Annotated in this window: 54 protein-coding genes and 2 pseudogenes (1 of these 56 running past the window's edge); 45 read left to right on the forward strand and 11 right to left on the reverse strand. The window is 39.5% G+C overall.

Going from position 1 to position 57,671, the window contains the following annotated elements:
* Positions 1-424: 424 nt before the first annotated feature.
* The 4 genes from NST97_RS16525 to NST97_RS16540 form a co-directional block, all read right to left on the reverse strand.
* Positions 425-2,035, reverse strand: a complete 1,611-nt coding sequence (locus NST97_RS16525; protein ID WP_341343483.1) for an IS1634 family transposase — start codon at positions 2,033-2,035, stop codon at positions 425-427.
* Between the two features lie 118 nt (positions 2,036-2,153).
* Entirely contained in the window at positions 2,154-3,425 is a 1,272-nt protein-coding gene (locus NST97_RS16530) for a phenylacetate--CoA ligase family protein (protein ID WP_341343484.1), read from the reverse strand.
* 118 nt (positions 3,426-3,543) lie between these two features.
* Positions 3,544-4,314, reverse strand: a complete 771-nt coding sequence (locus NST97_RS16535) for an IclR family transcriptional regulator (protein ID WP_340880956.1) — start codon at positions 4,312-4,314, stop codon at positions 3,544-3,546.
* Positions 4,315-4,328: 14 nt separating this feature from the next.
* Positions 4,329-5,129, reverse strand: a complete 801-nt coding sequence (locus NST97_RS16540; RefSeq protein WP_339194337.1) for an IclR family transcriptional regulator — start codon at positions 5,127-5,129, stop codon at positions 4,329-4,331.
* A gap of 138 nt (positions 5,130-5,267) precedes the next feature.
* On the opposite strand from NST97_RS16540, the gene NST97_RS16545 reads away from it, so the two are divergent.
* The 19 genes and pseudogenes from NST97_RS16545 (at position 5,268) to NST97_RS16635 (ending at position 25,805) form a co-directional block, all read left to right on the forward strand.
* Entirely contained in the window at positions 5,268-6,218 is a 951-nt protein-coding gene (locus NST97_RS16545; RefSeq protein ID WP_094245184.1) for a fumarylacetoacetate hydrolase family protein, read from the forward strand.
* Positions 6,215-6,694: a DinB family protein gene (locus NST97_RS16550; protein ID WP_066248864.1), complete on the forward strand. Its 480-nt coding sequence runs from the start codon at positions 6,215-6,217 to the stop codon at positions 6,692-6,694. Before NST97_RS16545 ends, NST97_RS16550 begins: the two co-directional genes overlap by 4 nt.
* Positions 6,695-6,718: 24 nt before the next feature.
* Entirely contained in the window at positions 6,719-7,831 is a 1,113-nt protein-coding gene (locus NST97_RS16555) for a cupin domain-containing protein (protein ID WP_063389206.1), read from the forward strand.
* A gap of 270 nt (positions 7,832-8,101) precedes the next feature.
* The gene (locus NST97_RS16560) at positions 8,102-8,344 is read left to right on the forward strand and encodes a reverse transcriptase domain-containing protein (protein WP_066249849.1); all 243 of its coding nucleotides are present in this window, start codon (positions 8,102-8,104) and stop codon (positions 8,342-8,344) included.
* Between the two features lie 60 nt (positions 8,345-8,404).
* Positions 8,405-8,635 (forward strand): annotated as a pseudogene (locus NST97_RS16565) (group II intron maturase-specific domain-containing protein); the annotation flags it as partial.
* A 221-nt stretch (positions 8,636-8,856) separates the two neighbouring features.
* The gene (locus NST97_RS16570; protein WP_341343485.1) at positions 8,857-10,644 is read left to right on the forward strand and encodes an IS1182 family transposase; all 1,788 of its coding nucleotides are present in this window, start codon (positions 8,857-8,859) and stop codon (positions 10,642-10,644) included.
* Positions 10,645-10,871: 227 nt separating this feature from the next.
* On the forward strand, positions 10,872-11,216 hold the full coding sequence (gene flaG / locus NST97_RS16575; protein WP_063389205.1) for a flagellar protein FlaG: 345 nt from the start codon (positions 10,872-10,874) through the stop codon (positions 11,214-11,216).
* Positions 11,217-11,231: 15 nt separating this feature from the next.
* The gene (locus NST97_RS16580; protein ID WP_341343486.1) at positions 11,232-12,710 is read left to right on the forward strand and encodes a flagellar hook-associated protein 2; all 1,479 of its coding nucleotides are present in this window, start codon (positions 11,232-11,234) and stop codon (positions 12,708-12,710) included.
* Positions 12,711-12,766: 56 nt separating this feature from the next.
* Positions 12,767-13,168 carry a flagellar export chaperone FliS gene (gene fliS / locus NST97_RS16585; protein WP_063389203.1) on the forward strand — a complete coding sequence of 134 codons (402 nt, stop codon included), beginning with the start codon at positions 12,767-12,769 and terminating at the stop codon, positions 13,166-13,168.
* Positions 13,168-13,521, forward strand: coding sequence for a hypothetical protein (locus NST97_RS16590; protein ID WP_066249842.1), 354 nt, complete (start codon positions 13,168-13,170; stop codon positions 13,519-13,521). The genes fliS and NST97_RS16590 overlap by 1 nt, the downstream gene beginning before the upstream one ends.
* A 172-nt stretch (positions 13,522-13,693) precedes the next feature.
* A complete protein-coding gene (gene hpf / locus NST97_RS16595; protein ID WP_063389201.1) occupies positions 13,694-14,245 on the forward strand; it encodes a ribosome hibernation-promoting factor, HPF/YfiA family in 552 nt (183 codons plus the stop codon).
* Positions 14,246-14,432: 187 nt separating this feature from the next.
* The gene (secA, locus tag NST97_RS16600) at positions 14,433-16,943 is read left to right on the forward strand and encodes a preprotein translocase subunit SecA (protein ID WP_340807137.1); all 2,511 of its coding nucleotides are present in this window, start codon (positions 14,433-14,435) and stop codon (positions 16,941-16,943) included.
* A gap of 137 nt (positions 16,944-17,080) precedes the next feature.
* Positions 17,081-18,182 (forward strand): peptide chain release factor 2 gene (prfB, locus tag NST97_RS16605; RefSeq protein WP_130158800.1). Its coding sequence is split into 2 segments (ribosomal slippage): positions 17,081-17,152 and positions 17,154-18,182, totalling 1,101 coding nucleotides; the frame shifts between segments, so codons are not numbered across the junction.
* A gap of 358 nt (positions 18,183-18,540) precedes the next feature.
* Positions 18,541-18,873 (forward strand): cytochrome c551, encoded by a 333-nt coding sequence (cccB, locus tag NST97_RS16610; protein WP_341343487.1) that lies wholly within the window; start codon positions 18,541-18,543, stop codon positions 18,871-18,873.
* Positions 18,874-19,187: 314 nt separating this feature from the next.
* On the forward strand, positions 19,188-19,874 hold the full coding sequence (ftsE, locus tag NST97_RS16615; protein ID WP_340880963.1) for a cell division ATP-binding protein FtsE: 687 nt from the start codon (positions 19,188-19,190) through the stop codon (positions 19,872-19,874).
* Entirely contained in the window at positions 19,867-20,757 is an 891-nt protein-coding gene (gene ftsX / locus NST97_RS16620) for a permease-like cell division protein FtsX (RefSeq protein WP_340880964.1), read from the forward strand. The genes ftsE and ftsX overlap by 8 nt, the downstream gene beginning before the upstream one ends.
* Before the next feature lie 72 nt (positions 20,758-20,829).
* The gene (locus NST97_RS16625; RefSeq protein WP_340880965.1) at positions 20,830-22,116 is read left to right on the forward strand and encodes a murein hydrolase activator EnvC family protein; all 1,287 of its coding nucleotides are present in this window, start codon (positions 20,830-20,832) and stop codon (positions 22,114-22,116) included.
* A 499-nt stretch (positions 22,117-22,615) separates the two neighbouring features.
* The gene (locus tag NST97_RS16630; RefSeq protein ID WP_066249831.1) at positions 22,616-24,061 is read left to right on the forward strand and encodes a S41 family peptidase; all 1,446 of its coding nucleotides are present in this window, start codon (positions 22,616-22,618) and stop codon (positions 24,059-24,061) included.
* A gap of 553 nt (positions 24,062-24,614) precedes the next feature.
* Positions 24,615-25,805: a PDZ domain-containing protein gene (locus NST97_RS16635; protein WP_341343488.1), complete on the forward strand. Its 1,191-nt coding sequence runs from the start codon at positions 24,615-24,617 to the stop codon at positions 25,803-25,805.
* Between the two features lie 315 nt (positions 25,806-26,120).
* On the opposite strand, the gene NST97_RS16640 is transcribed toward NST97_RS16635, so the two are convergent.
* From NST97_RS16640 to NST97_RS16660, 5 genes are all read right to left on the reverse strand, one after another.
* Complete coding sequence (locus tag NST97_RS16640; protein WP_339194348.1) at positions 26,121-27,167, reverse strand: flavin-containing monooxygenase; 1,047 nt, start codon at positions 27,165-27,167, stop codon at positions 26,121-26,123.
* Between the two features lie 21 nt (positions 27,168-27,188).
* A complete protein-coding gene (locus tag NST97_RS16645; protein ID WP_341343489.1) occupies positions 27,189-28,103 on the reverse strand; it encodes a cation diffusion facilitator family transporter in 915 nt (304 codons plus the stop codon).
* Between the two features lie 14 nt (positions 28,104-28,117).
* Positions 28,118-28,426, reverse strand: a complete 309-nt coding sequence (locus tag NST97_RS16650; RefSeq protein WP_341343490.1) for an ArsR/SmtB family transcription factor — start codon at positions 28,424-28,426, stop codon at positions 28,118-28,120.
* A 662-nt stretch (positions 28,427-29,088) separates the two neighbouring features.
* Positions 29,089-30,261, reverse strand: coding sequence for a chromate efflux transporter (gene chrA / locus NST97_RS16655; RefSeq protein WP_341343491.1), 1,173 nt, complete (start codon positions 30,259-30,261; stop codon positions 29,089-29,091).
* 1 nt (position 30,262) lies between these two features.
* On the reverse strand, positions 30,263-30,583 hold the full coding sequence (locus NST97_RS16660; protein ID WP_063389188.1) for a PadR family transcriptional regulator: 321 nt from the start codon (positions 30,581-30,583) through the stop codon (positions 30,263-30,265).
* Between the two features lie 214 nt (positions 30,584-30,797).
* Here NST97_RS16660 and NST97_RS16665 point away from each other — a divergent pair, with 214 nt between their 5' ends.
* The 6 genes from NST97_RS16665 (at position 30,798) to uvrA (ending at position 40,272) form a co-directional block, all read left to right on the forward strand.
* On the forward strand, positions 30,798-32,876 hold the full coding sequence (locus NST97_RS16665) for a heavy metal translocating P-type ATPase (protein WP_340807120.1): 2,079 nt from the start codon (positions 30,798-30,800) through the stop codon (positions 32,874-32,876).
* A 146-nt stretch (positions 32,877-33,022) separates the two neighbouring features.
* Positions 33,023-33,910 (forward strand): ROK family protein, encoded by an 888-nt coding sequence (locus tag NST97_RS16670; protein ID WP_340807118.1) that lies wholly within the window; start codon positions 33,023-33,025, stop codon positions 33,908-33,910.
* A 486-nt stretch (positions 33,911-34,396) separates the two neighbouring features.
* Positions 34,397-34,690, forward strand: coding sequence for a hypothetical protein (locus NST97_RS16675; protein ID WP_341343492.1), 294 nt, complete (start codon positions 34,397-34,399; stop codon positions 34,688-34,690).
* 360 nt (positions 34,691-35,050) lie between these two features.
* Positions 35,051-35,281, forward strand: coding sequence for a CsbA family protein (locus NST97_RS16680; protein ID WP_341343493.1), 231 nt, complete (start codon positions 35,051-35,053; stop codon positions 35,279-35,281).
* A 125-nt stretch (positions 35,282-35,406) separates the two neighbouring features.
* Positions 35,407-37,389 carry an excinuclease ABC subunit UvrB gene (gene uvrB / locus NST97_RS16685; protein ID WP_340789727.1) on the forward strand — a complete coding sequence of 661 codons (1,983 nt, stop codon included), beginning with the start codon at positions 35,407-35,409 and terminating at the stop codon, positions 37,387-37,389.
* A gap of 6 nt (positions 37,390-37,395) precedes the next feature.
* Positions 37,396-40,272, forward strand: a complete 2,877-nt coding sequence (gene uvrA / locus NST97_RS16690; protein ID WP_341343494.1) for an excinuclease ABC subunit UvrA — start codon at positions 37,396-37,398, stop codon at positions 40,270-40,272.
* A 433-nt stretch (positions 40,273-40,705) separates the two neighbouring features.
* On the opposite strand, the gene NST97_RS16695 is transcribed toward uvrA, so the two are convergent.
* On the reverse strand, positions 40,706-41,869 hold the full coding sequence (locus NST97_RS16695; protein WP_341343495.1) for an acyl-CoA dehydrogenase family protein: 1,164 nt from the start codon (positions 41,867-41,869) through the stop codon (positions 40,706-40,708).
* Positions 41,870-42,062: 193 nt separating this feature from the next.
* Here NST97_RS16695 and NST97_RS16700 point away from each other — a divergent pair.
* The 5 genes and pseudogenes from NST97_RS16700 (at position 42,063) to NST97_RS16720 (ending at position 45,233) form a co-directional block, all read left to right on the forward strand.
* A pseudogene (locus tag NST97_RS16700) lies at positions 42,063-42,779 on the forward strand (amino acid ABC transporter ATP-binding protein).
* A gap of 63 nt (positions 42,780-42,842) precedes the next feature.
* Positions 42,843-43,697 carry an amino acid ABC transporter substrate-binding protein gene (locus NST97_RS16705; protein WP_063389181.1) on the forward strand — a complete coding sequence of 285 codons (855 nt, stop codon included), beginning with the start codon at positions 42,843-42,845 and terminating at the stop codon, positions 43,695-43,697.
* An 86-nt stretch (positions 43,698-43,783) separates the two neighbouring features.
* Positions 43,784-44,455 carry an amino acid ABC transporter permease gene (locus NST97_RS16710; RefSeq protein ID WP_341343571.1) on the forward strand — a complete coding sequence of 224 codons (672 nt, stop codon included), beginning with the start codon at positions 43,784-43,786 and terminating at the stop codon, positions 44,453-44,455.
* A 52-nt stretch (positions 44,456-44,507) separates the two neighbouring features.
* Positions 44,508-44,720 carry an ABC transporter permease subunit gene (locus NST97_RS16715; protein WP_340732991.1) on the forward strand — a complete coding sequence of 71 codons (213 nt, stop codon included), beginning with the start codon at positions 44,508-44,510 and terminating at the stop codon, positions 44,718-44,720.
* Positions 44,721-44,750: 30 nt separating this feature from the next.
* Positions 44,751-45,233 carry an amino acid ABC transporter permease gene (locus NST97_RS16720; protein WP_340732992.1) on the forward strand — a complete coding sequence of 161 codons (483 nt, stop codon included), beginning with the start codon at positions 44,751-44,753 and terminating at the stop codon, positions 45,231-45,233.
* A gap of 232 nt (positions 45,234-45,465) precedes the next feature.
* Here the strand turns inward: NST97_RS16720 and sda are convergent, their stop codons facing one another.
* Positions 45,466-45,621: a sporulation histidine kinase inhibitor Sda gene (gene sda, locus NST97_RS16725; RefSeq protein ID WP_082829496.1), complete on the reverse strand. Its 156-nt coding sequence runs from the start codon at positions 45,619-45,621 to the stop codon at positions 45,466-45,468.
* A 237-nt stretch (positions 45,622-45,858) separates the two neighbouring features.
* Here sda and NST97_RS16730 point away from each other — a divergent pair, with 237 nt between their 5' ends.
* The 15 genes from NST97_RS16730 to hisIE form a co-directional block, all read left to right on the forward strand.
* A complete protein-coding gene (locus NST97_RS16730; RefSeq protein ID WP_063389178.1) occupies positions 45,859-46,218 on the forward strand; it encodes a phage holin family protein in 360 nt (119 codons plus the stop codon).
* 63 nt (positions 46,219-46,281) lie between these two features.
* Positions 46,282-47,199, forward strand: a complete 918-nt coding sequence (locus NST97_RS16735; RefSeq protein WP_341343496.1) for a metallophosphoesterase — start codon at positions 46,282-46,284, stop codon at positions 47,197-47,199.
* A 127-nt stretch (positions 47,200-47,326) separates the two neighbouring features.
* Positions 47,327-48,262 (forward strand): HPr(Ser) kinase/phosphatase, encoded by a 936-nt coding sequence (hprK, locus tag NST97_RS16740; protein WP_063389176.1) that lies wholly within the window; start codon positions 47,327-47,329, stop codon positions 48,260-48,262.
* Positions 48,263-48,287: 25 nt separating this feature from the next.
* On the forward strand, positions 48,288-49,097 hold the full coding sequence (gene lgt / locus NST97_RS16745) for a prolipoprotein diacylglyceryl transferase (protein WP_063389175.1): 810 nt from the start codon (positions 48,288-48,290) through the stop codon (positions 49,095-49,097).
* Between the two features lie 26 nt (positions 49,098-49,123).
* On the forward strand, positions 49,124-50,068 hold the full coding sequence (locus tag NST97_RS16750; RefSeq protein ID WP_327847913.1) for a nucleoside recognition domain-containing protein: 945 nt from the start codon (positions 49,124-49,126) through the stop codon (positions 50,066-50,068).
* On the forward strand, positions 50,058-50,696 hold the full coding sequence (gene ppaX, locus NST97_RS16755) for a pyrophosphatase PpaX (RefSeq protein WP_063389174.1): 639 nt from the start codon (positions 50,058-50,060) through the stop codon (positions 50,694-50,696). Before NST97_RS16750 ends, ppaX begins: the two co-directional genes overlap by 11 nt.
* A gap of 5 nt (positions 50,697-50,701) precedes the next feature.
* A complete protein-coding gene (locus tag NST97_RS16760) occupies positions 50,702-51,208 on the forward strand; it encodes an acyltransferase (protein ID WP_066249061.1) in 507 nt (168 codons plus the stop codon).
* 177 nt (positions 51,209-51,385) lie between these two features.
* A complete protein-coding gene (locus tag NST97_RS16765) occupies positions 51,386-52,558 on the forward strand; it encodes an ATP phosphoribosyltransferase regulatory subunit (protein WP_340880980.1) in 1,173 nt (390 codons plus the stop codon).
* Positions 52,559-52,563: 5 nt separating this feature from the next.
* On the forward strand, positions 52,564-53,202 hold the full coding sequence (gene hisG / locus NST97_RS16770; protein ID WP_063389289.1) for an ATP phosphoribosyltransferase: 639 nt from the start codon (positions 52,564-52,566) through the stop codon (positions 53,200-53,202).
* Positions 53,199-54,494, forward strand: a complete 1,296-nt coding sequence (hisD, locus tag NST97_RS16775; protein ID WP_341343497.1) for a histidinol dehydrogenase — start codon at positions 53,199-53,201, stop codon at positions 54,492-54,494. The genes hisG and hisD overlap by 4 nt, the downstream gene beginning before the upstream one ends.
* The gene (gene hisB, locus NST97_RS16780) at positions 54,487-55,074 is read left to right on the forward strand and encodes an imidazoleglycerol-phosphate dehydratase HisB (RefSeq protein WP_063389171.1); all 588 of its coding nucleotides are present in this window, start codon (positions 54,487-54,489) and stop codon (positions 55,072-55,074) included. Before hisD ends, hisB begins: the two co-directional genes overlap by 8 nt.
* Before the next feature lie 2 nt (positions 55,075-55,076).
* Positions 55,077-55,688, forward strand: a complete 612-nt coding sequence (gene hisH, locus NST97_RS16785; RefSeq protein ID WP_341343498.1) for an imidazole glycerol phosphate synthase subunit HisH — start codon at positions 55,077-55,079, stop codon at positions 55,686-55,688.
* Between the two features lie 4 nt (positions 55,689-55,692).
* A complete protein-coding gene (gene hisA / locus NST97_RS16790) occupies positions 55,693-56,430 on the forward strand; it encodes a 1-(5-phosphoribosyl)-5-[(5-phosphoribosylamino)methylideneamino]imidazole-4-carboxamide isomerase (protein WP_340733010.1) in 738 nt (245 codons plus the stop codon).
* Complete coding sequence (hisF, locus tag NST97_RS16795; RefSeq protein ID WP_063389168.1) at positions 56,427-57,185, forward strand: imidazole glycerol phosphate synthase subunit HisF; 759 nt, start codon at positions 56,427-56,429, stop codon at positions 57,183-57,185. Before hisA ends, hisF begins: the two co-directional genes overlap by 4 nt.
* Positions 57,182-57,671 carry the 5' portion of a bifunctional phosphoribosyl-AMP cyclohydrolase/phosphoribosyl-ATP diphosphatase HisIE gene (gene hisIE / locus NST97_RS16800; RefSeq protein ID WP_066249071.1) on the forward strand. It continues 128 nt past the right edge of the window, so the window shows 490 of its 618 coding nt (coding positions 1-490); it begins with the start codon at positions 57,182-57,184; its stop codon lies off the right edge, out of view. The genes hisF and hisIE overlap by 4 nt, the downstream gene beginning before the upstream one ends.

Raw genomic sequence — 57,671 nt, forward strand, 5'->3', positions numbered from 1 at the left:
TTCAGTGAGTCATGATGAACACAGAAAACGTAGTACCTCACTTGAGGGAGGAAGCGGTGAATCCCGTGGGAGACCTCTTGGAGGGTGGAGTGACCACTGGCATAAAGAGAACAGCTATTCACGGAAGTTATGAAAACTTGCGTCAATTATCTTAATGGAACCGCCGTATACGGAACCGTACATACGGTGGTGTGAGAGGACGGGAGTTAATCGCTCCCTCCTACTCGATTTTTTGGAGATAAGAAAATCTTCATCCTTTTCTAGTTATGCGGAAAACGTTTTCAAAAATATATATGTGTTTATCTTTTTTTTCGATTGTCCACAACCCTTCTCGCTTTCACTCAAGTTTGACAGAGTACACTAAAGAAAAGCCCGAAAATACTGGTGTTTTGGACTTTACCCACAACACGTACCACTACACTTGTTAGTGGCACGTGTTTTTTTCTAATACTCTAGGAGGCGCTTGTGTGACAAGTGCTTCAAATGCTAGATTTGCTTGACCTTGTAATTCTGTACGAACGATTTGCTCTTCACCATTCACGCGTATTTTCGAGGCCTTCACCTGGCTTACATCATGCAAAATATCCTTTACACTTGTTTGGCATCCTATTTCTTTTAGCTTATAGGCCAAAAAGGATTCCATGACAAGCGCAAGGAAACAAACCATGATATGGCCTCGAATACGAGATTCCACTCGATGGTACATCGGGCGAAGTTCTAGATTCGACTTCAGGTTACGAAAGGCTTGTTCCACTCTCCACAACTCTTTATAGGCAAGTGCTGCCTCTTCATCCGTTAATGACGAGTTGGTCCGAATGGCGTACTTTCCGTCAAACTTTTCGTCATTGGATACCTTCTCTTCATCAATTTTGGCCGATGCTTTTTCTATCGTTAAAAACTTGGAATACGCACGGTTTTTGACGAGTCCAGATGGACCGAGTTCATCAAGCTTCGATTGAAGGTTTTCTAACACGACTTGACGACTCGCTCGATCACGTTCTTCAGCGTCCGGATTGTAACAGAGTACATACGTTTCGCCATCGATTTTCTTTGACTTCACTTTTAGATTCGGGAGAACCTTCTTATATGGCCCACGGATGGATAATAGCTCTTGGGCTTTCTTCGACTTTCGTAATTTGACACCCACAATATATTCCATGCCCAGTTCACGAATTTGATCTAAGTTGGCTTCACTAACCATTCCGCGGTCTCCCACTAGAATGACTTTCTGAATAGGATAGCGCTTCTTCAGGTCTTCAACCACCATGCCAAACGTCTTCGTATCATGCATGTTTCCAGGGAAGACTTGATGCCCAATCGGAATCCCTGTTTTGGTCATTAATAAGCCAATCACGACTTGTTTTCGATCTCCACGATGATCTTTGGAGTAACCATAGTGAGCCAGCAGTTCGTCTGCTTCCTCTCCTTCGAAATAGGTGCTTGTCGTGTCGTAAAACACGATATCTACTTCTAATGAGGTTAAATCGGTTAAATGTCCATAAAGTTGTTCCTCAATTTTTTCTTTTTGTTCACTTAAGAAGTCTAATGCACGATAGTAGTGATGGAGTTGAATGTCTGAAAGACCTTCTGCATAAATCGTGTCGATCCATTGTTTGAAGATATAATGCTTACTATTGGGATCCATGAGACGGTTTAACACCATGGCAAAAATGGCTTCGTCATACCGAGAAGCAGCCTCGGAATCATCCATGATTTTACGTAATAGCCGACCAAGCCCTAACTTTTCCCATACCTTTCGGAACAGATAAACCGGCCCAAACTCTTTTGTCCAAAGCACGGAGACAGAAGAGGAAGACCCTTGCCCGTGAATTCGGTCAAAGTAACGCTCTGAAAATTTGGCTAATCCCTCGATTATGTTATCGACAGAGCCATTCTCTAATAAATGTTCTAACCTCCCTAGATTACAAAGCGTTTGTTGCCGAACTTTATTGTCTACACGAAATGTACGACATATTTGTAGATATTGACGAACTGAACCATTTTTATTTTTTTGCTTATTAATTCGAATATACATAGCACTAATAGTATAACATATATTACATATTATTGGATATACAAAAGTTATCCACATAACACTACATAATGATTATATTTTCGATAAAAAAAGTGGATAACTATTGGTATAATCACCTTTAGTTATCCACATGTAGTGAAATGGTGTCAAACTTGAGTTTCATTGTAAAGCGAGGCAGCTCGTTGTCTGGAACTTTTTCAACTTGAATTCTTAAACCGACTCGTTCTCTTAATTTTGTTGCGAGGATAGGCACGATTTGTTCAGAATCGGATTCAATTTCCACTTTGATTTGATCCATTTCATTTTCTGTGTAGTACACGATGCGAAATTCTTTCACTTCTTTGAATTCGCGAATAATGGATTCAATGGAAGACGGGTAAATGTTAATGCCCCGTATTATGACCATATCGTCTGCGCGGCCGAGAATTCCTCCAGGGAAAAATTGATAAGAATTGCCGCATTCACATTGCTGATCAGACCGGATCACGATATCGCCTGTCCGATAGCGAATAACCGGATAGCTTTCTCTTCCTAAATTGGTTAATACTAATTCTCCTTTTTCACCAACTTCAACCGGCTCCAACGTGTTAGGATTGATCACTTCTACAATAAACTCCGATTCATTGACATGAATCCCTTTTTGTTCTGAACAAGAATAACCGTATGCTCCCATTTCTGTCATGCCTACGTGGTCATATAAAACGGCTCCCCACAAACTTTCAATTTGCTTTCGTGTAGAAGGGACAGAGGCTCCAGGTTCACCAGCCGTAATGATTTTTTGGACAGGGCCATTTTTAATATCAATGCCGTTTTCTTCCGCTACTTCCGCCAGATGTAAAGCGTAGCTTGGAGTACAGACTAGTACTGTTGCTCTGTTTTCTATCATGCTTCTCAATCGCTCAATCGAAGTTTGGCTGCCGGATGAAATCGAAAGGGCACCTAATCGTTTTGCTCCTTCAAATGCAGCCCAAAATCCAATAAAAGGACCGAACGAAAAGGCGAAAAATACTCTGTCTTTTTTCGTAACTCCGCTGGAGCGATAAACTTCCAGCCAGCATGTTTCCCACCATTCAAAGCTTTTTTTTGTATCTAAAATTTTCAGCGGTTTCCCTGAAGTGCCGGAAGTTTGATGGTATCTTACATATTCCTCTAAAGGGTATGAATGGTTTTTGCCGTATGGAGGATGATTGTTTTGATCATCGACCAATTCCTTTTTCATTGTGAAAGGAAGCTTTTTCATTTCTTCCAAAGATTGCAGCGGAAGCTTTAAACCGGCAAGTTTTTCTTTATAAAATTCATTATGATTCAAAACAAAATGTAACAATCGATTCAGTTTTTGCAATTGCAGCGACCTAAGTTCGTTTTCTTGTGTTTGTACTGTATGAACCATGAATATTCCTCCCTTTTAGACTTGTAGCTAGTTTCTTATCATAGTCAGAAAAGAAAGAAAAAGGAATATTCTAGTTCTTTTATACAAAACAAAAAATTCAAAATTTTAAAAAATGTACTCATTTTCCGTCGATATAACCTAAATGCTCTGATATGCTTTTAGCTGCTTGCGTAATATGTTCAATAAAGACTGGAAACCGATCATCTGTCATTCTGGAAGTTGAGCCAATCATGGACAGTGAAGACACCACTTTGCCGGAATAATCGCGAATTGGTGCTGCGATCCCGACATACCCGACATAAAATTGGTCTTTTGATATGGCAAATCCTTGTTTTTTAATTTTTTTTAACTCATTTTTTAAAATGTCTGGATCGGTGATCGTATAGGGAGTGTATGCATATAATTTTTTCGACAAAACTTTTTCAATTGTTCGTTTGTTTTGATAAGCCAGAATGCATAACCCTTCACTTGTGCAATGAATCGGATTTTTCCGCCCTATATATGTTAACAGCCGATCGGGCTGGCTGCTTTCAATTCGGAACAAATACACTACTTGATCCTCTTCCAGAAGACAAATATGGGCGGATTCATTTAATGTGTGAACAAGCCTTTTTACAATGGGCAGCGCTTCTTTGTACAACTCATGATTGCTGAAAATCACGCCTCCTAATGTTAGAATCGAAAGGCCTAATCGATACTTGTTTGTCCGGGGATTTTTTGATAAAAATCCTTCCTTTACAAGCAATGAAACAAGGCGATGGGCGCTGCTTTTGGAAATATTTAATTTTTTTGATATTTCGGTAATCCCTAGCTCTTTTTGTTTATGTGTAAAAAGACGCAGAATTTTCATTGCGTTCTTCACAGATGACAGCAAATATTTTTCGCTCATGTTAGTCCTCCAGTCTAGTCGTCATTGCCGAACAATTGCTTCGTTTTTCTCTGTTTTATTAATTCAGAAATTCTTTCTCCCGCATTCACCACTTTTTTTATAAGCTGCTTGATGTTAATGGAATTGATTCGCTTCGTAGAGCCGGTAATGTTCACTGCTGCAACCACTTTATTATGTTCATTAAAAATGGGCGCACCGATTCCGATGATCCCTTTTTGGAACTCTTGATTGCAAACGGCGTAGCCTTCTTTTTTTATTTTCAAAAGCTTTTCTTTTAATTGCTCGGGTGAAGTGATCGTGTTCGGACCGTATTTTTTGAAGGGCTGCGAGCAAATTTTCTCGATTACTTCTTCGTCTTCAAAAGCTAAAATGGCTTGACCGGGACTTGTGCAGTAGACAGGATTCCTTCTGCCGATATGGGTATATTCTTTTTTTGAAGGATAGGTGCATTCAATTTTTTGCAAATAAATAATTTCGGTGCCTTCTAATATGGAAATGTGCGAATTTTCGCCTGTCTCCTCTGTTAAAACATTTAGAACCGGCGTCGCCTCATTTAAAATTTTCAATTGGGAGCTAACGATGCTTGTTAATGTCAAGATCGAAGCACCTAAACTGTAATGATTTGTGTTTATATCTTTGTATACAAATCCTTCGCTGGCTAAGCTTGTTAAAAGTCTGTGGGCAGTGCTTTTTCCGATATTTAGCTTTTCGGCTATTTCTGACACACCCAGTTCCGGTTCGTCCATTGAAAAGCTTTTCAAAATTTTTAAAGCGTTTTCAACAGAAGAAATTCTTTTTTTACTTTGAGAAGCCATCCATATCACCTGTAAAAAATTTTTTGATTGATGAGGAAATCCATTTTTGTTCTGTATATAAGAAAAATAATGTATTTTTAGATTTTTTTCAATATTAAGATGGTAACAAGACCATAATCAATGAAAGGGGTTTCAATAGTGAAACTGATCACGTTTACAGAACAAGGCGTCACACGCATCGGTGCAATTGAGGATGGAAAAGTGATTGATCTGCATGCCGCATTTGAAAAAAAGCTGGAATCGGAAGGGAAATTGCGCTTCAAACAAATTGCTGAGGCGTATGTGCCGGCAGATATGAACGGATTTTTGCAAGGCGGAAAGGAAAGCTTGGACTATGCAAAAGAAGCAGTTGCATTTGCTTTAAAACATGAAAAATATAAAGGAAAGCAGCTTGTGTTTTCCAAAGAAGATGTCAAAGTGGAAGCACCAGTGCCGTCGCCGGGGAAAATGATTTGCGTAGGCCATAACTACAGGGAGCATATTTTGGAAATGGGAAGAGAGATTCCTCCATATCCTGTAGTTTTTGCGAAATTCGCGAATACTGTCATCGGACCGGAGGATGACATTCCTCATTATCCAATTTCCGATCAGCTGGATTATGAAGCTGAGTTTGCTTTTGTGATTGGAAAACGGGCGCGCAATGTTTCCCAAGCAGAAGCATTGGATTATGTTGCAGGCTATACAATTGTGAATGATGTGACTTACCGGGATCTTCAACGCCGTACGCTGCAATGGCTTCAAGGCAAGACAGTGGATGGAAGCGCTCCGATGGGGCCGTGGTTAGTAACAACCGATGAGCTGTCAGATCCTTCTGGGCTGGAAGTAGTCTTAACGGTTAACGGTGAAGAACGTCAGCGTTCTAACACGAAAAATCTTGTCTTTTCCGTACAGTACTTGGTTGAATTTCTATCTGGACTTATGACCCTTGAGCCGGGAGATGTCATTTTGACAGGAACTCCAGGAGGTGTTGGTGTAGCGAGAGACCCTCAAGTATTTTTAAAAGATGGAGATGTTGTCCGCATCGAGATAGACGGCATCGGTGCATTAGAAAATAAAGTGAAAAAAGTGACGGGGGAGATCAGCGAATGACTAATATGAACGAAGCGATTGAAAGCATAAAACAATCCATTGACCAAATGATTGAAACTACAAAAAGTCTTTCAGAAGAGACCATTCGTTGGAATCCATCGGAAGAAGAATGGTCCATCATGCAAATTCTTTGCCATGTTGAAGAAGCGATTCCATACTGGTTAAACGAAATTGAGCGGCTGCTTGAGTCGCCGGGTGCAGAATGGGGAAGAGGACTTACGGATGAAAACAGGCTTGCTGCTGTTGCTAATACAGAAAAACGTGAAGTTTCAGACGTGCTAAACAAGCTTGAAAACGTAAAAGATCAAGTGGAAAAAGTGTTGAGCAAGCTGTCAGAAGAAGATTTAAAATCAGAGGCTCCGAGCCGCAATCCTCGTTTCGGAACAAAACCGATGTCTTTTATTGTCGACCACCTGCTTGTCGAACATGCAAGCAAGCATTATAGCCAAATTCAACGTAATTTATCAAAGCTTTAAAAGAATAGAGGAGGTTAGTTCATCATGGCGGAAAAAAATGAGTTTTTTAAAAGTAAAATTGTCCGAGATTTCACAAAAGATATTGAGCAATACCATCTAGGACCGCTTTGGGATGCTATTCCAGATTTAATGCATCGCCAGCCAACTCCGCAAGCTGAAGCGTATCTTTGGAAATGGAAAACCCTTTATAAAAAATTGATGGAAGCAACTGAAATTTTTACTCCTGAGCGCGGCGGGGAAAGACGGGCGATTTATTTTCAAAATCCTGGATTGACTTATCGAAAGCCTTGGGGATGGGCATCAACAACACAAACGCTTTATGCTGCCGTACAATTAATTCTTCCCGGTGAAGTAGCGCCTTCGCATCGCCATTCGCAAAGTGCGCTGCGCTTTATCAGTCAAGGAAAAGGCGCTTATACAATTGTGCAAGGCGAGCGGATTTTTATGGAGGAAGGCGATTATCTCATTACTCCGAAAGGGCTTTGGCATGGTCATGGACATCCGGGTGATGAGCCGATGATTTGGATGGACTGTCTTGATATTCCAACTATCTATTCGATTGGCGGCACGTTCTTTGATCCTTATCCAGACGGAATTGAACAACCGAAAGTTCCTGATAATTACTCATCGCAAAGATATGAAGGCGGCATGGTTCGTCCAATTTCTGACCGTGAACCAAAAATCGCTCCGTTAGGGTCTTATAAATGGAAGCAGACTGAAGCAGCTATTCAAGGTTTAAAACGCTTTGATCCAGATCCGTACGATGGATATGCGGTTGAATATATCAATCCTTCAACAGGCAAACAAGCCAATCCGACGATTTCCGCTTGGATGCAATTGCTTCCAAAAGGGTTTCATTCAAAAGCTCACCGTCATACGCACTCGACTATTTACCATGTCTATAAAGGATCTGGGTACAGTATTATCAACGGTGTGCGCTTTGATTGGGAAAGCGGCGATTTCTTCGTTGTTCCGAATTGGGCGTGGCATGAGCATGTTGCCGAAAAAGATTCTTACCTGTTCTCTGCGAATGATTTGCCGATTATGGAAAGATTTGATGTGGAACGTGAAGAAGCTTATGAAGAAAATAATGGATTCCAACAAGTGACCGATGAATTTCAACCTGTATTCGTTTAAACTTAGCAAGCATAATGGAGCAGTTGACGGTCCAAATTAAAACTGAACCTTTTGACGAGGTTTTCAAAACCCCTTTTTCACAAAGCTATTGTTGAAAAAGGGGTTTTGTTTTTTAGCGCGCCCAGCTAAGGTGTAATGGAAGATGGACAGTTTCATAACACCGAAAAGGGTACCCCGCAGGGCGGAGTCATTTCGCCTCTTTTAGCGAACAGCTACCTGCATTATATGGACACGATATGAAAGAAGAAGTTCCTACACTTAGGAGAACTGGTGCGATACGCAGATGATTTCGTGATCATGTGTCGCACGAAAAACGAGGCGCTGGAGAGCATTCAAGTACTAAAAGCCATCATGAAGAAACTCGACCTTGAAATCAACACAGAGAAATCCAAACTGGTCAGCCTATGGGACGACACAAACGGATTTGACTTTCTAGATCTACACCATCGGAAATTTCCTGTGATGAACAAGGGTGGCTCGAAAGTTTATGTCATGTCTCACATTTCCAAGTAAGAAAGCCATGAAGAAAATGAAAATGAATTTAAGGAATATACGAGTCCAAGGAACAAGCGATTTATGGACATCAAAGAACTGGTGAAAGGGCTCAATCGAATTTTACAAGGATTTAAGAATTACTACAGTATTTCGTCCATCGCCAAGAAGTGGCTAAATAAAGTGGACTGGTATGTATTAGAAAGACTTACTCTGTACTGGAATAAGAAGAAGAACCAAAGGAAGAAACATGCGAGAATGAAAGAAGTTATAAAATTAACACAAGGCTTATTAGTGAAATTAGCAAGTTAGACAAGAACGAAAGCCAAAGGAAGAACGTCGGAAAGCCGTATGAGGGAAAACCTCACGTACGGTTTGATGAGGGGAAGCTGAGAGCAAAAGGGGCTGTCCGAAAAGTCGATTGAATCGACCTTGGGCTCAGCCCTTTTTTCTGTTTTTAGGGTACAAAAAAATCGTCCTTTTTTATAGAATGAAATTGACCAAAAAACATTCTACAGAAAGGACGATTTCTTATGAATAATCAAATGACTATTCAAGAAAATTATAACACGCAATTAGAAATGACTCTAGAGGGTATTCAAAAAATAGAGGTTCAAAAGAATAAGAAACGCAAAAAACTAGTTTTCCAACCTTATTGCAATCGTCAAGTCATGAGCATTTTAGATATCGAAATGTATATTCCTGAAAATCATGTCGCCCGTTTAGTGGATGAAATGGTGGAATCGATTCCGGATGAAGTGTTGTATACTCATTATGTTGGTGGGGGTCGTGCACCCTATCACCCTAAAATGTTATTGAAAGTGATTTTATATGCGTACACTCAAAATGTTTATTCAAGTCGGAAAATAGCGCAAATGGTGAAAGAAAATCTTCCGATGATGTGGTTGGCGGGATTGCAAACCCCTGACCATCGCACAATAAATGATTTTCGTAGTGTTCGTATGTCAAACATGATGGATTCTGTATTTGAACAATTTGTCCTTCAACTAGTAGAACAAGGACTTATCGACCTCGACCATATTTTTGTGGATGGTACGAAAATAGAAGCGAATGCCAACAAATATACGTTTGTATGGCGAAAATCCGTAGAAAAATATGATCAGAAACTACGAGCCAAAATTCAATCGTTTCTACAAGAAGCGCACCAAATCGCCTTGGAGGAATTAAAAGAAGAACAATTAGAAGAAGAATTAGAAAAATCATCGGCACAACTTTCTGAGAGAATAGAAGCTTTGGAAAAAGATTATAAACAGGAAGAAGACAAAGAAAGAAAAAAAGAACTTCGCTCTAAAAAATCCCAACTCACCAAACAACTGAAAACGATTCAAACGGATTATCTTCCACGATTACGAAAATACAAAGTACAAAAACAGATTCTAGGTGAACGAAATAGCTACTCGAAAACCGACCATGAGGCCACTTTTATGCGAATGAAAGAGGACCATATGAAAAACGGCCAACTCAAGGCGGGTTATAATGTTCAACTCGCCACACAACATCAATTTATCGTGGGATTTGAAATTTATCAAAATCCAGGAGATACTCGCTGTTTCCAACCATTTATGGAAAAGTTATTGGAATCGATGCCGAAGGAAAAGAAACTCAAGTATGTCATTGCCGATGCAGGATATGCGAGTGAAGAAAACTATTTATATGCGATTGGCGAAGAAAAAGAACCTCGTTTTGAATTATTAGCCCCATACCAAACCTATTTGAAGGAACAAAGTAAAAAGTTTAAAAAGGATTTATCAAAAGTACAAAACTGGAAATACATCGAAGAAGACGATTGCTTTATCTGTCCGAACAATCGGAAAGTCGTATTCAAGTATTATCAAAAAAGAAAAAATGCATCTGGATACATACAAGATTTGAAAGTGTACGAGTGTGAAGATTGTACGGATTGCCCGTTGAAGAATGGGTGTACGAAAGCCAAAGGAAATCGTCGAGTATATTGGAACACGATTTATGAAGAAATGAAAGCGAAAGCCAAAGCAGCTCTTGGTGACGAACAAAAGGCAGCTCTTTATGCGAAGCGTAAAGTGGATGTCGAAAGTGTGTTCGGTAACATCAAGGGCAATTTGCGTTTCACTCGATTTCTGTTACGGGGGCTTCATAAAGTCCGAACAGAATTCGGGATTGTGGCAATGGCCCACAACATACTGAAATGGGCCGCAAATTCCCAAACCAATTTCAAAAATAAGGAAACAGAGCGAATGGAAAAACTCATTGTTTTCTCCATTCGCTCTGTTTTTATGGACTTTTTAGACAAGCCCTTTGAAAACAGTTTTCTACTCTACTAGTAAATTGGAAGCCTTCCCCATCTTAAACGACCTAAGCTTTTAGAAGAATAAAAAATGGTTGTGTGGATTTTAAGCAGCCCTTCAGCTTACCGATTTCATAAACTCAATATTTTAAAAATTAAGAAATCATTTCAATAAAGTTATGAATGTTTTGTCAAAAGATGCTAAAACAAGGCAATTTTTTACCGATAAATAAAATAGCAAGAATTCCTCGGAGGAGAAGGAATATGGGAATACAAAAGATAACCGGTGTTAATAATAATGCTTTTTTGCAGGATATGCAAGGAAAAGAGGAAAAATTGTCAATGCCTGAAAACCAGCAGCCTGTCCAAGAAGAAGAAAAAAAAGCTAAAGTTACGCTGGAGGAAGCAATTGAGGATTTGAACAATTTTTTGAAGCCGATTAAAACATCGATTCAATTTGTACTTCATGAAGAACTGAAAGAATATTTTGTACAAGTTGTCAATGTAGAGACGAACGAAGTCATCAGGGAAATTCCTCCGAAAAAAATGCTTGATATATATGCGGCAATGGCAGAGCTGATGGGATTAATCGTGGATCGGAAAATTTAACTAGGGGTGGAAACAATGCGAATTGTCGGTTTGGCAAGCGGAATGGACATTGACGCTCTCGTAAAAGATTTAATGAAGGCGGAAAGAATTCCGCTCGATAAAATGGTCCAACAAAAGCAAATTTTTGAATGGCAGCGCGACAGCTACAGGGAAATCAACAAGCTGTTGGACGAATTGGACAGATTGATTTTTGACGGCGTATACAGACTGTCGAATTTCCGGCAAAAAAAAGTGACGAGCTCTGATGAGTCAGCTGTTGTGGCAAAGGCAATCAACGCTTCAGCTAATACGTCGACAGCGATTGAAGTCCAACAATTGGCTAAGGCTGCCACATATAGTGCAGCAAAGTTAAATAAATTTACATCTGGTGCAAGAACGCTAAAATTTGAAGTGACCGATCCAGGTTCAACAGAAACGAGAGAAGTGACGATTAATATTGGTGAAAATGATACGCTTGATGATGTTATCTACAAAATCAACAGCTCAAATCTAGGCGTTACGGGGATGAAATTAAAGGATTCATCTGGTGTGGAAAGGCTCGTTTTAACGAATAATAAAACAGGTGAAGGTGGAACGATTAAAGCTGCCGATAGTGAAACATTTGATTTTTTGCAAAGCCTAGGTTTTTCACTTGATGATACAACGTTTAACCTAATCCCCGAAACTGCGGGTCAAAATGCAAAAGTTAAAATCAATGGCTACGAAACTGTCCAAACATCTAATACATTTACGATTGCGGGGATTGAATATACAATTAAAAATGTAACGACAAGTCCTGTTACGATTTCTACATCAACAGATGTTGATGCAATTCTCGATACTATTGTAAAATTTGTTAATAAATATAATGAAGTGATTGAAAAGATTAATGGCAAATTAACAGAAGAGCGCTTCCGGAATTTTCCTCCTCTAACGGATGAACAAAAAGAGGAAATGACGGAAAAGCAAATCGAGCTGTGGGAAGAAAAAGCGAAAAGCGGCCTTCTTCGCGGCGATGCGATTTTAACAAGCGGTCTTAATCAAATGCGGTTGGATTTATATTCTCCTGTCGCCGGAGATGCTTTGAAAGGGTTTAAGCAGCTTACGGATATTGGGATTTCAACAACAGCCAATTATTTGGATCGAGGCAAACTTACAATTGATGAAAATAAACTCCGGGAAAAAATTCAGGAAAATCCAGAAGCGATCTATAAACTATTTATGTCTGACGGCGAATCTTACAATGATAAAGGGATTGCCCGCCGTCTCCGCGATTCTTTGAAAGGTATGATGACAAAAATCAAAGACAAAGCGGGAACGTCTTTGTCTACAAATGACCAGTTTACGATTGGAAAAAACTTAAAAGATTTGGATAATCGAATCAATGCCTTTCAAGATCGGCTTATACAAATCGAATCAAGATATTATCGGCAATTTACGGCAATGGAACAGGCGATTCAGCGGGCGAACCAACAGTCAGCATATTTGATGCAATTATTTGGAGGCGGCGCTTAATCGTCTGCCTTTACTATTTACTTTTTAATGGATATGATATCTGAGGAGTGTCTTAAATGGCAATGAACAATCCTTATCAATCTTATTTGGAAAACAGCGTACAAACTGCATCACCGGGTGAACTCACGTTAATGCTTTATAACGGGTGTTTAAAATTTTTAAAGCTTGCGAAAAAAGCAATAGAAGAAAAATCTATCCAACAAAAAAACGAAAATTTGCAAAAAGCACAAAGAATCATTTGTGAACTAATGGCCACGCTAAATATGGATATTGAGATTTCTAAAAATATGTACGCACTGTATGAGTACATGAATCGACGGCTTGTTGAGGCCAATTTTAAAAACGATGTCACCATTATTGAAGAAGTGGAAGGATATGTGACAGAGTTCAGAGATACGTGGAAAGAAGTAATCCAAATCAACCGGAAACAGCGGCATAGTGAAGGCGGACAAGCGTAATGGACGAAGTGGAAAAATTGTTGGAAATAACGGAAGAGTTAGTGGAATTGACAAAACGGTCTAAAGATCAACATCGCGACCGTGATCAAGTGATACAAAAAATAGAAGACTTGCTGGCAAAACGGGAGGAGTTAACAAAAAGCATGAATCCTCCCTTCACGCCCAAGGAGAAAGAAGCAGGAAGAAAAATTATCCAATTGAATCAAATTCTTGTTGAGCAGCTTAAACTAATAAAACAAGAGATACAACATGATATCGTCAAGATGAAAGCCCAGAAAGAGATGACAAAAAAATATATGAACTCTTATGCGAATGCCACTATTGATGGCATTTTTTATGATAAGAAAAAATAGCAATATATGTACAAAAAGACACGATCATGTAGCGATGGATGAAAGTGTGAAAATCGTTTTCCCCGCTCATCAGCATTCATAAAATGTTCACGATTTTTTTTATTTTGTGAAAGGAAAAACGAACGAAACATCGAACTATATATATATCCCTTAATAAAAGGAGGAGCTCAATATGAAATACAACATTAGAGGGGAAAACATTGAAGTAACTCCAGCATTAAGAGAATATGTACAAAAAAAATTATCTAAACTTGAACGTTATTTTGATAATGGAGTACAAGCCGATGCAAATGTGAATTTAAAATATTATAATGACAAAGAATCTAAAATTGAAGTAACGATTCCAATGACGCATTTAGTGATGCGTGCTGAGGAATATCATGAAGATATGTATGCTGCGATTGATCTTGTCGTTGATAAGCTTGAACGTCAGATCCGCAAGCATAAAACAAGAGTAAACCGGAAGCTTCGTGAACAACAAGTTGATGCTAAATATTTCATCAATGCGGAAACGAATGATGACACTGATGTGAATGAAGAGGATATCGAACTTGTAAGAACAAAACGGTTCAATTTAAAGCCGATGGATACTGAGGAAGCTATTTTGCAAATGAACATGCTCGGCCATAACTTCTTTGTTTTTACGAACTCTGATACAAATAGAACAAATGTTGTCTACCGCAGAAAAGACGGCCGCTATGGATTAATTGAACCGAATGAGTAAAATTTATTATATAAAAAAAGTGCAGCCTACCTTGGCTGTACTTTTTTTACCTTCAAGCAAATAAAATGTAGACAAATGGGACGGGTTTATGGAAAGACTTTCACACAGCAAAAGTTGTACGCTTGGAAAAGCAGTGATAAAATTTAAAAGAAACTAAAATAATAAAATAAATTAAGGAGCGTTAAAGATGCTTGGACTTTTAAATAAAGTGTTTGATCCGAATAAACGCACTTTAGCTCGTTATGAAAAAATAGCTGAAAAAATAAATGCTCTCGGTCCAGATATGAGAAAGCTTTCTGATTTGGAATTGAGGTCAAAAACAGCTGAGTTTGCGGAACGGCTTGAAAAGGGAGAAACACTCGATGATCTGCTTGTGGAAGCCTATGCAGTTGTAAGAGAAGCCGCTCACAGAGTGCTCGGCCTGTATCCATATAAAGTACAGCTTATGGGAGCTATTGCCCTTCACGAAGGCAATATTGCGGAAATGAAGACAGGTGAAGGGAAAACATTAACCTCAACGATGCCTGTTTACTTAAATGCGTTGACGCGGAAAGGCGTTCACGTCGTTACCGTCAATGAATATTTGGCAAGCCGGGACGCAAAAGAAATGGGCAAAATTTTTGAATTTCTCGGCATGACTGTTGGTTTAAATTTAAACGGTATGTCAAAAGAGGAGAAAAAGGCTGCTTACGAAGCTGATATCACCTATTCAACAAATAACGAACTTGGGTTTGATTATTTGCGCGACAATATGGTTTTATACAAGGAACAAAAAGTGCAGCGCCCTCTGCATTTTGCGGTAATCGATGAGGTAGACTCCATTTTAATTGATGAAGCAAGAACTCCGCTTATTATTTCTGGACAAGCACAAAAATCCACCAAACTGTATATTCAGGCAAATGCTTTTGTCAGAACGCTTCAAAAGGATAAAGATTATACTTATGATGAAAAAACGAAATCCGTTCAACTTACAGAAGAAGGGATTGAAAAAGCGGAGCGTGCTTTCCATATTGATAATTTGTTCGATTTAAAAAACGTTACACTAAACCATCATATCAGCAATGCGCTGAAAGCCCACGTCGTCATGCATAAAGACGTTGATTATGTCGTTGAAGACGGACAAGTGATCATTGTAGACCAATTTACCGGACGGTTAATGAAAGGCCGCCGTTACAGCGACGGTTTGCATCAGGCAATCGAAGCGAAAGAAGGCCTTGAAATTCAAAATGAAAGCATGACGTTGGCAACGATCACGTTCCAAAACTATTTCCGAATGTATGAAAAGCTGGCGGGAATGACAGGGACTGCGAAAACAGAAGAAGAAGAATTTCGCAACATTTATAACATGCAGGTTATTACCATCCCGACAAACAAGCCGGTTATCCGCGAAGATCGTCCGGACCTCGTTTACCGTACAATGGAGGGGAAATTTAAAGCGGTTGTAGAAGACATCGTTCAGCGGCACATGATTGGTCAGCCTGTTCTAGTAGGTACAGTCGCGGTTGAAACATCTGAATTGCTTTCTAATATGCTTAAGAAGCGGGGAATTCCGCACAATGTGTTGAATGCAAAAAACCATGCAAAGGAAGCAGAAATTATTGAACAAGCCGGACAAAAGAATGCTGTGACGATCGCGACAAATATGGCCGGACGGGGAACGGATATAAAGCTCGGCGAAGGCGTAAAAGAGTTGGGTGGATTAGCTGTCATCGGCACAGAACGCCATGAATCCCGAAGAATTGACAATCAGCTGAGAGGACGTTCTGGACGTCAAGGAGACCCGGGTGTTACGCAGTTTTATTTGTCAATGGAAGATGAACTGATGCGCCGATTCGGTTCGGAAAGTATGATGAGCATGATGGATCGGCTTGGGATGGACGATTCCCAGCCGATTCAAAGCAAAATGATTACCCGTGCTGTGGAATCGGCGCAAAAACGGGTGGAAGGAAACAACTTTGATGCGCGGAAGCAGCTTCTTCAATATGATGATGTGCTCCGTCAGCAGCGTGAAATTATTTATAAACAAAGAGATGAAGTGCTTGAATCTGAAAATCTGCGAGAAAATGTTGAAGACATGATTCAACAAACGATTACCCGTGTTGTACAGTCATTTACGCCTGAAGAAGAGCTTCCAGAAGACTGGAACCTTGAAGGATTAGTCGACTGGGTAAAAGCCAATATTTTGGATGAAGCAGATGACTTTAATGTAAATGACCTTCGCGGAAAAGAATCGGATGAAATTATTGATATCATTTGGGAAAAAGCGACGAAGCGTTATGATGAGAAAGAAGCTGCTTTTGGCGAGGAAAACATGCGTGAATTTGAACGAGTCATTGTACTCCGCGCCGTTGATACAAAATGGATGGATCACATCGATGCAATGGATCATCTTCGCCAAGGTATTCATTTACGTGCATACGGACAAACCGATCCGCTTCGTGAATATCAATTGGAAGGCTACACAATGTTTGAAAATATGATTGCGTCCATCCAAGAAGAGGTTACAAAATATATAATGAAAGCTGAAATTCAAAACAATTTGGAACGTCAGGAAGTGGCGGTCGGCGAAGCCGTGCAGCCGAAAGAAGGAGACGCCCAGACGAAAAAGAAACCTGTCAGAAAAGCAAAAGAGGTTGGCCGCAACGAGCCATGTCCGTGCGGAAGCGGCAAAAAATACAAACATTGTTGCGGAAGATAACGATTTTAAATAGAATGGGTGTGGCGAGATGTCAGTCTCGCCTGTCCCATAAATTTTTTAACTAATGTATAAGTGGACAAAGCGAATCTGCAAAAATATAGTATACTGTGCAAAAAATTTTTAGAGGTGATGGACTAATGGATTTAGTAGAAATTCGGAATGAACTGGAGAAAATGGCTAAACGATTAGCGGATTTTAGGGGGTCTCTTTGACTTAGAAGAGAAGGAAGCACGCATAAAAAAATTAGAGGAGCAAATGGCTGCGCCAAATTTTTGGGATGACCAGCAAGCAGCTCAGAAGGTAATTAATGAAGCAAACGCCTTAAAAGATCTTGTCGGAGAATTTAACCATTTAAATGAATCATATGAAAATCTTCAAGTAACTTACGAGCTTATTAAAGAAGAGCCGGATGATGATTTGCAAAGAGAGCTTGAATCCGAATTGAAAAAATTAACGAAGGAATTGAATAATTTTGAATTACAGCTTCTTTTAAATGAGCCTTACGATAAAAACAACGCGATTTTAGAGCTTCATCCGGGAGCAGGAGGGACGGAATCTCAGGACTGGGCATCTATGCTCCTGCGAATGTATACGAGATGGGCGGAAAAGAAAGGATTTAAAGTTGAAACGATCGATTATCTTCCGGGTGATGAAGCAGGAATAAAAAGTGTAACGCTGTTAATTAAAGGACACAATGCATACGGCTATTTAAAAGCGGAAAAAGGAGTCCATCGGTTAGTGCGCATTTCTCCTTTTGATGCATCAGGCCGCCGCCATACTTCCTTTGTTTCCTGCGAAGTGATGCCAGAATTTAATGATGAAATCGATATTGAAATTAGAAGCGAGGATTTGAAAATTGACACGTACCGTTCAAGCGGTGCGGGAGGGCAGCACGTAAATACGACCGACTCGGCGGTACGGATTACACACTTGCCAACTGGAATTGTCGTGACATGTCAAACGGAGCGCTCTCAAATTAAAAACAGAGAACGAGCAATGAAAATGTTAAAATCTAAGCTATACCAATTAAAAATTGAAGAGCAGGAAAAAGAATTAGCGGAAATTCGAGGAGAGCAAAAGGAAATTGGCTGGGGTAGCCAAATCCGTTCTTATGTCTTCCATCCATATTCATTGGTGAAAGATCACCGGACAAATGTCGAAATCGGCAACGTCCAAGCTGTAATGGACGGTGAAATTGATGCATTTATTGATGCATATTTAAGAGCAAAATTGTCTTAAGGCTGTTATGAAAAGGACGATGACTCGTTACAAAAGATGAGCGAATAGAAATGTGATGCGGAAAAATGACGAAGAAAAACTGCCCTAAATTCCATTTGATTAGAGAACGTGTGGGACTGTCCAGAAAGTCAAAATCCATTGAAACGAAACATCATAAACATTGATATATCAACATTTAAAACATTAAAGGGGCGTCTATAAGGCGTAAAAACGACTTATTAGACACCCTTTTTCTTTTTTATCAATATTCAAGTTATTTTCACAGGATTGTCAAATGTTGGTCAATTTGTTCCAGATTGAAACCTCAATAATTAGGTTATAATATCTTCGAGACTAATTGGCGAAGGGGGATTTCGCAGTGAAAAAGTTCTTGATCTTAATATTTGGTCTTTCACTCGTATTAGCTGCATGCGGGGGCGGCGGGAATGACCAAGAAAGCGGAACAAATGGCGGAACAGATCAAGCTGAGAATACTGCATCTGCAGAAGATCTGATAAAACAAAATTGTACAAGCTGCCATGGACAAAATCTTGAAGGTGCTTCCGGTCCGAGTTTACAGAAAGTCGGAAGCAAGTATAGCAAAGATGAAATAAAAGATATTATTTTAAACGGCAAAGGCGCTATGCCAAAAGGTTTATTGAACGATAGCGAAGCAGATGTTGTCGCTGAGTGGCTTGCAGGCCAAAAGTAACATAAGAAGCGAGGGGACATGATCACCCTCGCTTTTTTATGCTATAGAAAAAAATAGCAGATAATAGAAAATTTTGTACTTTTTTTTACAAGAATTTTAAAAATTTTCCCTCGGAATATGATATTGAAACAAAAATGTAATATGAAAAGGTCTATTTTTGACGAAAAATGATGTTATAATGTTTTTTGTGGAAAGGATGTAAGATTTGTTTTCTGCTTCATAATTAATAGACGAATAGAAAATAACATTAGTTTCAAGTTATAAAAATTTTTTTGACTAAGTAATGAAATAATTCAATGACTTCAGGTGATAGCATGATCGAAATGAAGGATGTTTATAAAACCTATTCGAATGGTGTTTTGGCCATTAACGGTATTTCAATAAAAATCAATCAAGGCGAATTTGTATACATCGTAGGTCCTAGCGGTGCTGGAAAGTCGACATTTATCAAATTGATGTATCGGGAAGAAAAGCCTACAAAAGGTAGTATTGTCATAAACGGTATACAACTAGAAAACTTAAAAGAAAAAGAAGTGCCGTATTTGCGGAGAAATATCGGGGTTGTCTTTCAAGATTTTAAATTATTGCCGAAATTGACTGTTTATGAGAATGTTGCCTTCGCTTTGGAAGTGATCGGGGAAAATCCGAAGAACATTAAAAAGAAAGTATTAAATGTGCTTGATCTTGTGCAATTGAAGCATAAGGCCCGTTTCTTCCCTGACGAATTGTCTGGCGGTGAACAGCAGCGCGTATCAATTGCTAGATCCATAGTAAACAATCCGCCTGTTGTAATAGCAGACGAGCCGACAGGGAATTTGGACCCTGAAACCTCTTGGGAGATTATGAGATTGCTAGAGGAAATCAACAATCGGGGCACAACGGTGTTAATGGCCACCCACAATAAAGTGATCGTGAACACGATTCGAAAGCGGGTTATCGCTATTGAGGACGGCAAAATTGTGCGCGATGAGGCGAGAGGGGAGTATGGTCTTTATGAATAAAACTCTCGGTCGTCATTTGCGGGAGGCGATAAAAAGTCTTGGGCGAAATGCTTGGATGTCCATAGCCTCTATATCAGCCGTAACAGTGACCCTTCTTTTGGTCGGCACGTTTTTGGTTATTATGATGAATTTAAATAATATCGCCAGCAACATTGAAGAAGATGTTGAAATAACCGTGCTAATTGACAGGACAGCAGATCAAAACGCTCAAAACCAACTTGAATCGAAATTGAAAAATCTAGAAAAAGTGGAGAACGTCCAATTTTCTTCCAAAGACCAGGAGCTGGAAAAATTAATTAAAAGCTTCGGTGAAAAAGGAGAGTCATTCAAGCTATTTGAACAGGATAATCCTTTAAACGATGTTTTCATCGTCAAAACGAAAGTTCCCGAAGATACTCCAGTTGTAGCGGAAGAAATTAAAAAAATGCGCTATGTCGAAAATGTTCAATATGGAGAAGAAACTGTGAAAAAATTGTTTGAAGTTGTCAACGTTTCAAGAAATATCGGCATAGTCTTGATCATAGGGCTTGTGTTTACTGCGATGTTTTTAATCTCAAACACTATAAAAATCACTATATTTGCCCGCAGACGAGAAATAGAAATTATGAAACTGGTTGGTGCAACAAACTGGTTTATACGCTGGCCGTTCTTTTTAGAAGGTTTGTTTTTAGGAGCGCTGGGAGCTGTCATACCAATTACAGTTTTAGTTGTCAGCTACAATAGCTTAGTAAATATTGCCGTTCCTTATATTCAAGGTTCTTTTGTTGAGTTGTTGCCATTTTCTCCTTTTGTTTTTCAAATATCGGCTATCTTATTGTTAATCGGCGTCTTAATCGGCATATGGGGAAGCTTAATGTCTGTTCGAAAGTTTTTGAAAGTGTAGTTTATCTTAGGCAGCTCTTGCCATACCAGATCGAATTGATTGAAAACATGAATTAAGAGGAGGAACCGGATTGTGAAAAAGAGAATAGTGACATTAAGTCTTACAGCTATATTGGGGACAAGCGGGGTATTTGTACCGCTGAGCAAAAGCGCTTATGCGTCATCCTTTGAGGAGAAAAAAGCAAGAATTCAAAATGAGCGGTCCAATGTTCAATCGAATATAGAGAGCAAGAAAAGTGAAGTAAAAGAATTAGAGACAAAACAAAATCAACTTAATCAAGAGATTAAAAAGTTAGATGAAAAATTGCTGGATACTGGTGAAAAAATCGAAGAGAAAGAGAATGAAATCAAGAAAACTAAAACTGAAATTGAACAGTTGAAAAAACAAATTGCTGAAGTAAAAAAACGGATTGAAAAGCGGAATGAACTGTTAAAAGAACGGGCAAAATCCTTGCAGGAAGCCGGAGGTACAATCAGCTATCTCGACGTTATCTTAGGTGCGAAAAGCTTCAATGATTTTGTAACTCGTATAAGCGCTGTTACAACGATCGTTGATGCGGATCAAAAAATTATTGAAGAGCATGAAAGAGATATGAAACTGAAAGAGGAAGCGGAGGCGAAATTAAACAAGCAGCTGTCCTCTTTGGAAGAAGCTTTATCTGAATTGGCTTCATTGAAACAAGAGTTAGATAAGCAAATTGATGAAAAAGATAAATTGTTGGCGCAATTGGAAGCGGAACATGGCCAGGCAATGGATCAATTAGAAGATTTGGTGCATCAAGATGCTATGCTGGAAAAGCAGCAAAAAATGATTGAACAACAGCAGCAAGAATTTTTAAAAAGACTAGAAGAAGAAAAGGCTAGACAGGCTCAAGCTTCACAATCTGCTTCTAAATCAAGCGATAAAGCTGCTGCTTCAAGCGATGGCGGATCTTCACCAGAACCATCTGTATCATCAGCTGCAGGAAGCGGATCATTTATCTGGCCGGCTTCAGGTGTTCTTACCTCTAAAATGGGTATGAGATGGGGCGAGTTACATGCAGGAATTGATATTGCGAAACGGGGAACGGTTCCAGTTTACGCTTCTGCTGGCGGCACGGTTAGTTATGCTGGACAAATGAACGGCTACGGCAATGTGATTATGATCATCCATAATATTAACGGTAAAACGTATACTACACTTTACGGGCATTTGAGAAGCATTAACGTTTCAAGTGGTCAAAAAGTGAGCCAAGGTCAGTTTATTGGATATATGGGAAATACAGGAAGATCAACAGGACAGCACTTGCATTTTGAAGTACATAACGGAACATGGCGGGGCAAATCCAGCGCGATCAATCCTTTAAGCGTTCTTCCATAAAAATTTATTAACAATGCACAATAAGCTCTTAAGGGAAGAAGAGTTTGTTGTGCATTGTTATTTTTTTATAAATTGCAAAACAGTTTTCTTCTGATCGTGTTTCATCGATGCAAAAAATAGAGGAAACGGGAGATTACATCAAGCTTCAATGGATTGATTTTCACAATAATTCTTTTTCATGTAGTGATAGATAATTACAAAAAATATAGTTTCTCCTCTCGTATGATTATGCCGGTGTAGGCAGTTTGCTTGACTAAAAGAAAAGGAAAGCGTTTCATGAGAACAAAACACCTTACCCATTTTCAAAGCAAAGATGACCGTTGGCTGATTTTCTGTTTTCTTGATGGAACCTGGCTAGAAGCGGTCAAATTCTTGTCAAAGGGCGGTATATTAAGTTTTTTTGAATTGCTTTTCCTTTTCCTGTAATCCGCACATGATTTGTACAAGCTTTGCATACGCTATAAATAATTCGGATTGTTGGAAAGGAAGGCAAAAACATATGAAACAAATAATAAAATTGATTACAGTGTTTTGGATAGTGACCAGTTCCATCGTCGTTTTGGATGTGCACGGTCATGCTGAAAATAATGAATCGCTGGAAAATAAAACAATTGCTGCATCTGCGCAAAGTGCAGATGAAACCATTCCAGGATTGGAGAAATTTATAAAAACGTATGAATTAATTTCTGAAAAATATGTCCATCCAGTCGACAAAAAACGTCTCCTAGAAGGTGCCATTCAAGGGATGCTATCTTCTTTAGGCGATCCATACTCAGTCTATATGGATAAAGAAACTGTTAGACAATTTACAGAGTCACTTGATTCTTCATTTGAAGGAATCGGTGCCGAAATCGGGATGAACAACGGCAAAATAACCATTATTTCACCATTTAAAAATTCGCCGGCGGAAAAAGCGGGCTTAAAGCCAAATGATGAAATTGTGAAAATTGATGGTAAAACAGTTTCCAGTTCAGATCTTCATGATGCAGTACTGAAAATCAGAGGAGAAAAAGGAACAACCGTCAAACTTACGATACGCCGCCCTGGAAGTAAAGATTTATTGTTTTTTGAAGTAAAGCGGGATGAGATTCCGATTGAAACAGTGTTCAGCTCCGAAATCAATAAAAATGGCAAGCGGTTAGGCGTCTTGCATATTACTTCATTTTCTGAAAGGACAGCTGATGACTTTAAACAAAAGCTAAAAATGTTAGAAAAAAAGAAAATTAACGGTCTAGTCATCGATGTTCGCGGCAATCCGGGGGGATATTTGCAGGCTGTAGAGCAAATTTTGCAGCAGCTCGTCCCTAATCATGCACCATATATTCAAATAGAAAAGAGAGACGGAAAAAGGGAGATGTATTATTCAACATTAAAAGAAAAGAAGCATTATCCTATTGCAGTCTTAATTGACAACGGCAGCGCATCTGCTTCGGAAATTTTGGCAGCTGCGTTGAAAGAAGCAGGAGGGTATGCCATTGTCGGCGAAAAATCCTTTGGAAAGGGAACAGTTCAGCAAACAATACCGCTGGATGATGGAAGCAACATAAAGCTGACGTTATACAAATGGTTGACTCCTAAAGGAAATTGGATTCATGAAAAAGGTGTGGAACCAACGGTAAAAATATCGCAGCCGGATTATTTTAAAGCTGGACCGCTCGATATTTTACAGCCATTAAAAAAAGAGATGAATAATGAACAAGTTCGCATTGCACAAATATTATTATCAGGATTAGGTTATGATCCTGGGAGAAAAGACGGTTATTTCAGTTTAGAAACCGAGCTGGCTGTAAAGGCGTTTCAAAAAATGAACGGTTTATCCGTGACGGGGAAAGTGGATCAAAAAACAGCTATAAAAATGAATGAATTGATCACAAAAGAAACTCGTTCAAAACAAAATGACTTGCAGCTGCAAACTGCTATTTCACTATTAGCACGATCTTCTTAAGTATTGGAAAAATACGGCAGCTTTTATTTTGCATTTTGTTTAAGGGGCTGTCTAATAAGTCGTTTTTACGGCTTATTGACGCCCCCTTTAATGTTTTAGAAACGTTGATATATCGATGTTTATGATTTTTTGTTTTCAATAGGGATTTCACTTTATGGACAGCCTCTAAATGAGATTTCGCTTCCTTGTGCAGGCTTTTCAGTTGAGAAAATTTCTGCTTTCATATCGTAGTGAAATTTACAATTATACAGAGGATGGACGCAGCTTTATGACAATATGGCTGCGTTTTCTTTTAAATCATCGGGAAGTGACAGAGCGGCATTGTTAAGTGGCTGTTTCCTTGCTCAATTTTTTGATCAATTTGCTGCAAGTCTGATTCATTCAGTTTTTTAGAAAAAAGCGGTATGAAGCCAAAAAAGCCGCTGCTCCATGAATTTGGTCAATCGGCCTTTTTGCCTATTTCCAGTTTTTTATATGACGTTCTAGCTTCTTTTTTAAAAGATTTGATAAAATAGAGGAAAGTCTCATATGATTCGTAAAAGGGGTGGGCCGTTTGGTTGGACAATGGCTTTTAGAATTGCTTTTCAGCATAGGCCGTTTTTTCTTGCATCCGCTTTTGTATTTCTTTCTCATTTATTCCTTTTTAAATGGATATTGGCGGGTTAGAAGAGAACGAAAATCTTTTCATGTGCGCGTATATGATGTGTTTGACGATATTCGTTTTACTTATACGAAGGGAATTATCGCTGGCCTTATCCTTTCTGTTCTTTTCATGCTTCTAGGACTGTGGATTCCATTCGGAACACTCGTTTTATTGACTATTTGGCTGCTGGCTGTTAGTTTAACTTTTCAGCCGCGTTTTTTGTCATCAAGTATCTCATTGGGCGGAACGATTTTTTTAACAGCTTTATTAAATGGAGTGGCAGATCAATCTCCTTGGATCGATGAATTTTTTGTGAGCCTTGATAAAACAAACTACAGCGTCTTGTCGCTATTTTTGAGCTTTTTGCTTATTTGTGAAGGGATTCTCATCTATCGAACAGCACATTACCATACATCCCCATTTATCATAAAAAGCAAGAGAGGAATGCCGATTGGGAATCATGTAGCGAACAGAACATGGATGATTCCGTTAATGCTTTTAGTTCCAGGCGGTTCATTGGAATCTCCTTTTTCTTGGTGGCCAATTATTTCTTTAAATGGTGAACCATTTATGCTCGTGATGATTCCGTATTTTGTCGGTTTTTATCAAAGAATTCAAGGGTCTTTGCCAAAGGAAAGCATTCAAGTAACAGGCCGGCGCATTTCGATTCTTGGAATTATTTCTCTTGTTGTTGCTGCTGCTTCGTTGTGGGCTCCATTTCTGTCGTTTGTTGCCGCGGCTCTAGCATTGATAGGAAAGGGATTAATAACTGTAAAACAAAGGATGAATGATAATTCGGCCGCTTTTTATTTCTCGAAACAAGATTATGGACTGGTCGTATTAGGCACGCTTCCTCAATCCCCGGGAGAGAAAATGGGAATAAAAGCGGGAGAAGTTATAACAAAGGTGAATGGAAAAAATGTAAAAACAACGTACGAATTTTACGAAGCACTGCAGATAAGCAGGACGCATTGTAAGTTGGAGGTACTAGGACATAACAAAGAAATCCGTTTTGTCCAACGCGCCTTATACGAAGGGGAGCATCATGAACTCGGCTTGCTCTTTGTGCAAGGTGAGAAGTGGAAGTCAGAAGCCTCTTAACCGGTATGAATGGTTCATAATCAACCGGAATAGCGACATAATTTTTAGGGATAGGCCATAATTCTTCGGAATGAGTTTCATTTTTTTTCCGGAACGATAAAGGTATATTTTCTCTATCACATCAAACCACTTAGTCAATGATTGGCTAAGTGTTTTTTACGTCAAAAAATGTTATAGCTAGCAGAATTAGGCTCGAGAAATTATTGTACAAAGGAACTGACATTGTTCAATAATATTTGAAGCCTTTCAGTAAATATGTCTAATCATGAAAATAGCCGCGGCTAGAAAAACTCTAGCTAAACATTGCAAGCACCTTCAATGGTTTAAAATATCATTTATCAAGTACTCTGCATCGGCGCCCACCCCTCCGATAAGAGCGGAGCCTCTCCGATATTGCCAAGGCAATCCTAAGAAGTACAATCCTTTCACAGGAGTAACCCCTCTTTGGTGAACGGGCTTTCCTCTATGATCTAAAACATTAGGAATTTGTATCCAGCTGTAATCAAAATAAAATCCGGTTGCCCAAATGACATTTTGAACTTGAATTTGACTGTTATCTGCAAAAGAGATAACATCTCCTGAAACACTCTCTGTTTTAGGCTTCATTTTTATTTTGCCTTCTTGTAGTAAATGTTTCAGCTCTCTACCGAAAATAGGATCGCTTTGTTTACTGATCAACCTGCCTAACGGGCTATTGATATGGACGTCTAATAAACCTATTTTTTGAAACCACCAGAAAATACTTTTCCCCATAATTTCAAGTGGAAGAAATCTCATTTTATGACCTACTGATAAATAAACTTCTCTGTCTTCGGACAATTCAACTGCAATTTGCGCTCCAGAATTTCCTGCACCGACTACTAAAACAGAGCCATCTTGCAATTGAGATGGATTCAAATAGGCGGATGTATGCACTTGATACACTTGATCGTATAAGCTTTCGGCAAATGGTGGAAGATAAGGCTTTTGAAAAGGCCCTGTTGCTATAACCACTTTATTTGCCATATATCTCCTATGGTTGGTTGTCACTTTAAAAATCTCATTTTCTTTTTGAAGAGAAATGACTTCTGTATTCAGATGAATAGGCAATTCGAATTTTTGAGCATAATCCTCTAAATAATCGGCTATTTCATCCTTAGTTGGATATCCGTTCGGGTCACCCTTTAAGACCATTCCTGGCAAGGAGCTAAACGATCGAGGGGTAAAAAGCACTAAAGAATCGTAACGATTTCTCCAAACATCTCCGATTCGATTTTCCTTGCCGACAATGGCAAATAATATATCGTGTTGCTTTAGATAATACCCCATCGCTAATCCTGCTTGGCCAGCACCGATTACAAGAACATCAACATTTTGTTCCATTTCAATCAACTCCGAAAAAAGCTAGACTTTCATTTTTCCATGATGGATTTGAGAGGTTTCAATTTGAATGGTTGTATGCAAAATCTTAAATTTTTCTTCAATCATGTGAATGGCAGCTTGTAACACCTTTTGACTGTCATGATGATCTTCAATTAAAATATGGCAGCTTAGTGAATCTAAACCTGATGTAATCGTCCAAATATGCAGGTCGTGAACATCCTTCACACCTTCAATACTTTTTAAGGCTTTCTTCACTTCATTTTGATCAATGGTAACGGGCGTTCCTTCCATCAAAATGTGTATGCTATGCTTCAAAACTCCCCAAGCGCCTTTTAATATTAATAAAGCAACTAAAATGGAAATAATAGGGTCTGCTATATACCAGTCAAAGAGCCACATGATGAATCCTGCAGCAATGGCTCCGACAGAGCCTAATGCATCGCCGATAACGTGAAGATAAGCGCTGCGAACATTGACATTATGTTTCACATCACCTTTTCTCATTAACACCCAGGCACTTAAAAGATTAGCAAAAAGACCAATAGACGCAATCAACATCATCGAGCCGCTTGCTACAGTCGGCGGATTGAAAAAACGCTGAACAGCTTCCCAAATGATAAATCCAGCGATAACAAATAAGGTAACTCCATTAAACAAAGCGGCTAAAATTTCAAAACGAAAAAAGCCATACGTTTTATTTGGGGAGGCTGGTTTGGCCGCAAACCATATAGCAATTAAGCTAAGAGCAAGCGAACTGGCGTCACTAAGCATATGTCCAGAGTCAGAAAGAAGGGCCAGACTGTTTGTCATTAACCCCCCGAAAAACTCTAACAGCAAAATTCCAACAGTAATGAGCAATGCAAATATAAGTCCTTTTTTATTGTTTTCCCTGTTAAAGTCGTGATGATGGTCGTGAGAGTGGTGATGGCTGTTCATGGTCCAATGCCTCCTTACTGATGTTCAGAATGATCAATGGCTTGTTTTAATAATGAAAAAACGTGTTCGTCATTACAGGAGTAAATCAGTGTTTTTCCTTCACGGCGATACTTAATAAGTCTAAGATTTCGCAATATACTAAGCTGATGGGAAACTGCTGATTGAGACATTTCCAACACTTCGGCAATATGATTTACGCTGCACTCTTCTTGTGATAACAAATAAAGAATTTTAATTCGTGTAGGATCGGCTAACAACTTAAATATTTGCGATATATGTTCAATTGTTTCAGGTTTTAAGAAAGAATGATCTTCCGTCTTCATTCATAATTCCCTCGTTATTTTATTATATATGAGCATATGTTCATATTTTATTGTATTTTGCATTCTGTTTTTTGTCAAGTTTAGGAAATCTGTTTAACAGTACATAATGAGGAGGGAACCTTTCAGATTGGAAATACGGTCAACTAGTTCTGAGGCATTTTCAGCGGGCTTAAGAAATCTAAGAGCTCTTTAAAAGTGACATTAGCAATGAGATAAATGAAGCAGTTTTTAAAAGATGATTGCCTCAAAGTAGATTGCAGCTGGAGAGAATGTTCTAAATTGATCGTATAAAGACATTTCAGGGTACTTGCGAGCAATCATTGAGAAGTCGATTCATCTATCTTTTTGAGAAGCTGCCAAGCATGGAAATTGAGCATTTCAATATGTTTATTTTAATTATTGACTAGCAGAAGATAACCTCTCGTTCTTGAACAGCCTTGCCTAAACGTTAACTTGGTTAATTCACGCTGTCGGCTAGCCTTCATACAGGAACGGGTGAAGCCGGGCATGAATAGCAGCTTCTGCCAGATCAAAAAATGTCGGAAAAGGGCATACTTTGTCCGGTTTAGCCGTAAAGGAATCCCTCTTATGGTAGACAGGTCTACATAAGAGGGATCATATCAAATGAAACCTGAAGGATCTTTGTGTCAGCAGATCTAATTTTACAAGAACAAGCCGCCAATGGCGCCCGTTAAGACGATGATCCATGGAGCTATCTTCCAATAAGCGAGCATACTGAATAAAATAGCAGCAAAAGCAAAATCAATCGGACGATTAATGGAGCTTATCCAGATCGGATCATAAAAAGCGGCAATTAAAATTCCGACGACAGCAGCTTGTATGCCCATTAACGCACCATTAATCTTTGAATTGCTTCGAAGCTTTCCCCAAAACGGTAATGTACCAAAAATGAGCAGAATTGCCGGAAGAAAGATGGCGCAAGTTGCAACGAATCCCCCAGCCCATCCATTCATGACCGTCCCAATATAAGAAGCAAATGTAAACAAAGGACCAGGAACTGCCTGTGCTGCTCCGTAACCAGCCAAAAATTCTTTTTCTGTTAACATTCCTGTTGGAACAAATTCCTGTTCAAGCAGCGGGAGCACCACATGTCCTCCCCCAAATACGAGAGATCCAGAGCGGTAAAAGCTGTCGAACAAGCCGATCCAGTAAGAAGAAGTCCACACTTTTAATAAAGGAAGGAAAAGGAGAAGCCCGAAAAATAACAATAAACAGCTTGCGGCAAATCGTGTTGAAATCGGCACCTGCAACGAAGTCTGGGTGTCTTCTTCTACTTTTTTATATAATAAAAATCCAATAAAAGCTGCTAGCAACATGACGACAACTTGGGAAAAAGCATGTTGCCATAATAAAGTAACGACTAGCGCGCCTAATGCGATGGCTTTTCTCCCTCGGTCAGGGGCAAGTTTTTGTGCCATTCCAATAACAGCATGGGCGACTACAACAGCAGCAACAATCTTTAAGCCGTGAATCCAGCCGGCATCAACAATATGTAACTCTTTAAGAATAAGAGCAAAGATCATCAGTGCGATTGCAGACGGAAACGTAAAGCCGATAAAGGCGCAAAGTCCGCCTAATATTCCTCCCCGCATGAGACCGATGCCGATCCCGGCTTGGCTGCTGGCAGGTCCGGGTAAAAAATGGCATAAAGCAACCAAATCTGCATAGCTCTTTTCATCCAACCATTTTCTTCTCCGAATATATTCTTCATGAAAATATCCTAAATGGGCGATTGGTCCCCCAAATGAGGTCAATCCAAGCTTTGTGGAAATGGCAAATATCTCGAACAGCGTTTTCCATTTTGATTCCTTCATGCTATCCCCCACCTTCATTATGTATTTCTTTAAAAAGCTCGTACGCTTTCGTCCGGGCTTCTTTCAGAACGGCTTTCCCTTTCTGTGTAGTTGTATAATATTTTCGTATTTTTCCTTCTACATTTTGTTCTGTTTTTTCTAACAGTCCGTCCTTTTCCATTGCGTGGAGAATCGGATAAAGAGTCCCTGCACTTATGTTGTAGCCATGACTTTTCAGTTCCTCAAGCATCCACAAGCCGAATATAGGATGTTCGCTTGCATGATGTAAAATATGAATATGTATAAAACCGAGAAAAAGCTTGCGCAACACTTTATCTTCCATTTTTACCCCCCCATTTTGAGAATCGATATCGAATTTCGATAACATTAATATTGTAAGGTTATTCATATGTACATGTCAAAATTATATTTACGAAAATATTTGACAATTGAATTGTCTTTTCATAAAATGGACATATAAAATATGAACACTTATTCATATAAACACATATACTGTATACTGCAATGTGTACTCTATTTCATTGGAGGATTAGAGAATGATTCAGTATCGGGTAAAGGGATTGTCTTGTGCAAATTGCGCAAAGAATCTGGAAGAGGAAATCCAAAAGCTTGAATATGGGGAAAATGCAAAATTAAATTTTCAATCTAGCAAACTGTATGTCAATGAAGAAATTAATATTGCTAAAGTCAAAAAAATTTTAGCATCGGATGGGGCCTATATTGAGGAAGAAAATAAACATGAAGATACACATTCTTATTTATTGTGGCTCGTTTTGCTCTCGGTTTTAGCTTTTATAGCTGCTGTTGTGTTCGAAAAAACATTATCACCATCCGCCGCTGTTACAATGTATATAATTGCTACGGTGATCAGCGGATATAAAACATTTTTGAAAGGGGCCAAAAACCTCGTTCGATTGAAATTTAATATTGACACCCTTATGACAATTGCTTTGATTGGAGCTTTTGGCATTGGAGAGTGGAAGGAAGGTGCTGTTGTTGCCATTTTATTTGGAGTGAACGAATATTTAGAGGGCTTGGGAATGGAAAAGGCCCGTCGTTCTATCGAATCGCTTTTAGAAGTTGCGCCGAATGAAGCTACGATTGTTATAGATGGCCAGGAAAAGAAAGTTTCCATTCATGACATCAAGGCAGGGGATATTGTTCTTGTCAAAGCCGGTGAAAAAATTCCATCGGATGGGATAGTGGTGGAAGGGAAAAGCTCAGTTAATGAAGCGGCCATTACTGGAGAATCTCTCCCTGTTGAAAAGGAAGCAAAAGATGAAGTGTTTGGCGGAAGCATTAATAATGAAGGAATTTTGAAAGTTCGGATAACAAAGCCTTACGAAGAATCGTCTCTAGCGAAAATTTTGCATTTAGTTGAAGAAGCGCAGGAAACAAAAACGCCGACTGAGCAATTCATTAATAAGTTTGCGAAATATTATACTCCTTTGATCATGCTTATCTCTCTTGTCGTTATTTTTATTCCGCCGCTTTTCTTAGGAGTTGATTGGAGAACATCTTTATATCAAGGATTGGCAGTGTTAATTGTCGGCTGTCCATGTGCATTAGTTTTATCCTCTCCCATTGCTATCGTTTCAGGAATCACGAGAAATGCACGCAAAGGCATTCTTGTAAAAGGCGGGGTTTATTTAGAGCAATTAGGGAAAATTGGAATAATAGCTTTTGATAAAACAGGAACACTGACAAAAGGGGAGCCCTATGTAGAGAAGTTTGTAGAATATGATCCTTCTTTTTGGAGCATCATCGGATCAATTGAAAAATCCTCTACTCATCCGATCGCTAAAGCCATTATGAAAAAAATAGATGAGTTAAACGTTTCCCTTTTGGAGGCTCACTCCGTTGTTGCAACATCAGGTGAGGGAATAAAAGCGGAGATAGACGGGAAGGAATACCGTGTCGGCAATGAAAAAACGATTCAACATCTTTCGCTCAGCGAAAATGTAAAGGAAGACATAAAGGCCTTTAAACAGGAAGGACTAACAATCGTTTTGGTTTCAGATGACAAAAACGTTCTCGGTATGGTCGGTATAGCGGATGAAATTCGACAGGAAAGCAGCCAGGTGATCCGCATGCTTCACCGAACAGGTGTGAAGAGAACTGTCATGTTGACAGGAGACCACGAAAAAACTGCTGAAAAAGTGGCGAAAAAGGTTGGTTTAAGTGAATATTTTGCAAACCTTCTGCCGGAAGAAAAGGTGGAAAAGGTAAAAGAGCTGTCTCTCTCAGGAAAAACGGCAATGATCGGAGATGGTATTAATGATGCGCCTGCGCTCGCAGCTGCTGATTTAGGCATTGCAATGGGAAAAGGAACAGACAGCGCAATTGAAACGGCTGATATCGTTTTAATGCAAGATCATTTAGGAAAGCTGCCTGATGCTATTTCAACTGCCAAAAAAGTGAACAGAATCATCAAGTTAAACATCGGGATTGCTCTAGGTTTAAAAGCCGCTGCACTGCTGCTGACGATTCCAGGCTGGCTTACGCTTTGGATAGCCATTCTGTCGGATATGGGGGCGACTGTTTTAGTGACCCTCATTAGTTTAACGATTTTATGGGAACGAAATAAAAAACTTCTAAATGAGGCTTTCAGCTAATGGCTGATCGCCTTTTTTCTTGCATTTTTTAATATTTCTCTTCCATAAACATATGACATTTATTATAATCTTATTAATTTGACAACCTGCCGCTAATGAAAAATTGGACATAACATTATGGACAAAATCATGGGAGGAATTGTGAAATGCTTTTAGGTGCAATTGAAGCGGGCGGAACAAAATTTGTCTGCGGAATTGGAGATGAAAACGGAAATATTATCGAGCGGACTTCTTTTCCGACGACAACGCCTGATGAAGTGCTTGAACAAGTGGTCAAATTTTTTCGGGATAAAGATATTAAAGCACTTGGAATTGGTTCATTCGGTCCGATTGATTTAGATCGCACAAGCGAAACATTCGGATACATAACATCTACTCCGAAGCTACAGTGGGCGAATACAAATCTTGTCGGAGCGATAAAAAAAGAATTCCCTATTCCAATTGGCTTTGATACAGACGTCAATGCAGCAGCGCTCGGGGAAATGAAATGGGGGGCTGCGAAAGGTCTGAATAGCTGCATTTATATGACGATCGGTACCGGGATCGGAGTCGGTGCCATCTCTGAAGGACATCTAGTACACGGGCTAATCCATCCGGAAATGGGGCATATGCTTGTTCGGCGCCATCCTGAAGATTCGTTTGCCGGCAATTGTCCGTATCACAAAGATTGTTTGGAAGGAATGGCATCCGGTCCTGCTATAGAAAAACGCTGGGGAAAAAAGGGGCAAGAATTAGAAAAAAATGAGAAAGTATGGGATTTGGAAGCGTACTATATTGCACAAGGAATTGCCAACCTTATACTCGTTTTATCGCCTAAAAAAATAATAATTGGCGGCGGAGTCGCCAAACAAAAGCAATTGTTCCCCCTTATACATCAAAATGTTCAAGCTTTATTAAACGGTTATGTTCGCCATGAAGTGGTGCTAGAAAACATTGCAGATTATATTGTTCCGCCCGGATTAGGGGATAATGCGGGACTTTGCGGAGCAATCGGTTTAGCATATGAGGCGTTTTTGGAGAATAATCAAAAATAAAGCTCAAGAACATTTATCGGCAAATAATCGTTACAGATAACCCAAGCCATAAAATAAAATCAGGCATACAAAAAATGTGTACAAGAAAAGGAAACTTTCAAGAATGCAGTTAAGAACCAAAAAGAATTAGATAAAGCTAAAACTAATGCTAAAGAGAATTGATCCAAGATATTGCTCGGTGACCTAACAGCTCTTTATGTTACAGCTGAGATGATTAAGTTTAGGTGGCTGGAAGCATTCATTTTTTGATAAGTGGAGTTCAGGAGTATTGCAATGTATATGCTGAAACAAAACGAATATTGAAAAATATTTTTTAATCTTTAAACAATTATTAAACATCTCTACATTTAGAGGGAGAATCAATTAAATTATATATCTTAAAAAAGACAAATTAGACTTAGGGATTTAGAAATTTATTTATTATTTAAAAACAGTATGTCTATGGGATATCTTATTATCGGGGATTAAGAAGACCTTTATAAATACATGAATGAAGAGGATATTCAACAATTTCAAAATGTAATAAAAATCTATGTATTGTCAGATGATCAGTTAAATGAAGAAGATGCAGATATTTTTAGAGAGTTTGCAATGGATTTAGTTGATGGTAAAGATTTTTGTGCATTAATACTGGATTTTCATGTAAATGGAGAATTGTTTGAAAATCTACCACTAGATCTTAAGGTGGAAGATTATCAAAAAATATTACATGCAGTAAATTCTGAATACGATATTTCATATGTAAATTTAGATCATTTGTTTTATCTATCTCAAGATTAAGAAAGAGTATCCAATAGTGAAAAAAGGCGGCTATTGGATGCTTTTTTATATGCTTAGGGGGTGACCGTAAGAAAAAAGTAAATATAGTATAAAAGTTGCTTTTATAAAGGCGAATTTTTTAGCCTATTCTTCATTATTGCATTTAAATATAATCATAAAGCTATTTCTATTCGTTTATTTTGACTTCATCGATTTCAACTATTTCCCCTGTATCCTAGGTTTTCTGACCGCTATACATCGCATTATTTTTTATTCTTTGCATTGGCTTATTTTTCCCTTCTCTTTTGTGGTTTTGCTTGAAAGCTTTTTGAGGGCTTCAATATAATAAATGTATAACCGTTGACGAAAAGAGGTTTTTTTATGATCAAGCTTGTGTTTGCCGCATTCGCCCCTTTTTTGCTTGTCTTATTTTTCACAAGAGTTACATATAGTCATGTCGTTGGGACATTGTTGACGGCTGGTTTATTAATTGCCTCTTATTTTGCAGGTCATATGGATACTATTTATATCGCCATTTTGGATGTAGCCAGCTTAGCAGCTGGTTTTATCGTTGCCAGAAGCATGAAAAAGGATAAGAAAACATCTACTTAAACCTGTTCAACACGATTGACAGGTTTTTATTGTCTATGAAAATCAAACGTCAGTTCGTATTTTTGGTGATTCAGCCTGATTATATGTTAAAATAAAATATAAGTTTCTGAATTGGAGGATGTTCCATGGATCGGTTTGAATTAGTTTCAAATTACCAGCCTCAAGGAGATCAGCCGAAAGCTATCAAAGAGCTGGTGGAGGGAATCAGGCAAGGAAAAAAACATCAGACATTGTTAGGTGCAACTGGAACTGGCAAAACGTTTACGATATCCAATGTGATTAAAGAAGTGAACAAACCGACGCTGGTCATTGCCCATAATAAAACGCTTGCCGGACAGCTGTATAGCGAGTTTAAAGAATTTTTCCCGAACAATGCAGTTGAATATTTTGTCAGCTATTATGACTATTATCAGCCGGAAGCGTATGTTCCGCAAACAGATACGTATATTGAAAAAGATGCGAGCATTAATGATGAAATTGATAAATTAAGACATTCGGCCACCTCTGCATTGTTTGAACGGAAAGATGTTATTATTATCGCAAGCGTTTCTTGCATATATGGTTTAGGTTCGCCAGAAGAATATCGTGAGCTGGTCGTTAGTCTTCGCACAGGAATGGAAATCGAGCGCAATGACTTGCTGCGCCGTTTAGTGGATGTGCAGTATGAAAGAAATGATGTAGATTTTCGCAGGGGAACTTTTCGCGTGCGCGGGGATGTAGTGGAAATTTTCCCTGCTTCGCGCGATGAACATTGTATCCGCGTGGAATTTTTCGGAGATGAAATCGACCGCATCCGTGAAGTTGATGCTCTGACAGGCGAAATTATTGGAGAGCGGGAGCATGTAGCGATTTTCCCGGCATCACACTTTGTGACAAGAGAAGAAAAAATGAAAATTGCCATTGCTAATATTGAAAAGGAGCTTGAGGAACGGCTGCATGAACTGCGGGAGAATGGAAAGCTTTTGGAAGCGCAACGGCTCGAGCAACGGACAAGATATGATTTAGAAATGATGCGGGAGATGGGCTTTTGCTCCGGGATTGAAAACTACTCCCGTCATCTTACATTAAGACCGCCCGGTTCGACTCCTTATACGCTTTTAGATTATTTTGGAGATGATTTTTTGATCGTCATTGACGAGTCGCATGTGACGATTCCGCAAATCCGTGGGATGTACAACGGCGACCAGGCGAGAAAACAAGTGCTTGTCGATCATGGATTCCGTTTGCCTTCAGCACTTGACAACCGTCCGTTAAAATTTGAGGAATTTGAAAAGCATATGAAACATGTCATTTATGTTTCTGCCACCCCTGGGCCGTATGAGCTGGAGCATACGCCGGTTGTTGTTGAACAGATTATCCGCCCGACTGGACTTTTAGATCCAACCATTGACGTCCGACCTGTTGAAGGGCAAATAGACGATTTAATCGGCGAAATTCAAAAGCGGGTTAAACGGAATGAGCGGGTGCTTGTGACCACATTAACGAAAAAAATGGCGGAAGATTTAACGGATTATTTGCGGGAAATCGGGATTAAGGTGACATATCTCCATTCCGAAATTAAAACGCTCGAGCGCATTGAAATTATCCGCGACCTGCGCCTTGGCAAACATGAAGTGTTGGTCGGGATCAATTTGCTCAGGGAAGGGCTTGATATTCCGGAGGTCTCTCTCGTTGCAATTTTGGATGCAGATAAAGAAGGATTTCTTCGTTCGGAACGTTCTCTTATTCAAACAATCGGACGGGCGGCTCGGAACGCAAACGGGCATGTCATTATGTATGCTGATACAATCACAAAATCGATGGAAATCGCCATAAACGAAACAAAACGGCGTCGTGCGATTCAAGAGGAATATAACCGTCAACATGGCATTACGCCAAAAACGATTCAAAAAGATATTCGCGATGTAATTAGGGCGACATATGCAGCGGAAGAGGAAGCAGAATATAAAACGGAAAAGGCTGTGAAGCTGAACAAAATGTCGAAAAAAGATCGAGAACAACTGATAGCCCGTATGGAAAAAGAAATGAAAGAAGCTGCAAAAGCATTAGATTTCGAAAGAGCTGCTGAATTGCGCGATCTAATTTTGGAGCTGAAAGCGGAAGGATGATTGGATATGGCAATGGATAAAATTGTTGTAAAAGGTGCGCGCGCTCATAATTTAAAAAACATTGATGTCACGATTCCAAGAGACAAGCTTGTCGTTGTAACAGGTTTATCGGGATCGGGCAAATCTTCTTTAGCATTTGATACAATTTATGCAGAGGGACAGCGGCGATATGTGGAGTCTTTATCTGCCTATGCCCGCCAATTTTTAGGACAAATGGATAAACCTGATGTCGATGCGATCGAAGGCTTATCGCCGGCCATTTCGATTGATCAAAAAACGACAAGCAGAAATCCGCGTTCAACGGTCGGAACGGTGACAGAAATTTATGACTACCTACGGCTTCTTTTTGCCCGTGTCGGGCGGCCGACATGTCCGGTGCATGGGATAGAAATTTCTTCGCAAACAATCGAACAGATGGTTGACCGAATTATGGAATATCCGGAACGGACAAGACTGCAGGTTCTTGCGCCTGTTGTGGCTGGAAAAAAAGGAATGCATGTGAAAACATTGGAGGAAATAAAAAAGCAAGGGTTTGTCCGCGTGCGGATTGACGGAGAAATGATGGAGCTTACCGATGATATTTCTCTTGAAAAAAATAAAAAACATTCCATCGATGTCGTTGTGGATCGGCTGATCGTGAAAGAGGGGATTATAAGCCGGTTGACCGATTCGATTGAAACAGCTTTAAAATTAGGTGATGGAAAAGTCATAATTGACATCATCGATGGCGAAGAACTGCTTTTCAGTGAACATCATGCCTGCCCGATTTGCGGATTTTCGATTGGAGAGCTTGAACCGCGGATGTTTTCCTTTAACAGCCCGTACGGAGCTTGTCATGCATGTGACGGCTTAGGTTCAAAACTAGAGGTGGATTTGGATCTCGTTATTCCAAATAAAAACTCGACATTAAAGGAACACGCAATTGCACCGTGGGAGCCGACAAGCTCTCAATATTATTCGCAGCTTCTTCAAGCGGTTTGCAACCATTACGGTATTGATATGGACATTCCAGTTAAAGATATACCGAAACATCTGCTCGATAAAATTTTATTTGGAAGCGGCGGGGAAAAAATTTATTTTCGTTATGAGAACGATTTCGGACAAATCCGGGAAGGCTATGTAGAATTTGAAGGTGTGGTCCACAATATAGAACGGCGCTATAAAGAAACGACATCTGATTTCATACGTGAACAAATGGAAAAATATATGACGAATCAGCCGTGTCCGACATGCAAAGGGCATCGACTGAAAAAGGAAAGTCTGGCTGTTCTTATTAACGGACGCCATATCGGACAAGTCACTCAATTATCTATTCGTGAAGCCTATCAGTTTTTTGACCAATTGGCATTGACAGAAAAAGAAATGAAAATTGCCAATTTGATTTTAAGAGAAATAAAAGAACGGCTGAATTTTTTAATTGAGGTAGGTCTTGATTATTTAACATTAAGCAGATCAGCCGGTACGCTCTCTGGTGGAGAAGCGCAAAGAATCCGTCTTGCCACGCAAATCGGATCAAGACTGACAGGAGTACTTTATATATTGGACGAGCCGTCTATCGGTTTGCATCAACGGGACAATGACAGGCTGATCCGTGCTCTCCAAAATATGCGGGATATCGGCAATACGTTGATTGTAGTTGAACATGATGAAGATACGATGCTTGCAGCTGATTATTTGATCGATATTGGGCCGGGAGCTGGCGTGCACGGCGGTCAAGTTGTAGCTGCTGGTACACCAAAAGAAGTGATGAATGATGACCGTTCGCTTACAGGACAATATTTGTCAGGGAAAAAGTTCATTCCATTGCCGGTCGAAAGAAGAAAACCGGATGGTCGGTATATTGAAATAAAAGGAGCAAGCGAGAACAATTTAAAAAATGTAAATGTCAAATTTCCGTTAGGTGTATTTTTGGCAGTAACAGGTGTATCTGGTTCGGGGAAAAGTACGTTAGTCAATGAAATATTACAAAAAGGCTTGGCGCAAAAGCTGAATAACAGTAAAACAAAACCCGGTGCCTATAAAGAAATGAAAGGGATTGAACATCTCGATAAGGTCATCAGCATTGACCAATCTCCGATTGGAAGAACGCCGCGTTCAAATCCAGCTACGTATACCGGCGTATTTGACGATATTCGTGATGTGTTTGCAGCAACGAATGAAGCGAAAGTAAGAGGCTATAAAAAAGGACGCTTCAGTTTTAATGTGAAGGGCGGCCGCTGTGAAGCATGCCGAGGCGATGGAATCATTAAAATTGAAATGCATTTTCTTCCAGATGTATATGTTCCGTGTGAAGTATGCCACGGAAAAAGATATAACCGGGAAACTCTTGAAGTCACATATAAAGGAAAAAATATTGCGGATATTTTAGAAATGACTGTGGAAGACGCACTCCAGTTCTTTGAAAATATTCCAAAAATCAAACGGAAGCTGCAAACCATTTACGATGTAGGACTTGGTTATATGAAACTTGGTCAGCCGGCTACGACAATGTCCGGTGGGGAAGCACAACGGATAAAGCTTGCTTCAGAGCTGCATCGCAGATCTACTGGAAGATCGCTGTATATTTTAGATGAACCGACAACAGGGCTGCATGTTGACGATATTGCTAGGCTCTTGAAGGTTTTGCATCGGCTTGTTGAAAACGGAGATACAGTTCTTGTAATTGAGCATAACTTAGATGTGATTAAATCAGCTGACTATATCATCGACCTTGGACCAGAAGGCGGGGACGGCGGAGGAACAATCATTGCAACGGGTACCCCTGAAGAAGTGGCAGAAGCGAAACAGTCTTATACAGGAAAATATTTAAAACCGATTTTGGATCGGGATCGGGAGAGAATGAAAAATTTCATTTTGAAAAAAGAGGCAGCGGCAAACAGTTAAATAGGCTGTTGCCAGTCTCTTTTAAATGACGAAGAATGTTCCTGAAACGGATGGTTTTACTCCATCGGTTTTCAGGAGATGAGTTGTAGATTTTTACTAGCCCTTTCAGCGAAAAATCGAGGAAATACTGATTTTCTTTGATATATGAACATTTCGCATAAAACAGAGCTTGAGCCCTTTGTGTGACAAAGGGCTCTTTTTTTATAAACTGATGTTTCTCCTTTCATTCATTCAAATTCATCATTTTGAAGACTCAATGAATCGGATTTTCCGGCGTCTTAGTTATTGTGCTCACGATGTCTACAATTACCGAATGTATTGAATATCTTTGATGCATTGCTAATTCATAAAAAAGCTGACCCAAAAAACCATATTTGACGGCCTTGAATCAGCTTTTTTAAAATCAGTCCCTATGAAAAGAGGCATATATAAATTATTTATTTTCCATTTCTTGAATAGCTGTTTGAGCCAATTTAGAAATCGTCATATCATCCATTGGCGGATTGTGAAGCCCTGCTCTCACATCACGATAATACCGCTGCAGCGGATTTGACAGTTGAAGGCTTTTTGCTCCAACTAGTCTCATCGCTTTATCGACAATGTTGATGGCTGAGTTCGTTACAATATGCTTCGCAACACTAAGCTCGTTTGTAATGTATGGACGGCGTGCTTCATCATCATAAATTTCCGCTACGCTATACAAGAAATGTCTAGCTTTCATTAATTCTAAGTCAATCTGACCAATTAAATTTTGTACATTTGGCAATTGGCTAATGGTTCCGCTTATACTATTTGGAGAATATTCTGTCGCAAATTTCACTGCATAATCACGCGCCGCCTGTGCAATACCTAAATAACAAGCCGGAATATGCAGAATCCAACCATTTATTGTATTTCCTCTCGGTCCATGGTTTAGCTCTACAAAATTTTCTTCTGCTACTTCAACGTTATCTAACACAAGATCGTGACTTTCTGTTCCTCTCATGGCGATAACGTCCCAATTTTTTTCAATTGATAAACCCTTCGCTTCTCGTTCAATTAAGAAAAATCCAATTCCTTCCTTTTCTTCAACCCATGCAGATACAAGAAAATGTGTCAGCACAGGTGACATAGTAGTATATGTCTTTCTGCCCGAAATAATCCACTTGCCATCTCTTTTCACTGCTTCCGTTTCAGGGCGCCCGCCGCGGGTTGGACTGCCTGTTTTTGCTTCACTAACTGCTCTGTTCACCAAAGCGCCGTTTAAAATTTCTTTTGCAAAAGAGGCAAGCTTTTCTTCCCTCCAAAGTTTTTTCTCATACAACTCCCCAACGACGCCCAGATGCCAACCGATGGCTAGGCCTGTAGCACCATCAAAGCTAGCAATGGTTTCTTGGAATAGAACTAGATCTGTAACACCAATGCCGCCGCCTCCGTATTCTTTTGGCAGCGAGAGCTTCGTATACCCCATATTGACAAGCGCTTGGATATTTTCTTTTGGAAACTTTGTCTTTTCATCGCTTTCCCTAGAATGACTTTTAAACAACTCTTCATGCTTTAACAGCTTTTCGATCCACAATCTTTGCGCATCCGTTTTCACAAATAATTTTTTTGACACGTTCCACACTTCCTTAAGCAAACTCTGTTCAGATTAATATTTTAATAGGTTCAATGAACTATTAAATTTACGAACATTTTCCATTATAACAATTTAATTCATACTTTACAACTAGGAATAGTTGTGTTATAGTTTAGATTATTCAATTAACCCAATGTTTTGATATTTTTGATAATAAAGAGAGGTGATTCGTATAATCGAATTAAAGGACATTCAAAAAAGCTTTAAAAAAATTCAATTCTTAAAGGAATTGATGTAGAAGTAAACAAAGGGGATGTCCTAGTTATTATCGATTCAAGCGGATCTGGGAGAATCACCCTTCTTCGATGTATGAATGATTTAGAAAGACCTGACGGGGGTACTATTACTATTGATGTGTTTTCCGTGGAAGGAAAACATGCGTCAAAAAAAGTCATTTTAACGCTAAGACGAAAGACCGCAATGGTTTTTCAGCATAATAATTTATTTAAAAAATAAGACGGTGCTGGAAAACGTAATGGAAGGTCTTATCGTTGCAAAGAAAATGAAAGCTGCCAAAGCGCGTAAAATTGGCATTGATTTACTTAAAAAAGTTGACCTGAAAGAGAAAATGAATGACTATCTTGGCCAGCTGTCCGGCGGTCAACAGCAGCGTGTTGGTATAGCGCGAGCACTTGCTTTAAACCCTTCCGTCATTTTATTTGATGAACCTACTTCCGCGCTCGATCCTGAGATGGTTGGAGAGGTTTTGTCGATTATTAAAAAAATTGCTGATGAAGGCAAAACAATGGTGATCGTAACTCATGAGATTCACTTTGCAAGAGAAGTAGTGAATCGTGCTGTGTTCATGGCAGACGGCGCCATTATTGAACAGGGACCGCCTGAAGAAATATTAGTTCATCCAAAGCATGAGCGAACAAAACAATTTTAAAAAAGGCTTCTAATAGAGCCTGAATATACTATTTTAAAATTTACATGGGGGGAAAATTACTGCATGAATCGTAAACGTATTTGGACAAAATTCTTTTTATTCATTTTATCTATTTTCGTCATCGCTGGTTGTTCGAACAGTGAAAGTAAAGAAACTGATGACGGCAAAAAAGTGATTAAAGTGGCATTAAGTGATGAAGTAAATCCACCATTTTTATATACGGATGATCAAAATAAACCTATCGGTTATGATATGGATTATTTAGCGGAAATTGAAAAGAAATTGCCAGAATACAAGTTTGAGTATACGTTTGGAGAAGAAGAATCGAATTTAATCGGGGTTGACACAGGAAAATTCGATTTTGCGATTAACTGGTTTTTCAAAAATCCGGAAAGAGAACAGAAATTCCTTTATCCAGAACATGAGTATGGATACTCTTTAACTGTATTAGTGACGAAATCAGATCGAAATGATATTAAATCGTTAGATGATATGGTGGATAAAAAACTCGCTCCAATGGCGCCAAGCGGTGGACTTCGTGCTATTTTAAACGGGTACAACGAAAAGAATCCAGATAATCCGATCGAGATTGAAAGTATGGAAAATCCGTCAGCAGCAGATAACTTAAAACGTGTTGCTGAAGGAAAAGCAGATGCTGTTTTTTTGAACAAAACTACATTTGATGCTCTTCAAAAAGAGCTGAAATTGGATTTGAAAATAGGTGGTATCGTTTCGAAAGAGCCGGTTTATATTGTTTATAACAAAAAACATAAAGAACTAGCTGAGAAAATTGACAAAGCAACTGCTGAATTAATTGAAGACGGTACGCTTCCGAAACTTGCTGAGAAATGGTTTGGTGTAGACTTTTTCAAAGACCTTGACTATATTAAAAAAGAAGGATTCCAATACGAGAAATAATCAAAAACCGTATTGAATGATTATTTAATCATTCAATACGGTATATTTAAATTCGTATATATTTCTTAATGAAGGTGGTGAGCAAAATTAACACGAGTTTACAAGATTGGGCAGATTTATTTTTGAAAGTGTTAGATAAGCTCCCTCTAACATTGTTCATGCTGGTCACATCTTTATTTTTCGCTTTAATTTTAGGTGTTATTATCGCGATTATTCGAATCCAAAAACCGCCTATCCTTTATGGAATTGCAACATTTTACTTGTCATTCACACGTTGTACTCCGTTATTAGTTCAGCTGTTTCTTGTCTATTTCGGACTGCCTCAATTATTGCTAGTTTTTAATATTGATATTAATAGTTGGAACAGACTTGTTTTTGTTATTATTACATTCTCATTTCATACAGCAGCTTATTTATCAGAAGTTATCCGTTCAGCTTACTTAGCTGTCGGCACGGAGCAATTAGAAGCAGCATACAGCGTTGGCATGACGTATACACAAGCTCTAAGGAGAATTATTTTGCCTCAAGCTTTTGTCATTTCATTGCCTAATTTAGGAAATAACATTATTGAATTGTTAAAAGATACATCACTTGCCTTTTCGATCGGTATTATTGATATTATGGGGCAAGTTCGAATTATATTAGGAAATAATCATGGTATGGGAATGTTTGAGATTTATGTTGTGATCTCTCTTGTATATTGGAGTACTTGTATCCTCATTGAAGGTATTATCGGCTATGCTGAAAAAGTGTTCTAGAAAGGTCGAGTTAGTTTATCTAAGTAATTTTTGCTAAGAATCGTTATAACTCGTGGCAACTATTGATTTTAAATTTGCTTTAGAGCAAGTTCCTGAAGTGTTAAAAGGTGTGCCAGTGACACTAACGATTGCCATTGTTGCGATGGTGCTTGGTCTCGTATTCGGGTTGCTTATTGCTCTTTGCAGAATATATAAAGTTCCTGTACTAAATCAATTGTCCATCGTTTATATTTCTTTTATTCGGGGAACACCATTAGTTGTTTAATTGTATGTTTTTTTCTACGGTGCCCCAGTATTGTTTGATTTTCTTAATCATCATTTCGGATGGAATTTAAATGCGGATAACGTTCCGACACTGATTTATGCATTAATTGCTTATACAATCAATACAGCTGCTTATGAGGCTGAAATATTCCGCGCATCGATCAATGCAGTAAACGCTGGACAAATGGAAGCTGCGTACTCAGTCGGCATGACAACTGCACAAGGATTATATCGAATCGTCCTGCCTCAAGCATTTGTTGGTGCTTTTCCGAATTTAGGCAATACGTTTATTGGATTGATCAAGGGAACATCTTTAGCTTTTGCTGTAAAAGTAGTAGAAATTTTAGCCATTACAAGAATTATAGCAAATAATGGATATAAATTTTTAGAAATGTATTTAGCCGCATCGATCATTTACTGGATTATTTGTTGGGTGTGTGAAGTCATATTTGCAAAACTCGAAAAGAAAATGAGTCGTTATGAAAAACGAATGGACCTTAAAACAACAGCATAAAAAATTATGTGTATTTAGTTTAGAAAACGCCCCGGCATCGTTCAAGAAAGGGCGAAACCTTTTTTTTTGTAATCGCGTAAGTAGGGCTGTCCATAAGTCAGTTTTCTGCTTATGTAACAACCCCTTTCAGAAAAAATTATATAAACGATCATGAAACATCCATTCCAATTCAAGAAAAAATCGTTTTACAAAATAACGAAAAAATGGTATAATTTTCTCCGTGAGTTTAATTTTATTGTACATTTACGTTAGGAGAGGAAAGGACAATTCCTCTTCTAACAATTTCTTCTTCTAATAAAACGATAAACTCTTCACTAGCCTCAATTTGAATGGCTTCATAATAGGCTTTCATTAACAGGTAATCAGATAAAAGATACAATGAGTTCATTTGAACTGCTGCCCCTCCTTTCTGTTAAAATAAACAAACGTTTACGTCAGGACAGAAAGACGAGTCGTCTAGGGCGAGCAAAATATGAAAATTCAGAAAATATAAAGCCTATCAACTCCTTTCCCATTTGTGTAAAGAATGTTACCAAAATAGTGAAAAAATGTCAATCTGTTTCATACTTTCACATAGAAAGTGTTATAATAATTTGTAAATAGAAAGTGAAAAGGACGAAATTCGATGTTTATTAGATGGTTGACAAGCATTTTATTAAATGCACTGATTTTGATAGTTGTAGCTGGGTTCTTTGATTCGTTTTATTTAAGCGGAGTTGGAGCGGCTATTGTAGCCAGTATGATTTTGTCAGTGTTAAATGTTTTTGTGAAGCCGTTTCTCATATTATTGACATTGCCGATTACGGTTTTTACTCTCGGAACATTTTTATTTGTTATCAATGCAGTTACGTTGATGATTGCCCAGGCAATAATGGGAGATGCCTTTAATATTGATGGCTTTGGAACTGCCCTCCTTGCCTCCATCTTCATTTCATTTTTGAATCTGCTCATTCAATTGGTGTTTATGAACCGTTTTAAAGACTAATGAAAAAGATTTTTTCATTCATATCTCCTATCGTTTCGGGAATGATACGAATAGGTGATATAAATGAAAAAAATCTTTCCTCTTATTATTTTTGTTTTCATGATTTTATCTCCCGCATTTCCTAGCTTTGAGCTTGCAGCTTCACCAAATGATTCAAACGTCTACACGATCGTATGGCTTTCAGACACTCAATACTATTCGGAAAAATACCCTCATATTTTTCGTAATCAAATGGACTGGATTGTGCAAAATCGCGATAATTGGAATATAAAATATGTTGTTCATACCGGTGATATTGTCAACCGTGCGGAAAAGAAACAGCAGTGGGTTCAAGCAGACCGCATGTTCCGAAAACTGGAACAGGTGTCTATTCCTTATGGAGTGCTTGCGGGCAATCACGATTTAGTAAAAGGAAAATCATATAAAATGTTTCATCAATATTTTGGAAAAGATCGATTTTTCACGAAGCCTTATTATGGTGGGGGATATCGGAATAATCGAGGGCATTACGATTTAATTACGCTCGGACATCAACATTTTCTTTTTTTGTATATCGGCTGGCATGTTGACAAAGACAGCATCAGCTGGATGAACGAAGTCTTAAAACGTCATTCAGACCGAACAGCAATCATAGCTGTCCATAAATATTTGCATAAAAATGGAAAACGAACGCTGGTTGGAAATCGTATATTTCGCAATATCGTCAAAAAGAATCCAAATGTAAAAATCGTTTTGAGCGGCCATTATGATGACAGTGAGTTATTAAAAACAAAAATTGATGATGATCATGATGGGACTCCTGATCGGATTGTTTATGAATTATTGGCGGACTATCAGGGGGCTCCTGAAGGAGGAGAAGGCTTTTTACGCTTGCTCCATTATTTTCCGAGTCGCTCCAAATTTTATGTCCGTGCATATTCACCTTATTCCAACAAGCATTTTTTTTTCTCTCCTAAAAAAGAAGAGTTTTGGATTGAATAGCCTTTATCTTTCGCTCCGATGCCCTTGTCTCTGCTATGTCTTTGATGAAAGATGTTTGTTGCCAAAAAGAAAAGTGCTACAATAAAAAGATGAAAAAAGTTTTTTAAGTCTAAGGAGGAAAGACTTCGTGTCGAAAGTACGTACAAAAGATATTATCGAAAAATTCCAACTTGAATTGATCAGCGGAGAAGAGGGAATCAGCCGGCCCATTATTACAAGTGATCTTTCCAGACCTGGTCTTGAAATGGCTGGTTATTTTACATATTATCCAAAAGAGCGTATACAGCTGCTGGGAAGAACGGAGCTTACGTTCTTTGCAAAATTGACGCCTGAAGAAAAGAAAAGCCGGATGGAACAGCTATGTACGGATGTAACACCGGCAATCATTGTGTCAAGAGAGATGGAGGCTCCGCCGGAATTAATTGAGGCATCTGAAAAATCAAATGTTCCAGTGCTGCGCTCACCATTAAAAACGACCCGCTTGTCAAGCCGCTTAACCAATTTTTTGGAAAGCAAGCTTGCTCCAACGACAGCTGTACATGGAGTGCTTGTTGATATTTACGGGGTGGGTGTTTTAATTACAGGAAAAAGCGGGGTCGGCAAAAGTGAAACTGCTCTTGAACTGGTGAAAAGAGGGCATCGCTTGATTGCAGATGACTGTGTTGAAATTCGTCAGGAGGATCGGGATACATTAGTCGGCAGTGCGCCGGAATTGATCCGCCATCTTTTAGAGATCCGCGGTCTTGGAATCATTGATGTGATGACATTGTTTGGTGCAGGAGCCGTCCGCAGTCATAAGCGAATTTCCCTTGTCATCGATTTGGAATTATGGGATCCGAACAAACAATACGACCGTTTAGGACTCGATGAAGAGAAAATGAAAATTTTGGATGCAGAACTGACAAAATTAACAATTCCTGTACGTCCTGGAAGAAACTTGGCTGTCATTATTGAAGTTGCGGCAATGAATTTCCGGTTAAAAAGAATGGGATTCAATGCGGCGGAACAATTTACAAATAAATTGGCGGATGTTATCGAAGATGGAGATCACGAAGATTTTTAATTGATGAAATAGGAGAGATGAGAGAATGAAAGAGGCAATTCAGCCCATTGATCCAATCGCATTTCAGCTAGGACCATTACAAGTTCATTGGTACGGGATCATTATAGGAATCGGCGCATTGCTCGGCCTATATTTGGCGATGCGTGAAGGGGAGAGAAGAGGTCTTCATAAAGATATATTTATCGATCTTGCATTGTTTGCTATTCCTATTGCGATTATATGTGCCAGAACTTATTATGTCATCTTTCAATGGGAATATTATTCTGAAAATCTTTCGGAAATCCCTAAAATTTGGCATGGTGGCCTTGCCATTCACGGCGGGTTAATCGGTGCTGTGGCAACCGGGATTGTGTATGCAAAAGTAAAAAAACTATCTTTCTGGCAACTGGCTGATATAGCTGCGCCGAGTATTATTTTAGGGCAGGCGATCGGCAGATGGGGGAATTTTATTAACCAGGAAGCTCATGGAGGACCTGTTTCAAGAGAATTTTTGGAAAATCTCCACTTGCCTGAATTTATCATTAATCAAATGTATATAAATGGACAATATTATCACCCGACTTTTTTATATGAATCCATTTGGAATCTCGCTGGGTTCGTCATCTTAATTTTGCTAAGAAGGTTTAATTTGCGGCGTGGAGAGCTGTTTTTATCATATGTTATTTGGTATTCGATCGGGCGATTTTTTATCGAGGGCATGAGAACTGATAGTTTGATGCTGACGGAAACGGTAAAAATGGCACAGGTCATTTCGATTTTACTTATTCTTAGTGCAATTGCTCTTATAATTTACCGGAGACTAAAAAAAGTAGAAAGATATTTAGATGAATATTGATAAATTGCTGGAATGAAGGTGAAACTTTGAAACAAACATTGAAAAAAGGATTACAAACAGGATTGGAAACAACGTGGACTCTCGGTAAAGTCATTTTCCCTGTAACGTTGATTGTTTCATTTTTACAACATACTCCTTTGATTGATTGGATGGTTCATTTTATAACGCCGGTCATGAAGGTAATCGGGTTAAATGGAGATGCTGCAATCCCCCTTGTGATTGGGAATTTTCTTAACTTGTATGCGGCGATTGGAGCCATTTTGTCCATTGATTTTACGGTAAAAGAAGTCTTTATTTTGGCAGTCATGCTGTCATTTTCCCACAACTTATTAATCGAAACGACTGTAGCAAGCAAAGTCGGTGTGAAACTGTGGATCATCTTGTCCGTCCGGCTCGGACTGGCATTTTTTTCGGCTTTTATCATCAATCTTTTTTGGGACGGCGGTGGAGAAAAAGCTCAATACGGATTTATATCTCAACAAGATGCCGTGCCTTCAGACTGGGGAATGATCTTACTTGAAGGGCTTGAAAAAGCGGCAATGGGAGTCATTCAGCTTGCGACCATCGTCATCCCGCTAATGATTGCCATTCAATTTATGAAAGATTTAGGCTGGGTCGACGCTTTCTCAAAAAAGATGGAGCCGGTAACCGAAATGCTGGGAATGAAGAGGAACACTTCAACAACGCTTGCGGCAGGATTAATTTTCGGGCTTGCCTACGGGGCTGGCGTGATGCTGCAAGCAGTAAAAGAAGATGGAGTGGAGCATCGCGATTTAACGTTGGCGTTTATATTCCTCGTTGCCTGCCATGCTGTGATAGAAGACACATTGATTTTTGTTCCGATCGTCGGTTCAGTTTGGCCGCTTTTACTCATCCGGCTGTTCGCAGCCATTCTTTTAACGATGATTATCGGTTTTGTCTGGAAAAAACAAGCACATATCGGGAAAAGGGGAACGGTTTATGAACATTGACACCGTATTGTTTGACTTGGACGGCACGTTAATAAACACAAATGAATTAATTATTGAATCGTTTTTACATACGCTAAACTATTATTATCCGGGCAAATATCAACGGGAAGATATACTTCCTTTCATCGGGCCTCCGCTTATTGACACATTTCAACGTATTAACCCTGAAAAAGCGGAGGAAATGGTCCGAAGATATCGGGAGTTTAATCATGCCCAGCATGATCTGCTTGTGAAGGAATATGATCATGTGCACGAAACGGTTCGAGCTTTAAAAGAAAAGGGATTGAAACTGGGCATTGTGACAACGAAAATTCGCGACACTGTTATGATGGGGCTGAAATTAACGGAAATGGATTCATTTTTTGACGCAATTATCACACTGGATGATGTACAGCATGCGAAGCCTCATCCTGAGCCTGTTTTGTCCGCTCTTAAATTGCTCGGTTCCGAGCCGTCTAATGCATTAATGGTGGGAGATAACCTTCATGATATAGAGGCGGGAAAAAATGCAGGAACATTAACGGCAGGAGTTGCTTGGAGCATAAAAGGGAGAGAGTATATAGAATCGTTAAAGCCAGATTTTGTGCTGGACAAAATGAGTGATTTATTGAACATTGTGATGGAGTGAAGATTGTGAGAAGAACGGATAAATTTCCTGTTGAAGGCGCAAACTCCCTTTGGCAGGTGTACAAGACGGTTTCTTTTTGGAAAGTTGTCAAAAATGTCATCGTGATTCTGATCGCGCGCTACACTCCATTTATGTCTATCAAAAACTGGCTTTACCGCACATTTCTTGGCATGAAAATCGGACAGCAAACATCGTTTGCATTTATGGTTATGGTAGATATTTTGTTCCCGGAAAAAATTAAAGTTGGGCGCAATTCTATTATCGGATACAACACGACGATTTTAGCACATGAATATTTAATCGATGAATATCGCATCGGCGAAGTGGAAATTGGAGATGAAGTCATGATCGGAGCAAACACGACTATTTTGCCTGGTGTGAAAATTGGAAATCGAGCTATCGTTTCTGCCGGCACTGTAGTTCATAAAGATGTTCCGGAAGGCTCTTTTGCAGGAGGAAATCCAATGCAAATCATCTACACAAAAGAAGAAATGGAAAAAAGAAAGCGGTAAGCGTCATCAATTTTTGTCGCTTACCGCTTTTTGATTAAGCAGGATAGAGCGAAAGTGAAATAAAGGCGCTTTGTGAAAGAAGTTTACATCAAAAACTTATTGATTATAAATCTTTATTTTGGTAGTATGGTAACATATTAGCGAATTAAAGTGAATGCGCCATGGAGGTGTCAATGAGTGTTTATGTTTGAAAAGCCCTTGGGAATGCGGGATACATTGCCGGGCTTATATGTCATAAAAGAAAGCGTTCGTAAAAAATTGATGAATGTGATTGAAAGCTGGGGTTATCAATTTTTGGAGACTCCAACGTTGGAATTTTATGAAACAGTAGGAGTTCAGTCGGCGATACAAGAGCAGCAATTATTTAAACTTCTTGACAGGCAGGGGCATACGCTCGTTTTAAGACCAGATATGACAGCTCCCATTGCACGAATTGCGGCTTCCAAGCTGATGAAAGAAAGCTTGCCGTTAAGGCTCGCTTATTCTGCAAATGTGTTTCGTGCACAGCAGCATGAAGGCGGCAGACCGGCAGAATTTGAACAAATTGGCATTGAGCTGATTGGCGATGGAACGATTAGCGCTGATGCGGAAGCGATCGCTCTAATGATATATGCCTTAAAAAATACTGGCCTTAAAGATTTTAAAATTTCCATTGGGCATATCGGATTTATCAATGCTTTGTTCGGAGAAATTTTAGGGAAGGAAGAACGGGCGGAGAAGCTGCGCCGCTATTTATATGAAAAGAACTTTGTCGGATACCGCGAGCATGTGAAAAGATTATCTCTCTCTACCATTGACAAAGAACGCCTTTTAAGAGTCATTGATTTAAAAGGAGGAATTGAGAAGGCTGATGAAGCTTCAAGCCTTGTTGCTTGTGACAGCGGGAAGAAAGCGCTGGAAGATTTAAAACAGCTCCTTATCCAATTAAGAGCTTATGAAGTGGATCAATATATCAAATTGGAACTGAATATCGTCAGCCACATGAGTTATTACACAAGCGTGATTTTTGAATTATATGCGAACGGTGTTGGACTTCCGATCGGAAACGGCGGGCGCTATGACCATCTTTTAGAAAAATTTGAACGTCCTGCCCCGGCGACAGGCTTTGGCATACGGTTAGATAATTTGCTGGAAGCTCTGGGGAATTTAAATTTGAACAAAGATCGCTATTGCATCATATTCAGCAGAGAGAATCGGCAAGAAGCTTTTCGATATGCCAATAAGCTACGAAAAGAAGGAAAACAGGTTGTCATGCAAGATATTTCCGGTATCGATCAAATCGACAGGTTTACAGGTCAATTTACAGATATTTATTATTTCCTCGGAAAATCAGGAAAGGTGAGAGAGTGATGAGCATGTTAACGATTGCGATGCCGAAAGGGCGAATTTTTTCAGAAGCTGTCGAACTATTAAGAAAATCAGGCTACAAGCTTCCAGACGAATTTGATGAATCAAGAAAACTAATTTTGACCGTGCCGGAAGAAAATATTCGCTTTATTTTAGCGAAGCCGATGGATGTCGGAACATATGTAGAGCATGGTGTTGCAGATGTTGGGATCGCCGGAAAGGATGTCATGATGGAAGAAGAGCGGGATGTTTTTGAAGTGCTTGATTTGAAAATTAGCAAATGTCATCTGGCTGTCGCCGGACTGCCTGATACGAAAATGAATGACATCGCTCCAAAGGTGGCGACAAAATATCCAAATGTGGCTTCTAAATATTTTCGAGAGCAAGGGGAGCAGGTCGAAATCATTCATTTGAATGGATCGATCGAGCTGGCGCCATTGATTGGACTGGCTGACAGAATTGTCGATATTGTTTCGACGGGAAGAACGTTAAAAGAAAACGGATTAGTAGAATTTGAACATATTGCTGATATCACTTCAAGACTCATTGTCAATCCCGTCAGCTATCGGATGAAGGACAAGCCGATCGACATGCTTGTGGAGCGGCTTGCCAAAACAGTGGAAGAAGGAAAGGAGGATTCGGATTGAAAATTATTCACATCACTAAGGATCAAAAGCTTTCCTTGAAAAGATCGATTGACGCTGGAACAGAGGAGCAGCGTAAAATTGTGAAGGAAATTATTGAACGAGTCAAAAAGGAAGGCGATCAGGCGCTATACGAATATACGAAACGTTTTGATGGGGTAGATCTTCAATCTTTGCGCGTATCAAAAGAAGAAATTAGTCGAGCGTACGAAGCGGTAGATAAAGAATTCATTGACATTGTTCAAGAAGCAGCAGAAAATATCTTTCATTTTCATGAAAAACAAAAGAAAGAATCATGGTTTTATTTCGATGAAAAAGGAACAATGCTCGGTCAGAAATTAACGCCGCTAGATGCTGTCGGCGTTTATGTTCCCGGGGGCACAGCTGCCTATCCTTCTTCTGTTTTAATGAATATCATGCCGGCTAAAGTGGCTGGTGTAGGCAGAATCGTGCTCGTTTCTCCTCCAGATCAAAATGGGAGCCTGCCGGCGGAAGTGCTGGTGGCAGCCAATGAAGCTGGGGTATCGGAAATATATAAAGCTGGCGGCGCCCAAGCAATAGCCGCGCTAGCTTACGGTACAGAAACAATCGAACCGGTCGACAAAATTGTCGGTCCTGGCAATATATTCGTCGCTCTTGCAAAGCGGGAGGTGTTTGGAACAGTTGATATCGATATGATCGCCGGGCCAAGTGAAATTGTCGTCTTAGCTGATGATACGGCTGTTCCGCATGAAGTTGCGGCCGATTTATTGTCGCAAGCAGAGCATGACAGGCTGGCAACCAGCATTCTTGTTACACCTTCTATAAAATTAGCAAAGGAAGTTCAAAAGGAAGTTGCGGCACAATTGGCCGATTTGCCGCGAAAAGATATCGCCGCTGCTTCGATCGAACAGTTCGGTGCTATTTATGTAACGGATTCAATCGAGGAAGCGGTTGGGATAGTCAACCAATTGGCACCTGAGCATTTGGAGGTATTAACGGAAAACCCGACGGGTGTTCTGCCAAAAATTAAACATGCAGGAGCCATCTTTTTAGGGAGATATAGCAGTGAACCTGTAGGCGATTATTTCGCAGGTCCCAATCACGTTTTGCCGACAAACGGAACAGCGCGTTTTTCCAGCCCGCTTAACGTGGATGACTTTATGAAAAAGTCAAGCATCATTTCATACAGTGAAGAAGCATTCCGTGCACATGCTTCAAAAATTGCAAAGTTTGCAAGATATGAAGGATTAGAGGCGCATGCAAGAGCAATTGAAGCTCGACTAGAAAAAAGAGGAAGTGATCGAAATGAATAGAACCGCCACAATATCTCGAAAAACGAACGAAACGAATATTCAGCTGTCATTTTCAATAGATGGTGAAGGCCGTGCAGATCTAAAAACTGGAGTTCCTTTTTTAACTCATATGCTTGATCTGTTCACAAGGCATGGCCATTTTGATTTAAAGATTGAGGCAGAAGGCGACATTGATATTGATGATCACCATACGACAGAGGATATTGGCATTTGTTTGGGACAGGCGATTCAACAAGCTCTAGGCGATAAAAAAGGAATTAAACGGTACGGTCATGCCTTTGTCCCAATGGATGACTCTTTAGCGCAGGTTGTTATTGATTTAAGCAACCGACCGCATTTTGAAATGCGTGGAGAATTGCCGAAGGGGAAAGTAGGAACATTTGATACGGAGCTTGTTCATGAATTTTTATGGAAGCTGGCGCTTGAAGCCCGGATGAACCTGCATGTAATCATTCACTATGGAATGAATACCCATCATATGATTGAAGCTGTATTTAAAGCGTTGGGGAGAGCTCTTGATGAAGCGACTATGATCGACCCCAGAGTCAAAGGGGTCCCATCAACGAAGGGGATGTTGTAAAAATGATTGGCGTGATCGACTATGGCATGGGGAATTTATACAGCGTCTCGAAAGCCTTGGAACGCATGAATGCGGAATATTTTGTATCAAGTGATTTAAACGAGCTTGAAAAGGCAACAGCTTATATATTGCCAGGAGTAGGCGCATTCAAAGACGCGATGGCTATTTTAACGGAAACAAAAACAGATAAATTTTTGAAGGACGAAGTGCAAAAGGGAAAGGCTTTATTAGGTATTTGTCTTGGCATGCAGCTTTTGTTCAACGAAAGCGAAGAACATGGCTGGACTGAAGGACTCGGCTTTTTAAACGGCCAAGTAAAAAGAATTCCAGGAGAAAATGTAAAAGTCCCGCATATGGGATGGAATAAGCTGGCTTTTCAACGAGATCATCCTCTCATAGCTGGTCTTCAAGAAGATTACGTATACTTTGTCCATTCTTATTATGCGGTCGTAAACGGTCCGGACGTTGTGGTCGCCAGCGCTTCATACGGTGTGACGGTTCCGGCTATTGTAGGAAGTGGAAATGTATTTGGCTGCCAGTTTCATCCGGAAAAAAGCGGCAAGCTGGGACTAGCCATCTTGAAAAACTATTTAACTTTTGTATCAAGGATGTGAGCTAATGATGAGTTTTACTATTTTTCCCGCCATTGATTTGCGCGGAGGGAAATGTGTCCGGCTGCTTCAAGGCGATTACAATAAAGAAACGGTTTACGGAGATTCACCGTTTGCTGTCGCCGAGTCGTTTGTAAAGGAAGGTGCTGACTGGATTCATATGGTAGATTTGGATGGGGCAAAAGAAGGAGTCCGCGTGAACCATCAACATGTTTTGAAAGTGGCAAAAGAGCTAAAAGTAAAGGTACAAGTTGGCGGCGGCATTCGCACAGAAAAAGATGTATACGAATATTTGGAAAACGGTATTTCCAGGGTTATTTTAGGCAGTTCTGCCGTTTCAAACAGGTCATTTGTTGAAAAAATGCTGGCTGAATACGGCGGCCGAATCGCAATCGGTATCGATGCGAAAAATGGCTATGTATCAACAGAAGGCTGGCTGAATACGTCCGAAGTTAAAGCGGTTGATCTTGGAAAAGAACTGGCGAAAAGCGGTGCAGAAACATTTATTTTTACTGATATTGCGACAGATGGAATGCTCTCGGGACCAAATGTCAAGGCGATTGTGAAAATGGCAAAAGCAACTGGAAAAACAGTCATCGCTTCCGGAGGGGTAAGCTCCATTGATGATTTGAAAAAGTTAAAGCAATATGAACAGGATGGAGTGAAAGGCGCTATTGTCGGAAAAGCGCTTTATACGAAAAAGTTCAGCCTCCGCGATGCTATCCATGAGGTGAATGGGCTATGATTACGAAACGCATCATTCCTTGTCTAGATGTTAAGGACGGACGTGTCGTCAAAGGCGTGCAATTTGTCCAGTTGAAAGATGCGGGCGATCCAGTGGAGCTAGCGAAATTTTATGATGAAGAAGGAGCAGATGAGCTTGTCTTCTTAGATATTTCCGCATCTCATGAAGGCAGAAAAACGATGATTGATGTTGTCGAACGAGTAGCAGCAACGTTAGCCATTCCCTTTACGGTCGGAGGCGGAATCAACTCTTTGGAAGATATGAAAAAAATTTTGCGTGCTGGTGCGGATAAAGTTTCCATTAACACTTCTGCTGTATTAAACCCTTCGCTGATTATGGAGGGAGCTGATTACTTTGGCAGCCAGTGCATTGTGGTAGCGATTGACGCAAAATACGATCCGCAGCTCGGAAGCCACCGCGTCTATACGCACGGGGGACGAAAAGCGACCGAATGGGAAGTCGTGGCATGGGCAAAGGAAGCGGTAAAAAGAGGTGCTGGCGAGATTTTGCTGACTAGCATGGATCAGGACGGAGAAAAATCCGGCTTTGACATTGACTTAACCAAAAAAGTAAGCGAGGCAGTTCCCGTCCCAGTCATTGCATCCGGCGGCGCCGGTAATGCTGAGCATTTTCTTGAAGTTTTTCGCGATGCCCGAGCGGATGCAGCGCTGGCAGCTTCCATTTTCCATTACAAAGAAACATCAGTCAAAGAAGTAAAAAGATTTTTGCAAAAAGAAGGGGTGAATATACGGTGAACATAGCAGAACTCAAATTCGATGAAAATGGACTTATTCCTGCGGTTGTTCAAGATGCTGTTAGCAAAGAAGTGTTAACAGTAGCTTATATGAACGAAGAGTCGCTAAAAAAAACTCTGGAAACGAAGGAAACATGGTTTTACAGCCGTTCGCGCCAAAAACTTTGGCATAAAGGAGAAACGTCCGGCAATACACAAACTGTTCAAGAGATACGCTATGACTGTGACAAGGACGCGCTTGTCGTGCTGGTAAACCCGAATGGTCCGGCCTGCCATACAGGACAATACAGCTGTTTTTCAAAAGAAAATGGCGGCCAGGTGGACGGTAGCCGTTTTGATATTATTAACAAGCTGGAGGCCGTCATTGCTGAGCGTGAAGCTGAGCGTCCGGAAGGCTCTTATACTACCTATTTGTTTGAAAAAGGCTTGGACAAAATTTTAAAAAAGGTTGGAGAAGAAGCTTCAGAGGTCATTATTGCAGCAAAAA

This window comes from Aeribacillus sp. FSL K6-1305 (assembly GCF_038050115.1).
GTDB classification, from domain to species: Bacteria; Bacillota; Bacilli; order Bacillales; family Aeribacillaceae; genus Aeribacillus; species Aeribacillus composti.

Bases quoted from the DNA above. Each gene is read 5' to 3' on its own strand.
- NST97_RS16525 (WP_341343483.1), bottom strand. From the start codon at position 2,035: ATGTATATTCGAATTAATAAGCAAAAAAATAAAAATGGTTCAGTTCGT.
- NST97_RS16530 (WP_341343484.1), bottom strand. From the start codon at position 3,425: ATGGTTCATACAGTACAAACACAAGAAAACGAACTTAGGTCGCTGCAA.
- NST97_RS16535 (WP_340880956.1), bottom strand. From the start codon at position 4,314: ATGAGCGAAAAATATTTGCTGTCATCTGTGAAGAACGCAATGAAAATT.
- NST97_RS16540 (WP_339194337.1), bottom strand. From the start codon at position 5,129: ATGGCTTCTCAAAGTAAAAAAAGAATTTCTTCTGTTGAAAACGCTTTA.
- NST97_RS16550 (WP_066248864.1), top strand. From the start codon at position 6,215: ATGACTAATATGAACGAAGCGATTGAAAGCATAAAACAATCCATTGAC.
- NST97_RS16555 (WP_063389206.1), top strand. From the start codon at position 6,719: ATGGCGGAAAAAAATGAGTTTTTTAAAAGTAAAATTGTCCGAGATTTC.
- NST97_RS16570 (WP_341343485.1), top strand. From the start codon at position 8,857: ATGAATAATCAAATGACTATTCAAGAAAATTATAACACGCAATTAGAA.
- flaG (WP_063389205.1), top strand. From the start codon at position 10,872: ATGGGAATACAAAAGATAACCGGTGTTAATAATAATGCTTTTTTGCAG.
- NST97_RS16580 (WP_341343486.1), top strand. From the start codon at position 11,232: ATGCGAATTGTCGGTTTGGCAAGCGGAATGGACATTGACGCTCTCGTA.
- fliS (WP_063389203.1), top strand. From the start codon at position 12,767: ATGGCAATGAACAATCCTTATCAATCTTATTTGGAAAACAGCGTACAA.
- NST97_RS16590 (WP_066249842.1), top strand. From the start codon at position 13,168: ATGGACGAAGTGGAAAAATTGTTGGAAATAACGGAAGAGTTAGTGGAA.
- hpf (WP_063389201.1), top strand. From the start codon at position 13,694: ATGAAATACAACATTAGAGGGGAAAACATTGAAGTAACTCCAGCATTA.
- secA (WP_340807137.1), top strand. From the start codon at position 14,433: ATGCTTGGACTTTTAAATAAAGTGTTTGATCCGAATAAACGCACTTTA.
- ftsE (WP_340880963.1), top strand. From the start codon at position 19,188: ATGATCGAAATGAAGGATGTTTATAAAACCTATTCGAATGGTGTTTTG.
- ftsX (WP_340880964.1), top strand. From the start codon at position 19,867: ATGAATAAAACTCTCGGTCGTCATTTGCGGGAGGCGATAAAAAGTCTT.
- NST97_RS16630 (WP_066249831.1), top strand. From the start codon at position 22,616: ATGAAACAAATAATAAAATTGATTACAGTGTTTTGGATAGTGACCAGT.
- NST97_RS16640 (WP_339194348.1), bottom strand. From the start codon at position 27,167: ATGGAACAAAATGTTGATGTTCTTGTAATCGGTGCTGGCCAAGCAGGA.
- NST97_RS16645 (WP_341343489.1), bottom strand. From the start codon at position 28,103: ATGAACAGCCATCACCACTCTCACGACCATCATCACGACTTTAACAGG.
- NST97_RS16650 (WP_341343490.1), bottom strand. From the start codon at position 28,426: ATGAAGACGGAAGATCATTCTTTCTTAAAACCTGAAACAATTGAACAT.
- chrA (WP_341343491.1), bottom strand. From the start codon at position 30,261: ATGAAGGAATCAAAATGGAAAACGCTGTTCGAGATATTTGCCATTTCC.
- NST97_RS16660 (WP_063389188.1), bottom strand. From the start codon at position 30,583: ATGGAAGATAAAGTGTTGCGCAAGCTTTTTCTCGGTTTTATACATATT.
- NST97_RS16665 (WP_340807120.1), top strand. From the start codon at position 30,798: ATGATTCAGTATCGGGTAAAGGGATTGTCTTGTGCAAATTGCGCAAAG.
- NST97_RS16670 (WP_340807118.1), top strand. From the start codon at position 33,023: ATGCTTTTAGGTGCAATTGAAGCGGGCGGAACAAAATTTGTCTGCGGA.
- NST97_RS16675 (WP_341343492.1), top strand. From the start codon at position 34,397: ATGAATGAAGAGGATATTCAACAATTTCAAAATGTAATAAAAATCTAT.
- NST97_RS16680 (WP_341343493.1), top strand. From the start codon at position 35,051: ATGATCAAGCTTGTGTTTGCCGCATTCGCCCCTTTTTTGCTTGTCTTA.
- uvrB (WP_340789727.1), top strand. From the start codon at position 35,407: ATGGATCGGTTTGAATTAGTTTCAAATTACCAGCCTCAAGGAGATCAG.
- uvrA (WP_341343494.1), top strand. From the start codon at position 37,396: ATGGCAATGGATAAAATTGTTGTAAAAGGTGCGCGCGCTCATAATTTA.
- NST97_RS16705 (WP_063389181.1), top strand. From the start codon at position 42,843: ATGAATCGTAAACGTATTTGGACAAAATTCTTTTTATTCATTTTATCT.
- sda (WP_082829496.1), bottom strand. From the start codon at position 45,621: ATGAACTCATTGTATCTTTTATCTGATTACCTGTTAATGAAAGCCTAT.
- NST97_RS16730 (WP_063389178.1), top strand. From the start codon at position 45,859: ATGTTTATTAGATGGTTGACAAGCATTTTATTAAATGCACTGATTTTG.
- NST97_RS16735 (WP_341343496.1), top strand. From the start codon at position 46,282: ATGAAAAAAATCTTTCCTCTTATTATTTTTGTTTTCATGATTTTATCT.
- lgt (WP_063389175.1), top strand. From the start codon at position 48,288: ATGAAAGAGGCAATTCAGCCCATTGATCCAATCGCATTTCAGCTAGGA.
- ppaX (WP_063389174.1), top strand. From the start codon at position 50,058: ATGAACATTGACACCGTATTGTTTGACTTGGACGGCACGTTAATAAAC.
- hisG (WP_063389289.1), top strand. From the start codon at position 52,564: ATGTTAACGATTGCGATGCCGAAAGGGCGAATTTTTTCAGAAGCTGTC.
- hisB (WP_063389171.1), top strand. From the start codon at position 54,487: ATGAATAGAACCGCCACAATATCTCGAAAAACGAACGAAACGAATATT.
- hisH (WP_341343498.1), top strand. From the start codon at position 55,077: ATGATTGGCGTGATCGACTATGGCATGGGGAATTTATACAGCGTCTCG.
- hisA (WP_340733010.1), top strand. From the start codon at position 55,693: ATGATGAGTTTTACTATTTTTCCCGCCATTGATTTGCGCGGAGGGAAA.
- hisF (WP_063389168.1), top strand. From the start codon at position 56,427: ATGATTACGAAACGCATCATTCCTTGTCTAGATGTTAAGGACGGACGT.